This is a genomic window from Dulcicalothrix desertica PCC 7102 (genome assembly GCF_003991905.1).
Lineage (GTDB): Bacteria > Cyanobacteriota > Cyanobacteriia > Cyanobacteriales > Nostocaceae > Dulcicalothrix > Dulcicalothrix desertica.
Window position 1 is genome coordinate 104,309 of the sequence record NZ_RSCL01000021.1, and the last position, 57,671, is coordinate 161,979.

At 39.1% G+C, this 57,671-nt stretch carries 60 protein-coding genes (2 of these 60 running past the window's edge); 32 read left to right on the forward strand and 28 right to left on the reverse strand.

Annotated elements, in window-relative coordinates; all coding sequences use genetic code 11:
• Positions 1 to 322 carry the 3' end of a carboxylating nicotinate-nucleotide diphosphorylase gene (nadC, locus tag DSM106972_RS35880; RefSeq protein WP_019495499.1) on the forward strand. It extends 542 nt beyond the left edge of the window, so 322 of the gene's 864 nt are visible here — the last part of the coding sequence; its start codon lies beyond the left edge, outside the window; the stop codon is at positions 320 to 322.
• Positions 323 to 349: 27 nt separating this feature from the next.
• On the opposite strand, the gene DSM106972_RS35885 is transcribed toward nadC, so the two are convergent.
• Entirely contained in the window at positions 350 to 1,042 is a 693-nt protein-coding gene (locus DSM106972_RS35885) for an exonuclease/endonuclease/phosphatase family protein (protein ID WP_127085167.1), read from the reverse strand.
• 99 nt (positions 1,043 to 1,141) lie between these two features.
• Between DSM106972_RS35885 and DSM106972_RS35890 the strand changes: the two genes are divergently transcribed.
• Complete coding sequence (locus DSM106972_RS35890; protein ID WP_127085168.1) at positions 1,142 to 1,528, forward strand: nuclear transport factor 2 family protein; 387 nt, start codon at positions 1,142 to 1,144, stop codon at positions 1,526 to 1,528.
• 287 nt (positions 1,529 to 1,815) lie between these two features.
• Here DSM106972_RS35890 and DSM106972_RS35895 read toward each other — a convergent pair whose 3' ends face one another.
• Both DSM106972_RS35895 and DSM106972_RS35900 read right to left on the reverse strand, forming a co-directional pair.
• A complete protein-coding gene (locus DSM106972_RS35895) occupies positions 1,816 to 2,052 on the reverse strand; it encodes a hypothetical protein (RefSeq protein WP_127085169.1) in 237 nt (78 codons plus the stop codon).
• A gap of 328 nt (positions 2,053 to 2,380) precedes the next feature.
• Positions 2,381 to 3,172, reverse strand: coding sequence for a Uma2 family endonuclease (locus DSM106972_RS35900; RefSeq protein WP_127085170.1), 792 nt, complete (start codon positions 3,170 to 3,172; stop codon positions 2,381 to 2,383).
• A gap of 223 nt (positions 3,173 to 3,395) precedes the next feature.
• Here DSM106972_RS35900 and argS point away from each other — a divergent pair, with 223 nt between their 5' ends.
• The 5 genes from argS (at position 3,396) to DSM106972_RS35925 (ending at position 7,462) form a co-directional block, all read left to right on the forward strand.
• Positions 3,396 to 5,153: an arginine--tRNA ligase gene (argS, locus tag DSM106972_RS35905; RefSeq protein WP_127085171.1), complete on the forward strand. Its 1,758-nt coding sequence runs from the start codon at positions 3,396 to 3,398 to the stop codon at positions 5,151 to 5,153.
• Positions 5,154 to 5,384: 231 nt separating this feature from the next.
• Positions 5,385 to 5,999 carry a Uma2 family endonuclease gene (locus DSM106972_RS35910; protein ID WP_127085172.1) on the forward strand — a complete coding sequence of 205 codons (615 nt, stop codon included), beginning with the start codon at positions 5,385 to 5,387 and terminating at the stop codon, positions 5,997 to 5,999.
• A gap of 49 nt (positions 6,000 to 6,048) precedes the next feature.
• Positions 6,049 to 6,282: a BrnT family toxin gene (locus tag DSM106972_RS35915; protein ID WP_127085258.1), complete on the forward strand. Its 234-nt coding sequence runs from the start codon at positions 6,049 to 6,051 to the stop codon at positions 6,280 to 6,282.
• Entirely contained in the window at positions 6,260 to 6,442 is a 183-nt protein-coding gene (locus DSM106972_RS35920) for a hypothetical protein (protein WP_127085173.1), read from the forward strand. Before DSM106972_RS35915 ends, DSM106972_RS35920 begins: the two co-directional genes overlap by 23 nt.
• A gap of 237 nt (positions 6,443 to 6,679) precedes the next feature.
• On the forward strand, positions 6,680 to 7,462 hold the full coding sequence (locus DSM106972_RS35925; RefSeq protein ID WP_127085174.1) for an NHL repeat-containing protein: 783 nt from the start codon (positions 6,680 to 6,682) through the stop codon (positions 7,460 to 7,462).
• A gap of 116 nt (positions 7,463 to 7,578) precedes the next feature.
• Here DSM106972_RS35925 and DSM106972_RS35930 read toward each other — a convergent pair whose 3' ends face one another.
• Positions 7,579 to 8,055: an NUDIX domain-containing protein gene (locus tag DSM106972_RS35930; RefSeq protein ID WP_127085175.1), complete on the reverse strand. Its 477-nt coding sequence runs from the start codon at positions 8,053 to 8,055 to the stop codon at positions 7,579 to 7,581.
• 138 nt (positions 8,056 to 8,193) lie between these two features.
• Here DSM106972_RS35930 and DSM106972_RS35935 point away from each other — a divergent pair, with 138 nt between their 5' ends.
• The 3 genes from DSM106972_RS35935 to DSM106972_RS35945 all read left to right on the forward strand — a co-directional run bounded on the left by DSM106972_RS35935 (position 8,194) and on the right by DSM106972_RS35945 (position 11,004).
• Positions 8,194 to 9,519, forward strand: a complete 1,326-nt coding sequence (locus DSM106972_RS35935) for a hypothetical protein (protein ID WP_127085176.1) — start codon at positions 8,194 to 8,196, stop codon at positions 9,517 to 9,519.
• Between the two features lie 97 nt (positions 9,520 to 9,616).
• Positions 9,617 to 10,225 (forward strand): hypothetical protein, encoded by a 609-nt coding sequence (locus DSM106972_RS35940; protein WP_127085177.1) that lies wholly within the window; start codon positions 9,617 to 9,619, stop codon positions 10,223 to 10,225.
• A 170-nt stretch (positions 10,226 to 10,395) separates the two neighbouring features.
• On the forward strand, positions 10,396 to 11,004 hold the full coding sequence (locus DSM106972_RS35945) for a hypothetical protein (protein ID WP_127085178.1): 609 nt from the start codon (positions 10,396 to 10,398) through the stop codon (positions 11,002 to 11,004).
• Between the two features lie 372 nt (positions 11,005 to 11,376).
• Here the strand turns inward: DSM106972_RS35945 and DSM106972_RS35950 are convergent, their stop codons facing one another.
• Complete coding sequence (locus tag DSM106972_RS35950) at positions 11,377 to 12,780, reverse strand: DUF3370 domain-containing protein (protein ID WP_127085179.1); 1,404 nt, start codon at positions 12,778 to 12,780, stop codon at positions 11,377 to 11,379.
• Positions 12,781 to 12,812: 32 nt separating this feature from the next.
• Positions 12,813 to 13,376: a pyroglutamyl-peptidase I family protein gene (locus DSM106972_RS35955; protein ID WP_127085180.1), complete on the reverse strand. Its 564-nt coding sequence runs from the start codon at positions 13,374 to 13,376 to the stop codon at positions 12,813 to 12,815.
• A 64-nt stretch (positions 13,377 to 13,440) separates the two neighbouring features.
• Here DSM106972_RS35955 and hisH point away from each other — a divergent pair, with 64 nt between their 5' ends.
• Together hisH and rsmD are read left to right on the forward strand one after the other, a co-directional pair.
• On the forward strand, positions 13,441 to 14,076 hold the full coding sequence (gene hisH, locus DSM106972_RS35960; protein WP_127085181.1) for an imidazole glycerol phosphate synthase subunit HisH: 636 nt from the start codon (positions 13,441 to 13,443) through the stop codon (positions 14,074 to 14,076).
• Positions 14,077 to 14,186: 110 nt separating this feature from the next.
• Complete coding sequence (gene rsmD / locus DSM106972_RS35965) at positions 14,187 to 14,735, forward strand: 16S rRNA (guanine(966)-N(2))-methyltransferase RsmD (protein ID WP_127085182.1); 549 nt, start codon at positions 14,187 to 14,189, stop codon at positions 14,733 to 14,735.
• 140 nt (positions 14,736 to 14,875) lie between these two features.
• On the opposite strand, the gene petG is transcribed toward rsmD, so the two are convergent.
• Positions 14,876 to 14,992, reverse strand: coding sequence for a cytochrome b6-f complex subunit V (petG, locus tag DSM106972_RS35970; RefSeq protein ID WP_073623859.1), 117 nt, complete (start codon positions 14,990 to 14,992; stop codon positions 14,876 to 14,878).
• Between the two features lie 207 nt (positions 14,993 to 15,199).
• Between petG and DSM106972_RS35975 the strand changes: the two genes are divergently transcribed.
• A complete protein-coding gene (locus tag DSM106972_RS35975) occupies positions 15,200 to 15,574 on the forward strand; it encodes a c-type cytochrome (RefSeq protein WP_127085183.1) in 375 nt (124 codons plus the stop codon).
• A gap of 6 nt (positions 15,575 to 15,580) precedes the next feature.
• Here DSM106972_RS35975 and DSM106972_RS35980 read toward each other — a convergent pair whose 3' ends face one another.
• Both DSM106972_RS35980 and DSM106972_RS35985 read right to left on the reverse strand, forming a co-directional pair.
• Positions 15,581 to 15,889, reverse strand: a complete 309-nt coding sequence (locus DSM106972_RS35980) for a hypothetical protein (RefSeq protein ID WP_127085184.1) — start codon at positions 15,887 to 15,889, stop codon at positions 15,581 to 15,583.
• Between the two features lie 82 nt (positions 15,890 to 15,971).
• The gene (locus DSM106972_RS35985; RefSeq protein WP_127085185.1) at positions 15,972 to 16,514 is read right to left on the reverse strand and encodes a P-loop NTPase family protein; all 543 of its coding nucleotides are present in this window, start codon (positions 16,512 to 16,514) and stop codon (positions 15,972 to 15,974) included.
• A gap of 61 nt (positions 16,515 to 16,575) precedes the next feature.
• On the opposite strand from DSM106972_RS35985, the gene DSM106972_RS35990 reads away from it, so the two are divergent.
• Both DSM106972_RS35990 and DSM106972_RS35995 read left to right on the forward strand, forming a co-directional pair.
• On the forward strand, positions 16,576 to 16,833 hold the full coding sequence (locus DSM106972_RS35990) for a hypothetical protein (protein WP_127085186.1): 258 nt from the start codon (positions 16,576 to 16,578) through the stop codon (positions 16,831 to 16,833).
• An 8-nt stretch (positions 16,834 to 16,841) separates the two neighbouring features.
• Complete coding sequence (locus tag DSM106972_RS35995) at positions 16,842 to 17,288, forward strand: HNH endonuclease (RefSeq protein ID WP_127085187.1); 447 nt, start codon at positions 16,842 to 16,844, stop codon at positions 17,286 to 17,288.
• Here DSM106972_RS35995 and DSM106972_RS52765 read toward each other — a convergent pair.
• Both DSM106972_RS52765 and DSM106972_RS36000 read right to left on the reverse strand, forming a co-directional pair.
• Positions 17,285 to 17,437, reverse strand: a complete 153-nt coding sequence (locus tag DSM106972_RS52765) for a hypothetical protein (RefSeq protein WP_186538829.1) — start codon at positions 17,435 to 17,437, stop codon at positions 17,285 to 17,287. The genes DSM106972_RS35995 and DSM106972_RS52765 overlap by 4 nt on opposite strands.
• 16 nt (positions 17,438 to 17,453) lie before the next feature.
• Entirely contained in the window at positions 17,454 to 18,419 is a 966-nt protein-coding gene (locus tag DSM106972_RS36000; protein WP_127085259.1) for an NAD-dependent epimerase/dehydratase family protein, read from the reverse strand.
• Between the two features lie 279 nt (positions 18,420 to 18,698).
• Between DSM106972_RS36000 and purD the strand changes: the two genes are divergently transcribed.
• Complete coding sequence (purD, locus tag DSM106972_RS36005) at positions 18,699 to 19,985, forward strand: phosphoribosylamine--glycine ligase (RefSeq protein ID WP_127085188.1); 1,287 nt, start codon at positions 18,699 to 18,701, stop codon at positions 19,983 to 19,985.
• A 147-nt stretch (positions 19,986 to 20,132) separates the two neighbouring features.
• Positions 20,133 to 22,034, forward strand: a complete 1,902-nt coding sequence (gene nblS / locus DSM106972_RS36010; protein ID WP_127085189.1) for a two-component system sensor histidine kinase NblS — start codon at positions 20,133 to 20,135, stop codon at positions 22,032 to 22,034.
• Between the two features lie 229 nt (positions 22,035 to 22,263).
• Here nblS and DSM106972_RS36015 read toward each other — a convergent pair whose 3' ends face one another.
• Together DSM106972_RS36015 and DSM106972_RS36025 are read right to left on the reverse strand one after the other, a co-directional pair.
• Positions 22,264 to 22,632 carry a zinc ribbon domain-containing protein gene (locus tag DSM106972_RS36015; protein ID WP_127085190.1) on the reverse strand — a complete coding sequence of 123 codons (369 nt, stop codon included), beginning with the start codon at positions 22,630 to 22,632 and terminating at the stop codon, positions 22,264 to 22,266.
• 273 nt (positions 22,633 to 22,905) lie between these two features.
• A complete protein-coding gene (locus tag DSM106972_RS36025; RefSeq protein ID WP_127085191.1) occupies positions 22,906 to 24,399 on the reverse strand; it encodes an IS200/IS605 family element transposase accessory protein TnpB in 1,494 nt (497 codons plus the stop codon).
• Positions 24,400 to 24,787: 388 nt separating this feature from the next.
• Between DSM106972_RS36025 and DSM106972_RS36030 the strand changes: the two genes are divergently transcribed.
• Positions 24,788 to 25,054 (forward strand): pepsin/retropepsin-like aspartic protease family protein, encoded by a 267-nt coding sequence (locus DSM106972_RS36030; RefSeq protein ID WP_127085192.1) that lies wholly within the window; start codon positions 24,788 to 24,790, stop codon positions 25,052 to 25,054.
• Between the two features lie 20 nt (positions 25,055 to 25,074).
• On the opposite strand, the gene DSM106972_RS36035 is transcribed toward DSM106972_RS36030, so the two are convergent.
• From DSM106972_RS36035 to DSM106972_RS36045, 3 genes are all read right to left on the reverse strand, one after another.
• The gene (locus DSM106972_RS36035) at positions 25,075 to 26,673 is read right to left on the reverse strand and encodes an ATP-binding response regulator (RefSeq protein ID WP_127085193.1); all 1,599 of its coding nucleotides are present in this window, start codon (positions 26,671 to 26,673) and stop codon (positions 25,075 to 25,077) included.
• Positions 26,674 to 26,749: 76 nt separating this feature from the next.
• Positions 26,750 to 27,370, reverse strand: a complete 621-nt coding sequence (locus DSM106972_RS36040) for a chemotaxis protein CheC (RefSeq protein WP_127085194.1) — start codon at positions 27,368 to 27,370, stop codon at positions 26,750 to 26,752.
• A gap of 2 nt (positions 27,371 to 27,372) precedes the next feature.
• Positions 27,373 to 27,741, reverse strand: coding sequence for a response regulator transcription factor (locus DSM106972_RS36045; protein ID WP_127085195.1), 369 nt, complete (start codon positions 27,739 to 27,741; stop codon positions 27,373 to 27,375).
• A gap of 245 nt (positions 27,742 to 27,986) precedes the next feature.
• On the opposite strand from DSM106972_RS36045, the gene DSM106972_RS36050 reads away from it, so the two are divergent.
• From DSM106972_RS36050 to DSM106972_RS36080, 7 genes are all read left to right on the forward strand, one after another.
• Positions 27,987 to 30,098, forward strand: coding sequence for a chemotaxis protein CheA (locus tag DSM106972_RS36050; protein ID WP_127085196.1), 2,112 nt, complete (start codon positions 27,987 to 27,989; stop codon positions 30,096 to 30,098).
• A gap of 1 nt (position 30,099) precedes the next feature.
• Complete coding sequence (locus tag DSM106972_RS36055) at positions 30,100 to 30,531, forward strand: chemotaxis protein CheW (protein ID WP_127085197.1); 432 nt, start codon at positions 30,100 to 30,102, stop codon at positions 30,529 to 30,531.
• Between the two features lie 15 nt (positions 30,532 to 30,546).
• Complete coding sequence (locus DSM106972_RS36060; protein WP_127085198.1) at positions 30,547 to 31,761, forward strand: methyl-accepting chemotaxis protein; 1,215 nt, start codon at positions 30,547 to 30,549, stop codon at positions 31,759 to 31,761.
• Positions 31,761 to 32,840, forward strand: a complete 1,080-nt coding sequence (gene cheB, locus DSM106972_RS36065) for a protein-glutamate methylesterase/protein-glutamine glutaminase (RefSeq protein WP_127085199.1) — start codon at positions 31,761 to 31,763, stop codon at positions 32,838 to 32,840. Before DSM106972_RS36060 ends, cheB begins: the two co-directional genes overlap by 1 nt.
• A gap of 52 nt (positions 32,841 to 32,892) precedes the next feature.
• The gene (locus DSM106972_RS36070; protein WP_127085200.1) at positions 32,893 to 33,753 is read left to right on the forward strand and encodes a CheR family methyltransferase; all 861 of its coding nucleotides are present in this window, start codon (positions 32,893 to 32,895) and stop codon (positions 33,751 to 33,753) included.
• Between the two features lie 431 nt (positions 33,754 to 34,184).
• Entirely contained in the window at positions 34,185 to 34,592 is a 408-nt protein-coding gene (locus DSM106972_RS36075; RefSeq protein ID WP_127085201.1) for a hypothetical protein, read from the forward strand.
• 6 nt (positions 34,593 to 34,598) lie between these two features.
• Positions 34,599 to 35,864, forward strand: a complete 1,266-nt coding sequence (locus DSM106972_RS36080) for a glutamate-5-semialdehyde dehydrogenase (RefSeq protein WP_127085202.1) — start codon at positions 34,599 to 34,601, stop codon at positions 35,862 to 35,864.
• Between the two features lie 116 nt (positions 35,865 to 35,980).
• Here DSM106972_RS36080 and DSM106972_RS36085 read toward each other — a convergent pair whose 3' ends face one another.
• From DSM106972_RS36085 to DSM106972_RS36105, 5 genes are all read right to left on the reverse strand, one after another.
• Positions 35,981 to 37,063, reverse strand: a complete 1,083-nt coding sequence (locus DSM106972_RS36085) for a fatty acid desaturase (protein ID WP_127085203.1) — start codon at positions 37,061 to 37,063, stop codon at positions 35,981 to 35,983.
• Between the two features lie 310 nt (positions 37,064 to 37,373).
• A complete protein-coding gene (locus DSM106972_RS36090) occupies positions 37,374 to 38,483 on the reverse strand; it encodes a fatty acid desaturase family protein (protein WP_233787692.1) in 1,110 nt (369 codons plus the stop codon).
• 128 nt (positions 38,484 to 38,611) lie between these two features.
• Positions 38,612 to 39,742, reverse strand: coding sequence for a fatty acid desaturase family protein (locus DSM106972_RS36095; protein ID WP_127085204.1), 1,131 nt, complete (start codon positions 39,740 to 39,742; stop codon positions 38,612 to 38,614).
• 164 nt (positions 39,743 to 39,906) lie between these two features.
• The gene (locus DSM106972_RS36100; protein WP_127085205.1) at positions 39,907 to 40,983 is read right to left on the reverse strand and encodes a fatty acid desaturase; all 1,077 of its coding nucleotides are present in this window, start codon (positions 40,981 to 40,983) and stop codon (positions 39,907 to 39,909) included.
• A gap of 265 nt (positions 40,984 to 41,248) precedes the next feature.
• The gene (locus DSM106972_RS36105; protein WP_127085206.1) at positions 41,249 to 42,082 is read right to left on the reverse strand and encodes an acyl-CoA desaturase; all 834 of its coding nucleotides are present in this window, start codon (positions 42,080 to 42,082) and stop codon (positions 41,249 to 41,251) included.
• Between the two features lie 141 nt (positions 42,083 to 42,223).
• On the opposite strand from DSM106972_RS36105, the gene DSM106972_RS36110 reads away from it, so the two are divergent.
• The 6 genes from DSM106972_RS36110 to DSM106972_RS36135 all read left to right on the forward strand — a co-directional run bounded on the left by DSM106972_RS36110 (position 42,224) and on the right by DSM106972_RS36135 (position 48,646).
• Complete coding sequence (locus DSM106972_RS36110) at positions 42,224 to 43,459, forward strand: methionine gamma-lyase family protein (protein WP_127085207.1); 1,236 nt, start codon at positions 42,224 to 42,226, stop codon at positions 43,457 to 43,459.
• Between the two features lie 401 nt (positions 43,460 to 43,860).
• Positions 43,861 to 44,979: an iron-containing redox enzyme family protein gene (locus DSM106972_RS36115; RefSeq protein WP_127085208.1), complete on the forward strand. Its 1,119-nt coding sequence runs from the start codon at positions 43,861 to 43,863 to the stop codon at positions 44,977 to 44,979.
• Positions 44,980 to 45,038: 59 nt separating this feature from the next.
• Positions 45,039 to 45,734 (forward strand): N5-glutamine methyltransferase family protein, encoded by a 696-nt coding sequence (locus DSM106972_RS36120; RefSeq protein ID WP_127085209.1) that lies wholly within the window; start codon positions 45,039 to 45,041, stop codon positions 45,732 to 45,734.
• A 249-nt stretch (positions 45,735 to 45,983) separates the two neighbouring features.
• Positions 45,984 to 46,817 (forward strand): DNA-methyltransferase, encoded by an 834-nt coding sequence (locus DSM106972_RS36125; protein ID WP_233787786.1) that lies wholly within the window; start codon positions 45,984 to 45,986, stop codon positions 46,815 to 46,817.
• 203 nt (positions 46,818 to 47,020) lie between these two features.
• A complete protein-coding gene (locus tag DSM106972_RS36130; RefSeq protein ID WP_127085211.1) occupies positions 47,021 to 47,503 on the forward strand; it encodes a hypothetical protein in 483 nt (160 codons plus the stop codon).
• Positions 47,504 to 47,647: 144 nt separating this feature from the next.
• Entirely contained in the window at positions 47,648 to 48,646 is a 999-nt protein-coding gene (locus tag DSM106972_RS36135) for a GDSL-type esterase/lipase family protein (protein ID WP_127085212.1), read from the forward strand.
• 227 nt (positions 48,647 to 48,873) lie between these two features.
• Here DSM106972_RS36135 and DSM106972_RS52770 read toward each other — a convergent pair whose 3' ends face one another.
• From DSM106972_RS52770 to DSM106972_RS36160, 6 genes are all read right to left on the reverse strand, one after another.
• Entirely contained in the window at positions 48,874 to 49,107 is a 234-nt protein-coding gene (locus DSM106972_RS52770) for a hypothetical protein (protein WP_201800831.1), read from the reverse strand.
• Positions 49,108 to 49,152: 45 nt separating this feature from the next.
• Positions 49,153 to 49,281 carry a hypothetical protein gene (locus DSM106972_RS55110; RefSeq protein ID WP_267901203.1) on the reverse strand — a complete coding sequence of 43 codons (129 nt, stop codon included), beginning with the start codon at positions 49,279 to 49,281 and terminating at the stop codon, positions 49,153 to 49,155.
• Positions 49,274 to 49,831 carry a Panacea domain-containing protein gene (locus DSM106972_RS36145; protein WP_127085213.1) on the reverse strand — a complete coding sequence of 186 codons (558 nt, stop codon included), beginning with the start codon at positions 49,829 to 49,831 and terminating at the stop codon, positions 49,274 to 49,276. The genes DSM106972_RS55110 and DSM106972_RS36145 overlap by 8 nt, the downstream gene beginning before the upstream one ends.
• Before the next feature lie 257 nt (positions 49,832 to 50,088).
• Positions 50,089 to 52,161: a cytochrome-c peroxidase gene (locus tag DSM106972_RS36150; protein WP_233787691.1), complete on the reverse strand. Its 2,073-nt coding sequence runs from the start codon at positions 52,159 to 52,161 to the stop codon at positions 50,089 to 50,091.
• Between the two features lie 26 nt (positions 52,162 to 52,187).
• Positions 52,188 to 52,922: a tetratricopeptide repeat protein gene (locus DSM106972_RS36155; protein ID WP_127085214.1), complete on the reverse strand. Its 735-nt coding sequence runs from the start codon at positions 52,920 to 52,922 to the stop codon at positions 52,188 to 52,190.
• Between the two features lie 38 nt (positions 52,923 to 52,960).
• The gene (locus DSM106972_RS36160; protein WP_127085215.1) at positions 52,961 to 54,493 is read right to left on the reverse strand and encodes a multicopper oxidase family protein; all 1,533 of its coding nucleotides are present in this window, start codon (positions 54,491 to 54,493) and stop codon (positions 52,961 to 52,963) included.
• Positions 54,494 to 54,855: 362 nt separating this feature from the next.
• Here DSM106972_RS36160 and DSM106972_RS36165 point away from each other — a divergent pair, with 362 nt between their 5' ends.
• The gene (locus DSM106972_RS36165; protein ID WP_127085216.1) at positions 54,856 to 55,104 is read left to right on the forward strand and encodes a hypothetical protein; all 249 of its coding nucleotides are present in this window, start codon (positions 54,856 to 54,858) and stop codon (positions 55,102 to 55,104) included.
• Between the two features lie 55 nt (positions 55,105 to 55,159).
• On the opposite strand, the gene DSM106972_RS36170 is transcribed toward DSM106972_RS36165, so the two are convergent.
• A protein-coding gene (locus DSM106972_RS36170) for a M16 family metallopeptidase (RefSeq protein ID WP_127085217.1) crosses the window boundary here: on the reverse strand, positions 55,160 to 57,671 show its 3' portion. Its footprint extends 269 nt past the window's final position; only the last 2,512 of its 2,781 coding nucleotides appear in the window; its start codon lies beyond the right edge, outside the window; it ends in the stop codon at positions 55,160 to 55,162.

Consider the following 57,671-nt stretch of genomic DNA (forward strand, 5'->3'; position numbering starts at 1 on the left):
TGGTATCGGCGCCGCCATTAAAAAAGTGCGTTCTCAAATTCCCTATCCCCTCAACATCGAAATCGAAACCGAATCGTTAGACCAAGTAAAAGAAGCATTGCTACATGGCGCCGATATTATCATGCTCGATAACATGCCCATCGAAATGATGAAAAAAGCAGTACAAATGATACGCCAACAAGATAGTCGCGTCAAAATCGAAGCTTCCGGTAATATTACATTAGAAACAATTCGTAGCGTCGCAGAAACAGGAATAGATTATATATCCACTAGCGCCCCAATTACACAATCAAAATGGCTAGACCTAAGTATGAAAATGTAGGTGCTTGTATCTTGCCTGTTCTATTCATCATATTTCCAAACGTGCCACTACAGGTAAATGGTCAGAACCACCACCTTCAGCAACCCATGCTTTTAACGCTTTAAGTTCTTTCGTATACCAGATAAAATCAATTCTTCCAAGACCAAAAAACTGACCGCGTACCGTATGTCCAAACCCCCATCCGACTTTACGAAAGCTGTCTTTCATAACTTCTTGTGTACGTGCGTAGGCTTGCGATGTATCAACATAATTACAATCGCACAGCATAATTGTAGGTAGGCGCCGTTGTTGTATTAAACTGCGTAGATAAGTAACCTCGTTTGCACGGCGAGTATACCATTCGTGTGCGAACTTAATGAACTCATTACTAAACAGCATATTAAAACTGATCACAGTTATTTCTGCTTGAACAGTTTCATCTGCTCCCCTAGGCAACTGAGGTAAAAACAACGAACCGTAAAACGCAATAAAAACACCAAGCGGAAAGCCTAGTCCAAAAAGTAGCCTCCATTGGTGCCATAATAATGCAAACGGTAGTAACAATAACAATGGAACAAAAATATATAGTACAAAAATATAAATAATTGCTAACCACCACAAGCTGTCAAAGAACACTAATCGTAATAAAATCCATACAGCGAACAGAATTACATATCCCCAGCTAATTCGGGACACTAAAGTTGAAAATTTCAAGTTAGGTTTTTTTGGTGATGGAATCATGTCCTAAATTGATTAAACAAACTTTAGAAATGTTCCGTTTATTCCCTCTATACTGTATAGTTTTGATGAAAAAATCTGGTTTTATAAAGGAAGTATAAAATGTCTCCAGAGCAAATTAAAAGCATTATTGCCTCGTATTATACCAACCTAGCCGCAATGAACACAGAAGGAGTACTTACAAACTTCGCTCTTGATGCAATTAGTCACGACCCGGTAGGAGAACCACCAGCAAAAGTGTATGAAGGATTTGGAGAATTTATTGGTAGACTAAAAACAGTATTTGATAACTTAGCTACAACCACAGAATCAATATTTATAGCAGGAAACTCAGCAGCAGTTAAATGGAAAACAATTGGCGCCAGTAAAACAGGTAAAACGATCACATTTGAAGGAATCACAATTTTTGAAATCAACGACAACGGTAAAATCCAAACAACGCGCGCATATTGGAGTCCAGCCGAAATGATAGCCCAATTACGCGGATAAATACCGTAGGGGCGCCCCTAACCAACCATCCTCACTATAAAACCAAAATTTACCTAAACCTGCCCCAATGCCCCAACGCCCAACGCCCCAACGCATTGCCAATATTTATAATATAAACATACCGCAACCGCCGAAAATGAAGAGTTGGCATTAAAATGTGAACCACGGTTCACATTTATATAGGACAAAAGTTCTGTATAACTATTTATGAGCATGGCGCCATTCGCACTTGATTCTATTTTACACGTAATTGCAAGACGAAGTTAGGCACCTCTACATCGAAATTTTTACTTAACCATAGTAATTTTAAATGGACGGCAATGAAGCTCAGGTGTACTACCTTTCACGTCCTTGCACTCTAAAAGACTTGTTTGGTCGTTATATGACTCCTGCACTATCAAAACACGACCATCAGGTGTAGTTGCTATGTATTCAATTTGATTACTACATCCAGTCATTAACAGCATTGTAACTAGCGCAAACGAAGCAAACAATATTTTGATAAAGCCTTGGCGTAGAATCATGTTAATCCTTTTGCATAACTTAGCTGATACAAATAAAATCAACAAGCTCTGATACAAGTATTCCAGAAATACATTAATCAAAATTCTATAATTTTTTTGGTACGTGGCGCTTATCCAAACAAATAAAAAATTGGTAGCTAGTAAGTGTAAATCTGTAATGTGTGATATGTTACAAATCTGAACTAATACTTACTAGTTTACCAATAATTATCTAAACCACCAGAATGTTTCCATTTATTGCCGTATCACAACTAAAGCTTATCGAAGCCTAGCTCTAATCGGCATTACCCATTGAGGGTACTTTTATACAAACTGTGATAAACGGAAATTACGCGGGTAAATTATCAGGGTCAATACCTTGAGATTTTAAATAGTCAGCTAACCGTTCTTTTTGCAAACGTTCCTGTTCAGCACGCTGACTTTCTTGTTCGGCACGCTGACGTTCTTGTTCGGCACGCTGACGTTCTTGTTCCACAAGTTCTGTACCCCAAGGTAACAAATTACCTGCTTCATCCCACCATCGTAGCCAATACCCTGTTCTACCTTGTTTTGTTCCTTGCCATGTTCCCAAAAACAAACCCATCGAAGCAACCCAATTACGACCATTTTCATCAGGTTGTTTTAACTCGTAGCGTCCATTTTCTAGTTCATGGAACTCTACTAAACCGCCATCTGGGTCAAAAATGACGTAAACAGGAACCTTCAAAACTTGCTCGTAAAAAAACCATTTTCCTGGTGGGTGAGATCTTTTGAAAGAATATTCTCCACCGTCTTTATCTGATAAAAATTCCATTACAACCGCAGGAACATCCCCTTCTAAGTTAGGTGTATAACTTTTACGGTCTGGTAAAATTTGCGAAACAGAAGGTACATAAAGCCAATCAGGTGCTTTAATTACGAATTGCCCGTTAAAGGTTGCACAAAGACCAAAATTGAAGGCAATCAACATGTAGGGTTGGATAAAACCCATAAATTCTAAAATTTCACTTAAAGCTCCAGCCAAAAGCGGCTGATTTATATTATCCACTGGCTCATCCTCTAACTGGAAATCATCGGGCAACGCTTCCCAAGTGATTACCAGTTCTCTTGACGCTGTAGCTTCACTGACCTGGGGCACCATAGACACTGCCTTGTTTTAACGTGTTTTCATTTTACTACTTATGTACTATTTTAAGAATTTCTACCAATATTCTGCTATAATAGTAATTATTTGTTGTAACGCATGTATTTTATGAAGTGGCGACGAAGACGATAAAAAAATAGAAACAGGCACCGCAAGCATTTTTCATCAACTTGCTGCCAGAGGTACAATACGTCTGAATTAGAAATTTTCATACTTACACATGAACGTTACACAAGAACAACTAAAATTAAAAGTAGAACAGGCAACTGTTGCGGCTTTCGGCGCCGAGTTAGCAGGAACTGACGTAATGTTAGTATCCACAAATAATCCGAAATTTGGTGATTATCAAGCAAACTTAGCTTTACCATTAGCCAAAAAGTTAAAACAGCAACCGCGCGCTGTAGCTCAGGCAATTGTAGATAAACTTGATGTATCAGATATTTGTGAGGCGCCAGAAATAGCCGGGCCAGGGTTTATTAACTTACGCTTAAAAACAGAATATCTCGAAGCGCAACTCAGTGCAATACAAGCAGACGAACGGTTAGGTGTACCAATATCACAACATCCCAAGCGAGAAATAGTAGACTTTTCGAGTCCCAATATTGCCAAAGAAATGCACGTTGGACACTTGCGGTCTACAATTATTGGGGACAGTATTGCTCGGATTTTAGAATTTAAAGGACATGATGTACTGCGGTTAAACCATGTTGGTGACTGGGGTACGCAGTTTGGCATGTTAATTACTTACCTACGGGAAGTTTACCCCGAAGCATTAACCACTGCAAACGCATTAGATATTGGTGACTTAGTAGACTTTTATAAAAAAGCCAAAGCACGGTTTGACGCAGACGAAAAATTCCAAGAAATCGCGCGCTCTGAAGTTGTACGATTACAAGCAGGCGCCGAAGATACCACTCATGCTTGGAAGCTATTATGCGAACAGTCACGCAAAGAATTCCAAATAATATATGACTTGCTTGATATTAACTTGACCGAACGTGGCGAATCTTTTTATAACCCTTACTTAAAGGCAGTTGTAGAAGATTTAGAAAAAGCAGGTTTATTAGAAGAATCTGATGGCGCCAAAGTAGTATTCTTAGAAGGATTTACTAATAAAGAAGGTAAACCATTACCGTTAATTGTCCAAAAAACTGACGGTGGATATAACTACGCTACTACAGATTTAGCAGCACTACGGCAACGGATACAAAAAGAAGGCGCCAAACGATTAATATATGTTACCGATGCTGGACAAGCAAACCACTTTGCAGGAGTGTTTCAAGTAGCACGTCGGGCAGAGTGGATACCCGATGACGTAGAAATCGTACATGTCCCATTTGGCTTAGTATTAGGAGAAGACGGCAAGAAATTTAAAACCCGTTCAGGTGATACAGTACGGTTGCGGGATTTACTAGACGAAGCAGTAACTCGGTCGCGCAATGATTTAGAAACACGGTTAAAAGAATCTGGAAACAACGAAACAGAAGAATTTATCGCTAACACTTCCAAAGTAGTTGGTATCAGTGCCGTTAAATATGCAGACTTAAGCCAAAACCGAACCACGGACTATAAATTTAGCTTTGATAGAATGCTCTCGCTCAAAGGTAATACGGCGCCGTATATGTTGTATGCTTACGCACGGGTAAAGAGTATTGGGCGTGAAGGTAATATTGATTTTAGTAAATTCGGTGCAGATGCAAAAATTCTGTTACGCGAAGAAAGTGAATTTACTCTAGCCAAACACATACTACAGCTAGGCGAGGTAATTAATACTGTTGAGCAAGAATTATTACCTAACCGTTTGTGTGAATACTTGTATGATTTGAGCGATAAATATAACAAGTTCTACGAAAACTGTCCCGTTCTCAAATCAGAAGAACCAGTGCGGACATCACGGTTAGCGCTGTGTGACTTAACCGCGCGTACTCTAAAACTTGGTTTATCCCTACTAGGTATTCAAGTTCTAGAACGTATGTAAAAACAAACATGTTAACTCATCTGTGGAATGGGCATCCTTGCCCGTTCTTAATTTGGGGTGTAAGCGCAAATGCATATGTGTAAATAGTTCAACATAGAAACTTGAATTGGGTTATTGATAATACAAGCGAAATTATTACAGGCGCCTATTTATTAAAAATAGTTCTAAATTGCAATTGGCGCGTCGCATTTGCTATAATTTGTAAAATAAGTTTCTTCGTAGTACACGTTTATGACCGTGACAAACCCAGTCCTCGAAAAACCCACCACACCTAGTAGCACTTACGTTTTGCTATATGATGTTAGTTGGGAACAGTTAGAGCAACTTGATGTCACTCTTGCAGGAACAGGTGCCCGATTAACTTATTTGGATGGTGTTTTAGAAATTATGTCCCCACTTTCTGATGATCATGAAGATGCGAAAAGCACTCTTAGTTTATTGTTAGAAGCATACTTTCGAGAAAAAAGAATACGTTTTTACAAGCGGGGAAGTGCGACGCTTGGTAGAGAAGAAAAGAAGGGCCGTCGAGAGCCAGATGAATCATATAACATAGAAACAAAGAAACCCATTCCTGATCTAATTTTAGAAGTAACAGTTACAAGTGGTGGTATCAATAAGTTAGAAATATACAAGCGTTTAGGTGTACCAGAAGTTTGGTATTGGGAAGATGGACTAATTTCAGTTTATTCGCTACAAGCAGGGATGTATCAAAAAGTTACAAAAAGTGTTTTGCTACCAGATTTGGATTTAGAACTAATAGCTCGCCATTCACGTATGGCTGACCAATACGACGCTGTATCTGAGTACAGCCAGATTATTGCTATATTGACTAAAAGCCAGATTTAATATCTAATGTTTATAACAATTTATACCAATAATAAGCTTGCTATGAGTAATAGGGGTAAGTTTTGAAGATGCAAAAACTGTCTTTGATGACCCTGATGCTTATATTTTTAACGACGAATGGCACTCTGTTAATGAACAACGAGAAACTATTGTAGGACACGACCTATCAAATCGCCTTTTACTGGTTTGTTTTACAGAAAGACTGAGTGTTATTCGTATTATTAGCGCGCGTTTAACAACTAAAAAAGAGCGTAGGGACTATGAACAATACACAAACTCCTAATGAAGATAATGACGATTTGCTACCAGAATATAACTTTGAATACAAAAAAGCTCGTCCAAACCGTTTTGCAGAACAAACACATAAATCTGTTACCGTAACTCTTGATGCGGATGTTGCCAAGGTTTTTAAAACATCCGAAGATGTTAATAATGCTTTATGAGCATTGCTATCAGCAATTCCTCAAGCTAATGGTTAATATCACCCGTTATGTTAGAGACGCTCACATGTGAGCGTCTCTACACGGTTTTATTGCGGTTATGCTAATAAACGAATATAACTTTAACTAAGCTGTAATTATTTTTATCAGTTTTTCTATAGTATGCGCGAAAATTTTACTACTTACGGTAAAATAAACCCTGTTTCTTGGTTTTTCCTCAAATGGAATAAATAAAACTAAATGGTACAAGTATCTATCATTGCTCAAGGACTGCCAATTATTAACCTACAAGAGGTCGCTGTCTTGGACGGTGAGATAATTGTGCCGACTTTAGATGACCGTTTGCTGCGGGTAAGTTCTAACGGAGATGTAACAACGCTTGCGAATGTGTCTCTCTATGGTATACCGTTTGGGATAGTTGAGAAAAATGGGAATTTTTTAATTACTGTATCTGGAGAAGAATTAGGTGATAGATTATTACGAGTTACTAAAAGTGGGTTTTTCTTTACTGTTGCTGACTTAGAACCTGTATGTGGTAGTTTCGGTGGGCCATTTGGAGTTGCTGCGGGTAATGATTTTGTTGTTGTGGCAATTGCTACTGATATTTCTAATTCGCAAGGTTGTTTAATTCGTGTACAACATAGTCATGTTTCTATTTTTGCTGACACAGGTAGTTTTGGTGTTCCTTTCACGGTAATAGCAACTCACGATGGTTTTATTGCTGGTTGCGAAACTGGTCAGTTATTACGTGTTAGTTTGGATGGTAAAGTTACACCGTTTCTAAATTTAGCTAATGCAGGTTTTGGAATACCATTTAATTTAATTCAAGTTGGCGCCAAGTTAATTATTACTTCTAATACCGGAAATCTTTTAGAAGTTGACGAGTCTCGAAAAGTTTCTGTTATTGCTGACCTTGGCGCCCTTGGTTTTGGGATACCATCTGGAGTAGCTGTTTGGGATGATGGTTATGTTGTGACTACCAATGCAGGCAATTTGCTACGTGTTACAACTAAAATTTCTTAACTTGTGTACAATTTTAACTATGAATATTACACTTAAGCCAGAATTTGAGCGATGTCGCTCTACCCAACCTACAATCTACTATCCGTTACATCCGTTTATCATCCGTTGCCAACCTACTAATAAACGTCACCGATGTAAATTTGGTTGTTTTGGTTAATAAGTAAATCTTTTAATGTGCTAGGATATACACGATATTCATGTAGCTTGGCAATGGGCAACCACTCGACTTTTTCTTGCCCATCATCGGGTAGTGTTCCATTTGCTAAAATGTAATCATCGGGGATGCTACAGGCAAATATAAAATCGATGGAGTGAACAAGCTTGCACCATTCAACATCGATACAATCTTCTAAGTGATTTTTACCGATAAACTCGCGCACGAATACCAAGTTGTGAACTTTTACTACGGCGCCTATTTCCTCCAAACATTCACGCTGTAGCGCTTGTTCTAAACTCTCACCGTGCTTTTGCCCTCCACCGGGTAACAAATACCACATACCCTTGGTATCGCGTTTGGCGATTACCAGTAAATGATTATCACGGATGATGAGTGCTTTCGCAGCGTTTCTTATCGGTCGGGAATGGTCTGGCATTTTCTGTACCACTCGAAAGTAGATTAATTAAGATACACGTAATTCCATAATTTTCATAGTCAATCTAGCTATAGTTAGATGTATTTATCGATTATATAGAGTTTAATTGACTGCTGTTGTTTTTTGAGATATTGATTTGTGGATGCAATATTAGAGCGCACGCACCAACTCAAGCAAGATTTAATCGATTTTGTCATGGATGCTGAAGGTACACTAGCGCAAGCTTTGGAAAGCTATGCAGCAATTCAAGCGCGTCGCGGTTCTGGTGATACTGTTCAACGCGATATGATTATTGATGGCTTTATTACCGAGGGTAAAGTTGGCGATAAGGCGCCGCTCGATATATTTTTGCAAGATAATAAATTACCACAAGCCGATATTGACTTACTTCAAAACTGGCGCCGTAGTTTCATTGGTTTATTTACAGTATCTGAAGTACTACCCGATGGTTTTGAGTTGACGAACTGGCTAACAGAGAAGCGCTATATTGTAAAGCCAGATAATCAACGGATGTTACAAGATTTATCAAGATGTACAGTTGGAGAAATTTTACTTAGTCGCATATCCCCTGTTACAGACACATACTGGAGTTTTTCTGGTCCTTGTTCGGTAATGGGTAAATTAGGTAGACCCAAGTTAGCTGTAGCTATTGGTAAGTTTAAAGACAACCATCGTAATCATTTATATAGTGATGCACCCGACTTATTAGAAGAAGCTTGGCTATCTGTAGAAAAGTATCACCAACAGTTTGTTGACTTTTTTGGTAGTGATGAAGTCACAATGCCGGGATACCAACTTAGTAAAAAAATGACAGAGTTTCAAGAAATTCTCACACAGAACCAATTAGAACAAGCAGGTGTTGATACTTCCAAGTCACTTACAGAGATGGCAGAATCTGCGGGTGTAGATGAAGACGAAATTAAAGCTGCTGCAACAGAATTAGGCGCCGACTCCAGTGTAGTATCACAATTATTCGATGCTAAAAATACTACAGGTAAAATGGTGGCGCCAAAAGTGGAATTACCACCAGACCTGAAAAAAGCAGAACAACTAACAGCAATATCACATCCGCGTTGGGGACAAATGCTTCTACCAACTTACGCCAAAATGAAGTCTATATTAACAGCAGACGATTGGCAAAGCATCGAAGGCGCCGAGAAACTAGTACGCTTTTATCTTGAAGACAAAACTATCAACGCTTTTATTTGGCGCCGTTTAGCAAAAGAATACCCAACACAACTAAAAAAAATCCTACAAACAATATTAGGGCGCCCAGACTTCAACTTGCAAAGCGACCTCGACACACTCCTAGAAAGTAACCACAAACTCCTAGAACCCGAACTCCCAGAAATAGCCAGCGTACCCTTACATCTACATAACCTCTTCCAGGAAGCAGTCACAGAAGTCAGTAAATCCAAAACCAAAAGCAAAAAACCCGCAGCCAAAAAAGGCTTCTCAGCATAATTAGATTTGTGGAACAGGCATCCTGCCTGTAACCACCTATATTCATATTTACCTAAAATTAAAATAAATTTAACTTAAATAATTTGCGGAGGACGCAATGTCCTATAGTGATTTTAAAGACTTAGATAGCCTAAGAACCTTGGAAATTACAACGATTGAATCAGTCCAAAATTTAATAGCTTTTGAACCAATTGAACCTAGCTCATTTCTAATTGAAGCATTGAAAAGATTTGTACCTTTAACAACTGCTATCAATACACAAAAAGCGCGCTCAGAGTATATGATTGCTCCAATCCTGAGTGAAATTGCGTTTATTAATTCTCAAGTAAGTTTATTTTCGGGACGTAATTTTAATGTAGACGCAAGTCGAGGATTAACCGGATTTTGTGATTTTATTCTCACTCACAATCCAGATAAACTTGTGATTAAAGCACCAGTAGTAGTTATTGTAGAGGCAAAAAATGAAAATATTAACGATGGACTAGCACAGTGTATCGCCTCCATGTATGCAGCACAAATAGTCAACCAAAAAAATCTGGAAGTTCAGATAAAAACTGTTTATGGTACTTTTACAACTGGACAAGTATGGAGATTTCTTTCAATGGACACAACTCAGCAAATAAAAGTTGACCTTAATGAACGTTATTTAACTCCTATAAATGAACTTTTAGGAATTCTTTCCGCAATTACATCAATTTCTAACTAAGTATGTATAATACTCATAATGATGGGCGCCACCCCTGAATCGCTAAGTATAAAATCTATCTACCGCTAGATGCAATCTTATAAACAACTCAGATATAAATTATCCGAAACCGTCTGTGTATAAGTTGAAGCTTAATTTATTAAATAAATTCCAATTTACCAGGTGTATATATGGCTTTAAACCGAATAGTTTTTACTATAGACACTGTTATCAAGCAAGAACCAATCCAGTCAAACCAATTACCGAGTAACAGACTCCAAAATATTCCTGCTGGTACTACATTCGTAATACAATCTTACAGTTTGCCCCCTGGCAACAACGACCACTACAAAATAACCTTAGAAAACATTCAATTCAAAGGTTTTAGCAACTGGTTTGCATTCGCAGGGCATGTACAAATTATTCAAGAACCAATTGTAGTTGCCACCACTATAGAAGCTGTAGTTAACAGACAAACCGAGAAAAATGTCGCTAGAATTGCAGTAGACCGCAACACACTCGAAACTCAACAAGGTTTCCTCAAGCTAGTTTTCAACGTTGATACATTTATTAAACGTCAACCAATAGACTCAAACGTTTTAAACGACCAATCTAAACAGTTAATACCTGCTGGTACAGAGTTAGTACTATCCACTAGTTTACCCGATAGCACTAATACAGTTAGACTACCAATTCAAGACAGTCACGTTAGATTTAATCTTGATGATATAGAAATCAAAGGATTCTCACGAGATTGGTACGCATTTATTAAACACGTAGGTATTCAACGTGTAGGATAAAAACCAGAACATTGCCATTATGTAATATGTAGAGACGTTACATGTAACGTCTCTACAAGGTAAATCATTCAAAAATTGACAATACCCAATTTCTAAAGTTTTTAATATACAGCATTAAATTATACACATCTTATACAGGATGCTTTGCAGTAAAAACAGTGATTGTTCTTAACTTTGGCAGAGTTGTTAAGGATTAATCGAAGTAGAATCTATGAATATAAATATGATTTAAATCTAAAAAATGGTAATTATACTCATACTTTATTAACAAATGTATCAATACCTCTTGTGGAACGGGCATCCCTGCCCGTCATAATATTGGGATATCAGGGCGGGCAAGGATGCCCGTTCCACAAGATTAGTTTTACAAGATTATTGGTTTATGGGGTCTGGTTGGATGCTGGGAATTGGTGGTTTTGTACCATCAAGGGTTTGAATGGTTAGGACTTGCGGTGGTGTTGCATCGGGTGGGTAAAGAAAGTTTACTTCAATAAGGCGCCTTTGTCCTGGTCTTATTGGTAGTGCTACCAAAGACTCACCTGGTTGTCCGCGTTTTTGTACTAAATGTATATAGCTACTTTGGGCTTTTCCTAGGTCGTCACGGTATGTTACTCTCACTGTTCCTCTAAAAAATGTGGGACGTGCAGGTGTGGCAAAGAAGCGTAGTCCTTTTTTACTAAGTTGGTCTTCTTTTAGTGGTGTTTGAATTGAGAGACTGACCGTTTGGACGTTTTTAGTATTGTTATATAACGGTAATCTTAAGTTATATTGCACGCCGTAGTTACCATGAGCAACATATGCTGTATCTGGATAGCGAACTAGCATGGGTGCGCTTTGAATTTGATTTGTTCCTAGGGTGCCACCATGAAGTGTGCTTATGCCGTAGGAGATTGCTTGTCCTGGTTGAGGAATTGTTAAGAATCTTGTTTTAGGAGTATCTGTAAGTAGCGCACGCCAATATGAACCTCTTGCTACTCCTGCAACTCGTCCATATTTTCTAGGGCCTGGTTGTGAAAGAGGGGTAGGTGGTATATCTCTGGGTGTGGAGAGTTCGCCGTTATCTAATATATTACGCCATTCTTCAATTGTCGGCGCCCGTTCAGTTCCATCAGTATTTGTACGTGCGGGAGTTGCTAAAGAAGCTATATATAATGTGCCATTACTCCGCAACCTTGCATAAGTAGAACGTCCATTTAAAGGAGGTGTTAGTCCTTGCACTGGGATTGGTGCATTTTGCAACATTTGATACTCGCCTGGAGCAATGACAATTTGTTTAGGAAAATTATTTTGTCTTAGTCCTCGTAAAACATCGCTCATTACTCGACTACCTGGCCCCGCATAAACATTATTTTTTGTGTTTAAAGCGAAGGATGGTAACTCAATAAAAGGTGCATCCGGTTGACTTAGATAACTTGCGCCTTGAAGAACACTGACTGTTACAGGTTTTTTGCCGGGATTATATAAGATGATGCCAACATAAAGTGAGCGTAAGTTGTCAGGTGTTGGCGCCCCAAAAACGTGGTGGGCAAAAACATCAAACCTACCGTTGAAAGGAAAGTTTAAATGCGCTTCGGGATTTTTTTTGCCTGCACTTGGAAAAGTTGAGAGCAGAATTCCTTCATTGACTACTTTCTCTGGACTATTACTGTTAAATACAGGCACACTATCCAACCTACCAGGAAGCGGTCTTATTTCCTGGGGAATGACAATTTCTTCGGGGGGAGGTGGGGTAGGAGTTGTCTGAGCAATAGGAGAGATTAGTAAGATTGGCAACATATACTTACATATTTTTCTTTTTCAAGACGCTGTTATCTTTCCGAAAGTGCCAGTCTGTCTATAACTAATAAGAAGTCGTCCACAACAACCCGTATATTACTCTCTGTCAAAACTGGTACGTGTATAAATATGCAAGAGCTTTTGAAAGAACTTGAGTGCAGGTAATCTAAAACCGAATAATAAAGTCCTTCGCATACAAACTTACCGCAGTCGTGGCTAATCTCTGTCGCTTGGCATGGTGCCACCAATTCTTCTAAATTAACTGAGGTATGTAATGTACTTTCTTGATAATCGGACGGTAACATGCTCATACTACAATTAGTGAAAGCGGGTGTACTACGAGCATTTGATTCCACGCTTAAGCGGCTACGACTTTCTGCCATTCCACAGCAAATTATATAGTCAGGTTGGGTTTCGCGGATTTTGGCTATTACTTGGTCAACTGCTCCTTTAACATCTACAGGTAGTTTTTGTACTAGTGTTAAAGCATGGGATAGGGCGCCAAGTCTAGTTACTTCCTCTAATAAATCATCACTAGAATTCGATTTGTGATGTGGCAGCCAAATGTCAAAAGAAGTTAATAATAATCTTTTCATCGTAAAGAATATTAATTACAATATAAAAAGACTCCATAATAATAGTTTTATCGGGAGCAAGTCAATGGCAGTGATTGCAGTCGTAGATTACGACATGGGAAATTTACACTCGGTCTGCAAAGGACTGGAAAAAGCTGGTGCAACTCCTAAAATTACAGCGACTCCCAAAGTTATCGAACAAGCGGATGCAGTTGTTTTACCTGGTGTTGGCGCCTTCGACCCCGCCGTTCAACACATAAGAGCGCGCGGTTTAGAAGCACCCATAAGAGCAGCGATAGCTTCAGGTAAACCTTTCCTTGGCATCTGCCTAGGACTGCAAATTCTTTTTGAATCTTCAGAGGAAGGAACTCAACCAGGACTCGGAATTATTAAAGGAAAAGTTAGGAGGTTCCGACCGGAAGCTGACATTACAATTCCTCATATGGGTTGGAACCAACTCCAAATTGCTCAACCAAAAAGTGTAATGTGGGAACATTTACCCCCACAACCTTGGGTTTATTTTGTTCACTCATATTATGTAGACCCAACTGACCCAAGTATACGCGCGGCAACTATTACACATGGTTCACAAACTATTACCGCTGCTATTGCGCGCGACAACTTAATGGCAGTACAGTTCCATCCAGAAAAATCCTCTAATATTGGACTGCAAATCCTTTCTAACTTCGTATCACAAGTTTGGACACGAGTTGCCGCGTAAATTCGATTTTGGGTACTGGATTCTATATATTTAGATGAGTTGTTTATGTTTTTCCTTTTGTATTACACTAAACCCAATCTAATATCAAAAATCAAAAATCCAAAATAATAATGAGCCTGAGAATACACGGGAATCGACTGTTAAAAACTTTACCAGGGCTAGATACCCGTCCAACGAGTGCGCGGGTAAGAGAAGCATTATTTAATATTTGGCAGGGTGAAATATCAGAAAAAAGCTGGCTTGACATATGTACAGGTAGCGGTTCGATGGGAGCAGAAGCACTATGTCGAGGCGCCAGTTTTGTCGTAGGTATAGAACAATCAAGTCGTGCGTGTGCAGTAATTAGTCAAAATTGGCAGCAAGTAGCATCACAAGAGCAAACGTTTCAAATTTTGCGAGGTGACGTACTGCAAAAACTACCAAAATTAGCTCCACAGCAATTTGACCGCATCTACTTCGACCCACCTTATGCAGCTAACTTATATAGAGCAGTACTAGAAATAATTGCCAAACATCACCTTTTACATCCAGAAGGTGAAATAGCTATCGAACACAGTCCTACTGGATGGGAAGCGCTACAAATACCAACCTTAGAAATCTGTCGCGAAAAAGTCTACGGAAATAGCGCACTTACATTCTACAAAATGAGTGAAGAGTGAAGAGTGCTGAGTGCTGAGTGCTGAGTGCTAAGTGCTGAGTGCTGAGTTTTAATTCCTAATTCCTAATTCCTCACTCCTCACTCCTCACTCCTAACTCCTAATTCTACTCAGCACTCAGCACTTTCAACTCAGCACTTGATTTAGTTAATTCCTAACTGGTCACCACGCTTGTATTGAACATACGCCTTGTAGAACAGACCAGCGAGAGTAACGGGAATCAAGCCAAGGACAATACCACACAATAAAGGTTCAATCACTTTTAATCTCCTTGTAGAAATTATTAAACTTTTGTATCTGTCTTGTGATTCTACCAAATTTCGTAGCTTTCGGCTCTACATCTACCTTACGGCTAAAATTTGCCAAGAAAAATATCCGCTTGTGCTTGCAGACACTGCTAAGAACTTTTAAGCTATGTGTATGAAATGAAAAAAACTTTGTAAACCTCTCATTTAACAGTAAACCTTTTGGATAACCACATTACCACACCCTCGATTCTCGTACAGCGCGCGATGTTAATCATGCTGTCGGTTGTACTTGCTTTTATTTTGGGCATGTTTGCCGTGCGTGTGGTGCAAGCTTCCGACCCATACGTTAAAACAGTGCTATCTCTCAACGGCGACTCTGTTCAAGGACATGCTATCTTTCAAATTAACTGCGCTGGATGTCATGGTTTAGAAGCTGCCGGTAGAGTTGGGCCAAGCTTGCAAGGTGTTTCCAAACATAAATCTCGCTACGGACTAATTCACCAAGTTATCAGCGGTGACACTCCCCCCATGCCCAAATTTCAACCCAGCACCCAAGAAATGGCTGACCTATTAAGTTACTTAGAAACCTTATAAAAACCATCAGTAAACCAACTCAAAAGGTTTACCTGGTTTTTGAGGTTGCCAACCAGCAGAAATTGCCCTCTCTATCGCGCACTTCACATCAGCAGGATAAACAGGAACAATAACCTGTGTCCAAAAACTGCTCGGATGTCCTTGTGGCATTAGCACCACTAAATTGGCGCCAGGGTTTAGAGCATGTTCAACAGCCACCGTCAAATGTACCCCAGGATAATCACCTTGAGCATGAGTCGGTTTCTTACGAACACGCCAACGGTAACTCTCACCATCCACAACTATTAATCTAGAACCTTTCTTTGGAATCGCCATATCACTTTTGTAATATATTACTACAATTGTAACATAGGTAGAGACCGTATTAATTCGGTCTCTACAGTGTGCGGATGTTACATTAGACGGCGCCTATTAATATAGATAAATAGCTCTGAACAATTTTCACAGCTTCAGATAGCGTCACTTTAGAAGTATCAATAATAGGAATATTCGTCGCTCGTGCTTGTGTACGCAAAAACCTTGCCCAGGTTCGCATACTGAAATTAGCTAGTTCTGGTTGTTTTCGTTCATTACAAAGACGTAAGTGCATCTCTTTCCAAGCGCAGTCAATCAAAATAATAGAATATTGCTTTACACCAAAACTATTACAAGCATCTTCAATAAAGTTAAAACGAGCTTGCCCTTCAAAAATTACTGTAGATGTATTTGGGTAATTATCAGTAATATATTTAACATGTTTATGAGTTAACAATTCTTGATATCGTTTTAACGAACCAGCTTGTTCCAACATCTCATCAATAGATGCAACTCCGTGAGCATCTGAAAAGAAAAATGCATAGTCAGTATTCGTATTATTCGCTTGTATTGTTTTTACTATCGTCGTTTTTCCGACACCAGAGGCGCCTGTCAAAAAGAGTATAGCTGGACTTGGTTGCGACATATAATATAAGATAAGCTGGCAAGACCAGAGAGGGCAACATTACAACTAAAAATCTAAACCTATGACTGTATCAATAGACAAGACACCTAAAGTTTATGACGATATTATAGAGTTCATAGCTTCTGGCACTACTCCTGAAAGAGTTCTGAATTTTAAACTATCTGAAGCCGCGCAGGAGCGCTTGGAAGATTTGGCTTACGCACATGAAATGGGTAAGCTTACAGAAGAAGAGAGAGAAGAGTTAGATGATTTTCTCGTATTAGAGCATATAATGACGTTAGCGAAAGCACGCGCTCATAAGTACATTTCTAATAAGTAGTTATCATTGTGACTCGTCCATACATTAATCAAGAACTTAGGCGTTTAGTCATTGGTCGCGCTAATTGTCTATGCGAATACTGTTTAATACCAGATTCTTATAAATCCTTAAGTCACCAAGTTGACCATATAGTCAGTGTAAAACATGGTGGTTCTTCTCTTTCAGATAATCTCTGTTATTCGTGTATTTTTTGTAACCTCCAAAAAGGTTCTGATTTAGGCTCAATTAATTGGCAAACCGGAGAACTAGTTAGATTTTTTAACCCACGTCGAGATAATTGGAGCGATCATTTTCGTTTAGATGGAGCAATTATTCAACCATTAACGAATATCGGGGAAGTAACTGCTCGTATATTTAAGTTTAATAATAATAAGCGAATTTCTGAAAGGCAGACATTGATAGAAATTGGGGTATATCTACCTTCAGCCCAGGAAAATACAAATAAAGAAGATTAAGAATTTGTTGCTTTAACTTTAATAGTAAGATTCCCGATTTCTTTGAGAAGTCGGGAATTTTTGTAACAGCATCTATCTTTTTTAACTCCTGTACGGGCAGGTTCAATTAAATTTTCCTCTTGCACGCAGGATACAGATAAACCTGCCACTCCCAACTCCTAACTCCTAACTACTAACTCCTAACTGATATAATTCCTTCACCCATTGCCATTCTTGGGTTAAGCCTTCGCGTAATGATATTTGTGGTTGCCATCCTAGAAGTTGCTTGGCTTTGGTAATATCGGCGCCTGTATGTCGTGCATCACCCATTGCTCTTTCTATATGTTGCCTTTTAATAGGTTGCTCTACTATTTCTTCCATCATATTAAGTACATCAGATAGCACTGCACGACTACCACCACCAATATTAATGATATGTCCTATAGCTCCCGGCGCCTCTGCTGCTGCTAGGTTAGCTGCTACTGCATCACTAATATACGTAAAGTCGCGCGTTTGTTCACCGTCCCCATACACAGGTATTGCTTCGTTTTCAATAACAGCTTTAAAGAATTTATGAAATGCCATGTCTGGACGCTGACGTGGCCCGTAAACTGTAAAGTAACGCAGAGCTACAAATGGTACGCCAAAGTTTTTATAATACAGTCCGCATAATCTCTCTGCTGCTAGTTTAGTAATGCCATATGGTGATACTGGCGCCGGACAAATACCTTCGTGTGTGGGCAATGTTTCCGCATCTCCGTAAATGCTCGATGTTGATGCAAATACCAAGCGTTTGAGGTGCTTTGCGTCTTTGGCTGCTTCTAATAAGATTTGTGTAGCACTAATATTACGTTCTGTATACGAACGAAACCCTTTACCCCACGATGCGCGTACACCTGCTTGTGCTGCTTGGTGATAAACCACATCAACATCTGATAAAAGCCTTTGCCAGTCTACAAACTGAACATCTTCTTCGATTAACTCAAAATTTGGGTTGTTGTGTAAATGGACGATATTTTTACGTTTGAGCGCTGGGTCATAGTAACTGTTGAACTCGTCTATACCAATTACTTGTTGCCCTTGTTTTAATAAAGCTTCGACCAAGTGCGAGCCTATAAAACCTGCGGCGCCTGTTACTATACTTTTATTCATGTTCATTGTTTTAATATCATTAACTACAATATTTAAAGACCAATATTTAAAGCGTAATCTTTATACCAATATAACCGCTACTAAGAAAGCGATGTTTTTTGTCTTCTCCTAGGTTGTTTGATTTTGTTTCAAAAGTCCTCAGTATAAACTTTGAATTTTAGGATTATTTAAGAATTTTTGCGATTAGGTGACAGCCTAGAGAAACTACATATCAATTGGTGTAATATTAAAAATTGTCACAAAGTCTGGTTAATGGTGGCGCCATATTGAGGGAAAAGGGTGAAAGTTTTAGTTGTTGGTAATGGTGGGCGCGAACATGCCCTGGCTTGGAAACTTCTACAATCGAAGCAAATTGAGCGTGTTTTCTGTGCCCCAGGAAATGGTGGAACTGCCAGTATGGAACGCTGTGAAAACGTTCCTGTAAAGGTTGATGATTTTGAAGGGATTAACCAAATAGCCCACTCTGAAGGTGTTTCATTAGTAGTCGTTGGTCCCGAAGTCCCTTTAGCTAAGGGTATTACAGACTTTTTACAAGCCAAAGGTTTAAAAGTATTTGGCCCAAGTCGTGCTGGCGCCCAAATTGAGGCAAGTAAAGCATGGGCAAAAGCATTGATGCAAGAAGCACATGTACCTACTGCGGCTTCTGCGGTATTTACTGATGTGAAAGCAGCGAAATCCTATGTCAAATCTAAAGGGGCGCCTATCGTTGTTAAAGCTGATGGGTTAGCAGCAGGCAAGGGTGTGATAGTCGCTCAAACTGTTGAATCCGCCTTTGCGGGACTTGATGCAATTTTTGGCGGGCAGTTTGGAAGCGCAGGTAATTTTGCTGTTATTGAAGAATTTTTAACTGGACAAGAAGTTTCTGTTTTAGCACTAACTGATGGTGAGACTATTTGCCCTTTATTACCTGCACAAGACCATAAACGTATTGGTGAAGGTGATACTGGCGAAAATACGGGTGGTATGGGCGCCTATGCTCCCGCTCCTATTGCCACCGATGCGTTAATGGCTAGAGTCCAAACTGAAGTACTAGAACGTACAATTGCAGCTTTAAAAGCCAAGGGTATTGACTATCGAGGTGTTTTATATGCTGGCTTAATGGTTTCAGAAGATGGAACTTTTAAGGTCTTAGAATTTAATTGTCGTTTTGGCGACCCCGAAACACAAGTCATTTTACCTTTACTTGAAACACCCTTAGAAGAACTTCTTTTAGCCTGCGTAGAAAGGCGCCTAGCACAAATGCTTCCCATCGCATGGAACACTGGTGCATGTGCCACTGTTGTCGCTGCTAGTGGCGGTTATCCTGGTGATTACACCAAAGGTAAAATTATCACAGGATTTAATGATGCTGTTTCGACTGGCGCCACTGTATTTCACGCCGGAACAACGTTACAATCATCAACACAAGCTTCAGAAGTATGTACTGATGGTGGTAGAGTGTTAAATGTCACAGGTGTGGGAGAAGACTTTAAACAAGCACTCAACCAAGCGTATGCAGGAATTGCCAAAATTAACTTTGACGGCATGTACTATCGAAGAGACATTGGGCATAAAGTTTTAAGTTAGGAGTTAGGAATGAGGAATGAAGAATTAACTCCTAACTCCTAACTCCTAACTCCTAACTCCGCTTCGTTCGCAATTTATGTAAATAACTGTTAATTTTTTAGTTGTTGCAGTTTGTTTATAAAAAACTACTAACAACTTAAATTTAAAATGCTCGCTGTTTTTACTTATATCCGAGAAGCGATTGCCTCCTGGTGGTCGCAGTTTACACTCCAAACTAAGCTCTTGGCTGCCGCCACCCTGGTGGTATCTTTAGTTATGAGCGGTTTGACGTTTTGGGCAGTCAATACTATTCAACAAGACGCGCGCTTGAATGATACTCGTTTTGGTCGCGACTTAGGATTATTGCTTGCTGCTAACGTGGTGCCTTTAATTGCCGATAATAATTTAACTGAGGTTGCCCAACTATCTCAAAGGTTTTATAGCAGTACATCTAGCATTCGATACATACTTTATGCAGATGATACTGGAAAAATCTTTTTTGGCATTCCCTTTTGGGAACCAGAAGTTGAGAACTCACTCACAATTCAACGACGAATACAACTACCTGACGACTACGCAACCGATGCTGAGAAACCAATGGTACGTCAGCATCAATCACCTGATGGGGAAGTTACTGATGTCTTTGTACCATTAACAATCAATGGTAAGTACCTTGGTGTCATGGCAGTTGGTATAAACCCCAACCAAACAGCAGTTATTTCCACTAACTTTACTCGTGATGTCACTATTGCTGTATTTATTACGATTTGGGTAATGGTAATTTTAGCTGGTGTTGTTAATGCTTTAACTATTACCAAACCCATTAAAGAACTTTTAGCAGGTGTCAAGCAAATTGCTGCTGGTAATTTCCAACAGCGAATAGATTTGCCTCTCGGTGGAGAACTTGGAGAATTAATCTTCAGTTTTAACGATATGGCAGAACGCTTGGAACGTTACGAAGAACAAAACATCGAAGAACTCACTGCTGAAAAAGCCAAACTTGAAACGCTCGTCTCTACTATTGCTGACGGCGCCGTGTTGATTGACAATAATATGCAGGTAATTCTTGCCAACCCAAATGCACGTCGTATTTTTGGTTGGGACGATATTGAGCTTGAAGGTAGTAACGTATTGCATCAGCTACCAACTGGAGTACAAATGGAAATTACACGTCCTTTGTACGAAATGGCAGCAGGAGAACGCGAAAGTGCTGAGTTTCGTATTCCGCTCGGTCAACCCACAAAACGTACCATCCGTATTTTATTGACAACAGTTCTTAATCTTCAACGCGAAAGTATCAAAGGTATTGCCATAACCGTTCAAGATATTACACGCGAAGTTGAGCTAAACGAAGCCAAAAGTCAATTTATTAGTAACGTCTCCCACGAATTACGAACACCATTATTTAATATCAAAACATACATTGAAACACTGCATGACTACGGTGAAGATTTAGAAGTAGAACAGCGAAAAGAGTTCTTATCAACAGTAAATCACGAAACAGACCGTCTAACTCGATTAGTTAATGATGTATTAGATTTATCAAAATTAGAATCGGGACGCATTTACAATTTAGATGGAGTCGATTTAAGTCAAGCAATCGAACAAACGCTGCGTACTTATCAACTAAACGCTAAAGACAAAGGAATCGAAATATTTCAAGAAGTTGAACCGAACATACCTTTAGTCGTCGGTAACTACGATTTATTACTGCAAGTCTTTGGTAACTTAATTGGTAACGCACTCAAATTTTCCACTCCCGGTGGTCAAATTGCCTTCCGTGCGTACCAACTCGATGCAAAAAAAGTACGAATAGAAATATCCGACACCGGAATTGGAATTGCACCAGAAGACCAAGAAGCGATATTCGACCGTTTCTTTCGCGTCGAAAACCGAGTACACACCCTTGAAGGTACAGGTTTAGGACTATCAATAGTCCGTAACATCATCGACAAACACCACAGTCGAGTCAACCTAGTCAGCGAAGTTGGTACAGGTACCACCTTTTGGTTCGACTTATCAATTGTAGAACAGGCGCCGCATGTTGAGCAGTTAGGAGTTAGGAGTTAGGAGTTAGGAGTTAGGAGTTAGGAGTTAGGAATGTATTAAATGTCATGCTGAGGAACGAAGCATCTCAAAAATTTTGATGCTTGTTTAATGTCATGAGTCATGAACGTTAACGCAGTTTTCCCGCAGGGTAGCATCTCAAAAATTTTGATGCTTGTTTAAAAGTAAAGTTACAACCCGTTTTTAATGTAGAGACGTGACACGTCACGTCTATATGTCTTATCGTCTATTATCAAGTAAAAGCAGCTATCATCAAACAAACAACAAACAAAGCCACAAACAGCAACAGCGTTTGATTTCGTCGTACCCAACTCTGTAAACTCTCATTAGAACTGGGTTTACGATACTGCTGTTGCTTCTGCGCTTGATACTCCTCAAAATTTTGATACAAAGTACACTCTTTCGCTGTAGGACGCTGCGGATAATTACAGCTATCATCCACATGGTAAGTACAAGAGTCACACAAATACTCACCCTTTCCCGCACGGTGCAACGGAATACCAGGATGTCCAAATGCTTTTAACTCAGTTCGACAAAAAGGGCAAGTCACAGCTTGTGAGTCAACTTGCTGTTCACAACGGGGACAAAATATACTAGCCACCTGAATAAATATAATTAATATAAGGTTTACTCGATTGTACTCACTCTCAGGTGGAAATAAGATGTTAGATTTTAATAGAATACAGCACAAGGTAAATAAGGACGCAGCAGAAATAAGAGTTAAGGTTAAGCTTACTAACTCTATTGATGAAGGTTTAATTAGTGGTAAGAGAAATTCGGTATAAACCGGACATCTCGCTTAATTGTCCTTCCTGATACACCCGACACCAGAGATGACCGAACTCGCGGCTACTCTATAAAGGTGGGTATTTCGCTACTTCGTAATAGCAGTACAGGCAAACCAACTGGGAATCACCACTGTCCCCTTATCCACAGGCGTCATCTGCCACGCCACACAACCCGTAGATAAACCTGGATGTTTTAATGTCACAGGCTTTTGAAACTTGCGAACTAAATATTTTAGTCCAATATTTCTTGCTGCATTTTCACCAGAATCATAAATTTTATTTTCTGGTGTCAATACTAATTTTCCAAGTCCGTTTTTTGTCCATAAATAAAGATTCAGTGCCCCAACTTGTGACCCTCTTAAACATTTTCCACCGTTATACGCGTCCGTGATACTCGTATAAGCAGGGTTAACTTTCACTGTATAAATTGAAAAGCGGTTTAAAGCTTTTTTAGTGGTTCGTTTTTGAATCTTTTTCGCTACCCAATTTGAACGTTTTATATTACTTCTCTTGGAATATTTACCTTTCTGGGGTTTGAGAGTTTTCAGATTTTCAAAAACAATTACACTAACATTATACTGTTGAGCAAATTCTACAATTGAATTAGATATAGTTTCAATTATTTCTTTTTCTAATTGTTTTATTCGCTTCCACAAGTTGGCACACATGTTTTTTGGAGGTAAAAAACCTAACTCCGTATGAGTGTTCGTTAAAGCTTTGGCTTTGGCAATTTTACCTAGGTAGCGCTTCCTAAGATGAGATAAGCGATTGTTTCCCTTTAAACGTAGATTGGCTAACTCTACAACAACGCCCGTATCTTCGTACCCTTCCAGCACTTTGCCTACAACAATTGGGTCGTCTAGGTTTAGGTCAATGCTAAGAATTCGGATTTTACCCAAAGCCTTAATTTGGTCGTCTAACTTTCCTTTTGATGGTGTGTTTTTTTGAATTGTCCAAATCAATACTGCTTGCTGGTCGCACATCATTACTGACATGCTTCCTTTAGTATATCCCTGCGGTAATTCTCTACAAAAATAATCTACTTTTAACCATACCCAAGCATTACCTGTCCATAGTTTGATTACAACTGTTTCTAGAGTGTCATCCTTAAACATCCCAGAGTATAACTGAGCCGGAAAATTTGTTGAAGTTGGAAGTATTGGTGGTTTACCTGCTTTTTTCTTTAAACGGCTCTGTGTTTTTAAACTCTTCGAGTTTAATGCTTTTTTTATTTTTAAGTCCCAACGAATTTTATTAGTATTCCAAGATTTTACTATTCCGGCTGCTTTTTTAATTGCAGCACGTCTGAAATCGCATGGAACATCTTTAAATAATAAAGGGAATTTAACTTCTGTTCTATATGCGGTTTTAATTGTTAGTGACTCATATACTACATATAAATCTTTGCTACTTGTAGATATTAAAAGAGATACCTCATTTGCCATTACAGTCACATAAAACATGACTACATCATTAAATAATGCTTGTGTAGTATTAATATATTCAGGATGTTTGATATTAAGAGCAGCAAGTATTGATTCGTTGACTTGGAAATGTCCTTTCTCTTTCTTTAGAGCCACGTAGATATCACCCCCTTCAGTACGGATGTATATTTTAAATCAAATACTTTCAGGAGACGCATTGCAAGTCTAAATATGACAGTTTAACGTTTTTAGCCGATTGTCACATGAGTCTTACTAATACATTAGTTCGTCAAAGCCGAATTTATTCAATGCACGCCAATAAATTTATATTGAGACACTACTTGAAGTTGATTTTCGCTCTTTACGTATGAGTATTCGATCGCGCGTTGAAGCACTTGACTGTCCAGCTTTTGCCGTATTTGTCTAATAAATTCCAATAAAACTTGATTAGATATCACGTCGAGGATACCTTAATCCAACTGACTTACATGTATACGAAACGACAGCACTAGTCGATACTAGCTCGGTACGCTCTGTAATTCCAATGCACGTAGCACAAAAATTGGGTTTAGAAATTCGTAGTGAGCGATTACCAAAGCACGCAGATGGTAAACAACTAACTCTTGAAATAGCTGAACCAGTACTTATTGAAATTCAAGGAAGAGAAACTTCGGGAGAACCATTAGTTGGAGGAGACGAAATATTAATTGGTCGAATTGCCTTAAAAACTTTAGGTTTTGTTGTTGATGTTGAAAATCATCGTTTGATTCCAAATCCTAAATATCCTGATGGTCCTGTTTTTCGCATATGATGGCAGACAGGCGCCCACCCCTATACTACAACGCGCACTAATTCAACAACTGCACGCACTAATTCATCAAAAGCAACAGGCTTTACAATGTGATATTTATAACCAATATTCCGAATTTTCTCATTATCTATGTCCGTACCATAAGCTGTAAGCGCAATCGCTGGAATTGATATATTTTGATACTGTGGCAATGCGCGAATTTGACGCATTAGTTCATAACCATCCATTGTTGGCATTCCAATATCGCTTATTATTACATCTGGCTGATTCAATCTAATTGCTTCAAGTGCATCAGTACCAGAGTTAAAAGCTGTTACCCTGGCGCCATATTGTTCTAATACAAATGTTATCAGTTCTAAATTATCAACTTCATCATCAACTACTAACACGTTTACTTCAGCTAACGACGTAAAATCTTCTTCTAACTCTTGTTTTACTTGTGGCGCCATAACTGCTACAACAGGAAAACAACAAGTGAAAGTTGCCCCAAGTCCTTCACCTAAACTTTCTGCCATAATTGTGCCACCGTGCAACTCAACTAAATGACGCGAAATTGCTAAACCTAACCCCAACCCACCAAATTTTCTAGTAGTACTGCTATCAGCTTGACGAAAAGACTCAAATATGTATGGTAAAAACTCCCGTGTAATACCTTTTCCAGTATCACTAATCTTTAATTGAACCTGCGTATCAATTTGTTCAAGGCTGATTGTAACTTCTCCACCTGTAGGTGTAAACTTAACGGCGTTAGTAAGTAAATTAATCACGATTTGCTGTAAACGGTTGGCATCACCCAATATTTTACCGATGTCATAATTAATTTCGATATTTAGCTGAATCGATTTTGCTTCTGCTGCTAACCTAACTGTTTCTAATGCTGCTTGAATAATATAAGCCAAGTCTACAGTTTCTAATTCTAATTCCAGCTTACCTCGTAGTATTCGTGATACATCAAGTAAATCATCAATTAGTTGCACCTGTAATTTGGCATTGCGTTCAATTGTTTCAATTGCTAAACTTTTACTCTTTTCATCTAAAGTCCGAGTTTTTAGCAATTTTGACCATCCCAATATTGGATTTAGCGGTGTACGCAACTCGTGCGATAAAATAGCTAAAAACTCATCTTTGACTCGATTTGCCGCTTCTGCTGATTCTTGCGCTAATTTTCGTTCTACTGCTTCCGCTAACGCACGGTCACGCATTGTTCTATATTTTTGCACACGATATGTTAAATCTGTTACGTCTTGTATTGACATCAACGCATAATAACTATCTTCTTCTATACCAGGTAGCGACGTTACAGTTGTATGTTGAATGCGGTTTTTTCCTTGGCTACTCGGCGCCGGAATTATATAATTATGTAGTTGTGAAGAAAAAATTGCTGGTGGTCCACCTTTAAATATATCTTCAAACCGACTTGCATACTGTAGTTGACTTAAATGCGGAAATCTCTGAGTTAGCGAAGTACCTAAAATCGACTTACGCGGAATTTTTGTCCATTCTTCTAAACAGTTATTCCAATAAATTACTGTGTAGTCAGATTTTAAAATACACAAACCCAACGGAATAAGGTCAAAATGACTAAATTTCTCCTGCCATTGAGCGATTATTTCTAGCATTATTCAGATATACGCCCTAATTTATATAATAACTTTACTATATTTATATTTAATCTTATTCTAGACATATTTTTAACTAAGAAGGTTGAAATTCTAACTGTTGGTCAATCACCCTAATTAGCGTACCAAATGAATCCATTTCAAAAATTAGAACGATATCTCCTATAATTTCTAACGTTTTAATTGCAAAGCGCGCTTGTGCCAGCAAAAAAATTGTTTCTTCACTTGCATATTCCAAAGACAATACATGCTTTATGCAATCTTCCATGTAAATGGGTATCGCATAGTTGAGGTGTTGATTTAATACGTTACTAATCGACCCCATAATTCCATTAATTACAATATTGCCTACTTCGCTAAGTGTACCAATTTTTACGGAGTCTAAATCGGGACTACCTACTTCTTCTCCTGTAAGTAAGCTGACTAATGTTGCTGCACTGTCTGTTGGAAAAACTAAGTTTGCTTTTCCCGAAAACGAGCCTGTAAAATTTAATTTTACCGCCGCTAACGAATCTCCATCAAATCTTTTTTCTAGTTCTGTTTGTATCTGACTCAAAGTTAATATGCTAACAACCGGAATTTCTAAAACAATCCGAGATTCTAACATTTGGTTGAGCATACCAGCAGCTCGACCGACACCAATATTTATTAACTCTTGTAAGGCATCTAAGTGAGCATCTGTTAGCTGATATACCATAATTAAAGTCCTTGATGCTTACAAGCTTCACGTACAGCCATCAGCACTTCATTTTGTTTTACTGGCTTATTTATAAACCCTGTGGCGCCTAATTCCATACCACGGTCACGCGAAGCATCTTGAATGTCAGCAGAAATAATAATAGTCGGAACCTCAAACTTTTCTGCCCGCAACATCTCAAGAAATCCAAATCCATCAACGTCTGGCATCAGTATATCAGTCAACACACAATCTGGAGTATGCGCGCGTACCATCTCTAAACCTTCCCGACCGTTACTAGCTTCGAGTATTTCATAGCCATCGGCTTGCAGGATTTTACGAAGCATCCTACGAGCAAAGGCTGCATCGTCAACAATCAGGATTGATGTCATCGTTCAAATAAATATTTTACACGTGCTTAACAATAAATTCTATTTTATCATTTATTCAATAGTTTGCTAATTGTCAAGTAGTTTTGATACATTTTTTCATAAAAATCTCTAATTAATAATTTACAAAAATAAACTTCTACCTAAAGACATAATTTATATCTGCTTGAAGATAGAATTTGAAAGCATACTAGTTTTACCATTTTCATCGTAGAATATTTCATTACCTAGACTAGATATCAAATTGCATGGAGTATATCGACAGCGATGACATTAAAGCCTTTTTGGCAGAAAGCTATGAAAATATTAATCAAATAGAAAATGATATTGTAGATTTAGAAAAAGCGTTGGTATCAGTGGATGCATTGTCTCGGATTTACCGATGTTTACATACATTGAAGGGTAATTGCGGTTTTCTGGCATTTGCTAAGTTAGAAAGACTTGCTCATGCTGGTGAAAGTTTACTCAACCAACTGCGTACAGGTAATTTAACCATAAATACCGAAATTGCCACTGTTCTACTTCAAACAATTGACAGTATTCGTAAAATCCTCACTTCCATCGAAGCTAATAATAACGAAGGTAGCGAAGATTATTCAAACTTGATTCAAGAAATAAATCTACTACAGTCTACTACTTCTATCGAAGCTACTCCCGTTCTCGAAACTCACCCAACTTCTCAAGTTGCTCCCACTCCTAGCACCTCGGAAACTATTCGAGTTGATGTAGATGTACTCGATAAAATCATGAATTTAGTGGGTGAGTTAATACTATCACGTAACCAAGTGTTGCAATTCGCAAATCATATAGATGATATTGCTTTTACCAAAATCAGCCAAAACTTAAATGTAATTTCATCAGAGTTGCAATTTGTAGTTATGAAAACTCGGTTGCAACCAATAAATATAATATTGCAAAAACTACCGCGTGCTGTTCGCGATATTGAAGTTGCTTCACACAAAAGGGTACATCTCAATATTATTGGCGCCGAAACCGAACTCGACCGCAGTATAATCGAGTTCATCAAAGACCCAATCATGCATATAGTTCGTAACTGTATTGACCACGGAATTGAAACACCATCCGTACGCACATCGCTTGGCAAACCAATCGAAGGAAAGTTGTATGTGCTAGCGTTTCACGAAGGTGGTACAGTCAATATTGAAGTTGGCGATGATGGTAAAGGTATTGAACCAGAGCTTGTATTGGCAAAAGCATTAGAGCTAGGTTTAATTAATTCTTCACAAGCGCAAACTAAGAGCGAAGCTGAAATTATAAATTTAATTTTTCTACCCGGTTTATCTACATCACCTCAAGTTACCAACCTTTCTGGTAGAGGAGTTGGAATGGATGTAGTCAAGACGAATATAGAGCGAGTAAACGGTTCAATACAAGTTTATAGTCAGCCAGGACAAGGTACAGTATTTAAAATCAGGATTCCTTTAACTCTAGCAATTATTGGTGCATTAATAATTACTGCCAATCAACAATATTTTACTATTCCCCAAACTAATGTTCAAGAACTCGTCAGGCTAGAGGGTGATGCAATAAGCGAACGTCTTGATATACTATATGATATTCCTGTATTGCGTTTGCGTGAAAATATCTTACCTTTGGTCTACCTGAACAAAGTTCTCGGATTTAATAAAAATGTACCATTGTCTGTACTAGAAAATATCGAAATAGAAACTATATATATAGTAGTTATCAATATTGATGAATATCACTTTGGTTTAGTTGTAGACTCAATCGAAGACACTGAGGATATTGTAGTTAAACCTTTAGGAAAACAACTCAAAGATGTTTCTATATTCACAGGCGCCACTATTCTTGGCGATGGTAAAATTGCTTTAATCATAGATACAATTGCACTGGCGATACAAGCGGGTGTCACACCTCAAGCTCAAAAACGTTTCAATACCACACTTATAGATGATAATGAAGAGCGCGTTTCGGTACTCTTGTTTGAAGGGGTTGAAAACGCGCGTATGGGTATTTTTCTCACGCTTGCCAACCGTCTGGAAGAATTCGACGGCAAAGACATTAAAATTGTTGGCAACCAAAAGGTCATACAATATAACAATGAAATTATATCTTTAATTGATTTAAACGAAGTCTTTTTAGGCGCCTCAAAAATATTACCAGATTCTATAATTCAAGTTGTGGTTATCACTTTCAATTATCATAACTACGGCTTAATAGTCAATTCTATCATTGATATTGTCGAAGAACCGTTAAAAATTCAAGGCGCCTCTACCCGTCCTGGTGTGAAAATGCTTGCTACTATTCAAAATGAAATTACCGAAATTCTCGATATCGAAAAAGTTATTGCTCTTGCTAACCCTTATTTAATCAAATAATATGAATCAACAATTTTGTACTTTTTTTCTCGATAAAATATATTTTGGTATCGACGTTTTACAAGTGCAAGAAGTAATTAGATTTACACAAATAACCCCTGTACCACTGGCGCCACCCGATATTTTAGGTTTAATCAACTTACGTGGTAAAATAGTCACTATCATCGATATAAAATCTCGATTACAAATGAATCAAAACATAAAAAATCCTGAAAATAATTACAAGATTATTTTGAATAATAAATCCGAACTCATCAGCTTGATAGTAGATGACATAGGAGACGTAGTTGAAGTCGCAGAAAATCAATTTGAACCACCTCCTGCAACTTTAAAAGTTAAAATTCGCTCTTTACTGCAAGGCGCCTACAAATTACAAGACAAATTTTTATTAATTCTAAACGTCGATAAACTTTTAGCCCAAAATATTGAATGAAAATTAAAGAAAACTATGAGTCAATTACAGCCAATTTTAACAGCATTAACCGCATTGAAACAAGGAAATTTTGCTTATCGTTTACCAGTTGAAGAAAACGAACTAAGCGAAGTACATCAAGCTTTCAACGAATTAGCCGCTTTTAACGAAAATTTTGCATCCGAAACCATCAAAATGATGCACGAAGTCGGTACAGAAGGAAAGTTAGACTCGCAAATCATAATCAGTAATACCACTGGATGTTGGAAAGAAATAATCGACAGTATAAATTACATGTCTTCCAAATTGACCGCCCAATTCCGTAGTATTGCTCAAGTAATGCTTATAGTATCGCAAGGCGATTTATCTCAAACAATTGACATTGAAAATGTGGGTGAATTTCAAGCACTGACAAGCAACATTAATGCGATGATAACCAACCTGCGTACTTCAATTCAAGAAATTACTGAAGTTGCAACTACTGTAGCTTCATCTTCTGAAGAATTTAGTGTTGTTAGTCAAGAAATGACGAAAAACGCAACTCAAACTGCCGAGCAAGCAACGAGTGCTTCAGCTTCTGCCGACCAAGTTAGTCAAAATGCAATTATAGTAGCTACCGCAGTCGAAGAAATGAACGCTTCAATTAGAGAAATTGCCAAAAATGCTGCTGAAGGCGCCCAAGTAGCCACAATCGCCGTAAAAACTGCTGATGATACTAATACCACAATTACCAAACTTGGTAATAGTAGTGTAGAAATAGGCAAAGTCATTAAAGTAATTACCTCAATAGCCCAGCAAACAAATTTATTAGCTCTGAATGCCACCATCGAAGCTGCACGCGCGGGAGATGCTGGTCGAGGGTTTGCCGTTGTTGCGGGTGAAGTTAAAGAATTAGCACGCGCAACTGCCAAAGCAACTGACGATATTAGCCAGCGTATCGAAATGATTCAAACCGATACAAAAAGTGCTGTTGACGCAATCGCTGAAATTAGTACCGTTATCAATCAAATTAATGATATTCAAAATACTATAGCCAGTGCTGTCGAAGAGCAAACAGCCACTACTAACGAAATTGCCCGTAACGTCACAGAATCTGCTAAAGGCGCCACCGACATTGCCAAAAATATTTCTGTCGTAGCCATAAACGCTCAAAACACCACTACAGGCGCCGCGAATACATCCCAAGCTGCCAACGAACTATCGCGCATGGCAGTAGATTTACAGAAAATAATTAGTAAATTTAAATACTAATGAAACTCCATGTGCTTGTCGTAGATGATGCCGTCATCGTTCGGAATCGGGTTTCCAAAATATTATCCACTGTACCAGAAATCGAAGCTGTCTCTGTAGCCGCAAGTGGTAAAATTGCCCTTTTAAAAATCCCTCAAGTCAATCCAGATATCATTATCTTGGATGTGGAAATGCCCGAAATGGATGGTTTAGAAACACTCGTTGAAATTCGACGACAGTATCCAAAACTACCTGTAATTATGTTTAGCGCCTTAACTGTATTAGGCGCCGCAACCACATTAGACGCTTTAATGTTAGGAGCAAACGACTATGCTACCAAACCAAGTAACCTCACAAGCATAGAAGCAGCAAACCAACACATACTTACAGAACTAGTACCCAAAATAAAAGCATTAAGTGCTGTAGAGACGCGATTCATCGCGTCTCCAGCATCTACAGTGTCATATAAAAATGTGACTAACCAAGACGCGATAAACCAAGACGCGATAAATCGCGTCTCTACATCTATTGATATCGTCGCAATTGGTGTTTCTACAGGGGGACCCAATGCTTTAGCAGAAATTTTACCCAAACTGCCTGCTGATTTTCCTGCCGCAATTTTGATAGTTCAACACATGCCACCAATGTTTACTAAGCTGATGGCAGAACGTTTGGCGTCAAAATGTCAAATTCCTGTAGCTGAAGCTATTTGTGGCACAACTGTAAAACCAGGACATGTTTGGATTGCACCCGGTGATTATCATTTGCTTGTTGAGCGCGATAACAATACTGTAAAACTCGTAACCAACCAAGCACCACCAGAAAATTCTTGTCGTCCTGCTGTTGACGTTCTATTCCGTTCGGTTGCAAAAGTTTACGGAAACAAATCTTTAGGTGTTGTATTGACGGGTATGGGAAAAGACGGATTACAAGGTGCTGAACATATTCACGCTTGTGGAGGTCATATTTTCGTCCAAGACCAAGCTTCTAGTGTCGTTTGGGGGATGCCAGGATTTGTCGCAAATGCCGGATTAGCAGAATCTATTTTGCCTATCAACCAAATGGCTGGTGCTATTTTACGTTTAGTAGCTGATAATTAACAAAAGATTATTATAAACTTTTGTAAACTTGTATCAAATTTATCGTGAATATATGTTTAAAGTCTATGGTCATCAGACAATGAGCTTGAGCAACCTAGATTTTGACTACCTACGTCATTTAGTTCGCGAACACTCTGCTGTTGCTCTTGATGCGGGTAAAGAATATTTAGTTGAGTTACATTTGTCAAACTACGTTCGGCAGATTGGCTTTGATACAATAGCAAATTTTATTGAACACCTTAAGGTTTCAAAATTTGGAGACCTTCATATAGCAGCAATCGAACACCTAGTCAATTACGAAACAACTTTTTTTCGAGATATTTATCCCTTTGAAGCTCTTAAAGATTATATTTTGCCGGAGATAATTCAAAGGCGCCAGTCTTGTCAATCAGATAAAATCAAGATTTGGAGTGCAGCATGTTCGACGGGGCAAGAGGTCTACAGTATTGCCATGCTGATTCGCGAGCATTTTCCCATGTTAAATGAAGCAAACCTACAAATTGTTGCTAGCGATTTTTCTAATAAAGCACTAACACGGGCACGTAATGGTATCTACAGTCCGTTGGAAGTTAGACGAGGATTACCTGCTAACTTACGAAAAAAGTACTTTCACTCTTGCGGTAACGAATGGCAGATTGACCGCGAACTTTCTAACATGATTAATTTTCATCAAATAAATTTAATTAAACCTTGGTCTACCTTACCCTTCCAGCAAGTGGATATTTTATTCATTCGTAACGTTTTAATTTATTTCGACATCAATACCAAAAAAGATATGTTGTATAAAATAAAACAAGTACTTCATCCAGAAGGATATTTGTTCCTTGGTGGAGGTGAAACCACTTTGAACCTAGACAACGATTTTGAAAGGGTTCAACTCGGACAAGCAATTACCTACAAGTTGAAATCTTGAGAAACCTGGTTTCTGAATCAAAATCTGGAATCAAAAGCAATTATTACGTAGAAACCAGGTTTCTGGGTTTTTTTAAGGTTTTAGAAACCTGGTTTCTGAATCAAAATCTGGAATCAAAAGCAATTATTACGTAGAAACCAGGTTTCTGGGTTTTTTTAAGGTTTGAGAAACCTAGAAACCAGGTTTCTGGGTTTTTTTAAGGTTTGAGAAACCTGGTTTCTGAATCAAAATCTCGAATCAAAAGCAATTATTACGTAGAAACCAGGTTTCTGGGTTTTTTTAATGAATTAGTTAATCTCAGTAAGATGCATTACACTTAATAAGGGCTAATATCATAAGAAAAAGTTTCGCAGTGTGATATTTTAGGCTAACTGGAATATTTTACTGTGGTAGCTATATATATAAACACGCTCAAGTTATCAAATTCGCTTGTGCAATCCAAAAAACCAGAGAAAATAGATTTTAATAACGAGTACCCGTGTCCTTGTCGTCGTCGGGGAGAGTTAACTGCGATTACGCTGACAGAAGCTTTTGGCTGCAACCGTTGTCAGCGGATTTTCGTCGTCGAAGATAGCGGTTATGTTTTAGAAGAACTTTCAACCACGTATCCTTATAAAAAGGCTTGGCGTTGGTCGGGTAACGCTTGGAGCGTTGTTCATCCTAAAATGGGAGAAAGTTACTTACCTGTAGCGCTAGGCATTATTTTTGTGCTAGTGGTTATATGGCTACCATTGGCATTACGTTTGGCAAACACATCAAGTTGGGTTGCCTGGGCAATGCTAGCGGTACTATTAGCGCTTTTACCTGCACTAATGTTGTGGTTGACCCATAGACCGTAAACCCAGATGAGTGTTGATGCTTTTGATGACGTACCTGAAGTAATGCGTATTGCGATGCGCGCTTATAGTGCTTCTTTACGTTTAGGTATAACAAAGGGAATAGACCGCAGTCGCGCTGTGCTGGCAATGGCACGGGCGCTGAATAATGCGTTTGATGATATTTTGGAGGCTAACACCCTTGACTTAGAGGCCAGTCGAGAAATGGCAGTACCTGAGTTAATTTTAGATTGGCTAAAATTAACTCCAGAACGTTTGGAAGCAGCAGTTGATATTTTGCAGCGTTTAGGAGAGTTACCTGACCCTTTGCGACGTGTCAGAACTGCTGACTATCAGCTTGATGATTCTCAGACTTATTCGCATTTAATGCCATTGGGTGTAATCGCTTTTATTTATGAGGCATTTCCAGAATTAGGCGCCATTGCCGCTGCGATGTGTATTAAAACAGGTAATAGTATTATTCTTAAAGGCAGTACCGAATCGAGTCATTCCAATGCTGCAATAGTCGATGTCTTGCAAAATGCCATCTTAGATAAAGGTTTACCAGTTGGAAGCATTGAGCTAATAACCAGTGAACACGGCGCCTCGTTACGTGATTTAATAACCCAAGACAAATATTTAAATTTGGTAATACCTTATGGACGTCCAAGTTTCGTGCAGCAAGTCGTGCGTAATTCAACGGTGCCTGTACTAAAATCAGCAATGGGTAACTGCTATGCATACTGGTCACTCAACAGTAGCTTAGAAATGCTGAGGGGAATAATTGTAGATAGTCACTCTAGCGAACCAGACCCAGTTAACGCCATAGAAAAAGTACTAGTACACCGTCAAACTTTACCATCATCACTAACAACTCTATTCAACAGCTTGAAAGAAAAAGGTTTTGATATAAAGGGTGATGAAGAACTAACGGCAGCTTTTGGACAACTACAACTTGCTAGTGACAACGAATGGGGTAATCCATATTTAAACAGAACTGTTGCATTTAAACTCGTTGATAGCTTAGAAATAGCCATCAACTGGATAAATCAATACAGTAGCGGACATGCCGACTGCATTGTGACAGAATCTTATCAAGAAAGTCGCCAATTTGCACTTGGTGTTAATAGTGCTTCCACATACGTCAACGCATCCCCACGTTTTTCGCGCAACACATCCCGTAGTGACGCTGTATTCTTAGGAATGTCAAACCAAAAAGGACACCGACGCGGAATCATTAACCTCGAAAGTCTAACAACAGTTAAACACATCGTTCAAGGCAATGGAAGATTTTAGTTAAAATTTATTATATCTTTTGTAAATATCTTGTGGAACAGGCATCGCTGCCTGTGTCTTTATATTTTAAAATTTCAGGGCGGGCAAGGATGCCCACCCCACAAAAGCAATCAAATTTACTTCTGTGTAGAAGCTTTTAGCTTGTGAGAAGTATAATAAACTTTGTTACCTTCATCAGGTACAAAATGACACTCAACCGCAGAACGCCAAAGTGACTTCCAAATTGGTTCGTTTGACTCGAAGAAATAATCACCCATTATTGGTTTAATAGCCGCAGTTGCCTTCTTCAAATTGTAATGCGGCATATTTAAGAAGATATGGTGTGCAACATGAGTCCCAATATCGTGATGAATGTTGTTGATAAAACCATAATCACGGTCAATTGAAGAAATGGCGCCTTTCAAAAAAGTCCACTCATCACCACGATACCAAGGAATATTTGGTTCAGTGTGGTGTAAAAATGTTACCAAATCTAACCAAACTACAAATACTAAATAAGGTCCCAAATAATACTTAACAAACCACATGAAGCCAAATTGGTAAGTTAAGAATCCTAATAAACCTACCATAGCACTCCAACAAACAGTGCTAGTAATAACATCCCACTTTTCACTTGGCTTGAATAAGGAACTACTGGGAAGGAAATGCGAACCTGTTTTACCAGGAGAGCGCATAAACAAGTAAATTGGGTACGCTAGCAAAAATACATAGTGTCGTCCGAGTTTGGTAATAAAGCCAGACTCGTTATATTCTGACTCACTCGAAGGATACCAGCTTTCATCATTTTCAAGACTACCCGTATTTTTGTGGTGAGTGCGATGGCTAATTCGCCAACCATGATACGGTACCAAAATTGGTGTATGGCAAATATGACCCATTAAGTCATTCAACCACTTATACTTAGAAAAAGATTGGTGTCCGCAGTCATGTCCGACAACAAATAGTGCCCAGAACATTGTCCCTTGCATTACCCAAAAGATTGGGAAAAATAGCCAAGAGTCAAAATGGTAGGCGACTGCATAAAGTAGTCCTATAACTGCAATGTCACGAAAGAAATAATACATCGATTTCACAACACTAGGTTGAAAGCATTCTGCTGGAATTGCTGCTTTCAAATCTCCAAGAGTGAAAGGGAGAGTTGTTTCTAATGGCGACTTTAAGCCTTGTTGATTGCTGGAAGAAATTATTGTATCTGTCACTTGATTTTGCTGTTCGTAAAATTCAAACGTGAAAAATTTGCAAATTGCAATCGTTCACACTTTTGATAAATATAATTAGCCTTTAGTATTATTAGCATTATATTGGTCAAATGACAAATACCATTTTCTATAAGTTATCTGAATTATTTACATCAAAATATGCTTATTATAAATTTCTGGTAAACCTGTATATAAACATAACCGTATCACACACTTCTTAGGCGCCTAATGAACTATAATAATTTAGTCGTCCAAACATTTCTTTTTGCATATATAGTTAATCAGTAGGTTGGCTTCGCTTACACCCAACCTACGAAGTAAGCGAATCAACATTAATGTCGGCGCCGGAACCTAGAGTTTTTAGTAAACTATAATTTGCCGCTAATGCTTCCGTCAAAGTTGGATAAACATTATATTGTACATCAAACTCAGCGCAAACCTCAGCTAAGATAGGAGCTATTTTTGGGTAATGAATATGGCAAATATGAGGAAGTAAATGATGGATGACTTGATAATTAAGACCCCCAACGTACCAATTTATAAAAGCATTCTTAGGTGCAAAATCTACAGTTGTTTTCACTTGCGCTATTGCCCATTCATCATCGACTTGGTTTGACTGAGGTGATGGTTCAATAAATTGGGCTGGTTCTAAAACATGAGCTAGCGAAAACACGTTACCTATCATTAAACCATACGTCATGTAAGTAATACAAAACCCAACAATTGTCTCAATAAGACTATATCCTAACCAAATAGGGAGTCCAATAAAGAGCCACAACCAAACTACTTTTCCTGTCAAAAGTATAAGTACTTGCTTAGTGTTTACAGGAACGACATGATTATGAAAGCTACGCTTAAATAAAATTATCTGAACATCGCTAAAAGACAAATAGAAAGGAAGAAACATGTATATAAAATTAATATATATGTGCTGGAATTTGTGGTACCATTTCCTTTCCAAGTGAGGAGTCATCCGCACTAATCCATCTCCATATATATCTACATCATGGTTTAAAATATTAGTATAAGTATGATGAAGAAAATTGTGCCGAAATTTCCATAAATAGCTTGAAAGACCAATTACATCATAAATCAAACCAATCAAGTAATTAACAGATTTATGATTTGAGTACCCACCGTGATTTGCATCGTGACCAACACTAAAACCAACACCTGCAATTCCTAACCCAAGTACAATACATGCAATTAATTTAATCCACAGTATTGATGGGCCAAAAAGAATAAAAGTCCAAGTACCAATTACCCATCCTAAAATAACTACCGTCTTCCAATACATTGCAAGGTTATCACGTTTCGCTATTTGCTTCGATTCAAAATAATCATCAACTTTTTGGTTAAGTCTTTTTCTAAAACCAATATTTTTAGCATAAGTTACTCTTGTTTGCGTTGCTATCATCATCTACTAGCCACTAATTGGTCAATCAAGCTATTTGCCACATATCTTGACATTATCTACGTAGAAATGCAAGGTTGGGTTTCCCGTCAGGACACTACGTGAACGTTATACGCTCCACCCAACCTACAAAGTTATGGAGTAACTAAATCAAGAGTACTATTGGCGCCTGAACCCAAAGCTTTCAATAAACCGTAATTTGCTGCTAATGCTTCGGTAAAAGTTGGGTAAACATAATATTGCACGTCAAACTCAGCGCAAACTTCCGCTAAAATCGGAGCGATTTTAGGATAATGTATGTGACAAACTTGGGGAAATAAATGATGAACAACTTGGTAGTTCAAACCACCTAAATACCAATTTAATAAAGCATTGTTTGGTGCAAAATCAACAGTTGTCTTAACTTGTGAAATAGCCCACTCATCATCAACAGAATTAGACTGTGGGTCAGGTTCAACAAACTCTGCTGGTTCCAACACGTGAGCAAGCATAAATACATTGCATATCAACAAACCATAAGTCATGTAAGCAATGCTAAATCCAATGAATGCCTGAATCGGAGTATATCCTACAGCCATTGGTGTTATAAAGAAAAGTCCTAACCAAACAACTTTACCTACTAGTAAAGTAAATATTTCTTTAAAATTTACAGGTACTATATGGTCATGATACTTACGCTTAAACAAAATTATGTGTACATCAGCTAAAGACCAGTAGAACGGAATAATTGCATAAATCAATGATACAAATAAATGCTGAAACCTTTGGTAAGATTTATGCTCCATAACAGGAGTCATTCGTACCAATCCGTCTCCATGTATTTCTACGTCGTGACCTAAAATATTAGTAAAAGTATGATGAAGATAATTATGGCGAAATCTCCATAAATAACTGGAAAGACCAATTACATCATAAATCAAACCAACAAAGCGATTAACAGATTTTTTACTTGAGTAACCACCGTGGTTGGCATCATGTCCAACACTAAAACCTATACCAGCAATTCCTGCTCCTAATACAATACACCCAATTATTTTTGCCCAAATTACTGCCGGTCCAAACAACGTAAAAGTCCAAGCACCAATTACCCATCCTAAAATCACTGCTGTCTTAAAATACATTGCAGCATTATCGCGCTTTGAAATATTATTCGATTCAAAATACTCATCAACTCGCTGATTAAGTCTTTTTCTAAAACCTATATTTTTAGTATAAGTTACTTTTGTTTGCGTTTTTTCTTGTGTTTGTACTTGTGTTTGTGTCATGTATTTTTTTGTTAGTTTATATTTTTCTTGTGGGGTGGGCATCCTTGCCCGCCCTGGATATAGAACGGGCAGGGATGCCCATTCCACAATATTCCACAATATTCAACAATATTCCACAATATTCCACAAGAATGACTAGGGTATATTTGCTCAGAAGATATTGTCTATTTACCAGCTTCGTACTGCTTAAAAGTTAGATAACCATTATCTTCTTTGTATAGCTGACACTCATCAGTCAACCGCTTCATTAAAGACCATGAGAAACGACATTCATCATGGAGATACGTATTCCAATTTTCTTTAATGCTGCGGTAGGCCTTCCGCAAATTATACGAAGGAATTGCTGTTGAAATATGGTGTGGTACGTGAACGTTAATGTCGTGACACAAAAACTCTACCCAACCTGGATAATCACAATGTATAGTACCCGCTAACTGAGCAATTGCTTCGTTCCACTTCGAGCGATTTTCAAACGGTACATCCGGCGCCGTATGGTGAACGTAAGTAAAAGTACTCATCCAGAAATGATAAACTAACCAAGGCACTAGCCAAAATTTCACAAAACCCCAAATTCCAGTTGTAAAAATCAACGCTGGAAAAGCTATTGCTGCAAATATTGTTACAACTGCAATTGATAATTTAACTTTAGGACGGTCTTTCTCTAGAAAATTCTCGGCGTTAAAATGTATTAACGCCCAATGACCTATAGAACCAACCCACCATAATTTGTTTGTTAAAAACGTTTTTAGAATTAGGCGCCATGTTGGACTACTGCCCTCAAACATCTCTGGTCTAACTGGATGCCAAGCATTATCAAAATCCAGCTTATTAGTATGTTTGTGGTGATAATTATGACCAACACGCCAAGCATGAAATGGGTAAATTAACGGTAAAAAGGCTATATGCCCTACTAAATCATTAACCCAACGACGGTTTGAAAATGACCGATGTCCACAATCATGCCCAATTACAAAAAAGCCAGTAAGTGCAGTGCCTGTGAAAATCCATGCAAATGGTAAAAGATACCAAGGAGAAACTACCAAACTTGCATACCCCAAAGCCACCATTAGCACATTTATAATCACCCCCGTCCATGCTTTGCGACTATCCTTTTGGAAACACTCGCGCGGGATGGATTTGATAATATGCTTTAGCTTTAGGCTATCTTGACCGAAACTATCAGGGATGATAGTCTGAGTGCTTTTGCGAGACTCTTCGCTCTTAACTATTGATACTGTCATGAATACTAAATTATGAAAAACTCCCCACAATCAAGAGTTATGAGTTATGAGTGCTGAGTGCTGAGTGCTGAGTGCTGAGTGCTGAGTGCTGAGAAATGACTTTTAACTCCTAACTCCTAACTCCTAACTCCTAACTCCTAACTTTTAACGTCTTGAGTAAAGTTTTGTTAAGGTCGCGATTTGGATTATATCAATAAAATCGCAATTTTCGCGACATTTTAAACCCCCGTTGATAAAGCGGGGGATAGATTGCAAGCAGATTATTTTATACTGCGGAACCTGACTGCTTTTTCGGCGCCAGTTTAATGTTTGTTGCTAAACCAAGCATTTGTAAAACTTGAATGACTATCCAAGTAAAATCAATTTCCCACCATTCCAAACCGTGACGAGCAGAGTACTGGTAAGCATGATGGTTATTGTGCCAACCTTCACCATAAGTTAGTAAAGCAACCCACCAACAGTTGGTGGAATGGTCGCCAGAATCATATGTTTTGTAGCCAAACTTATGAGTAGCGCTATTAACAAACCAAGTGAAGTGCCATACAAGTACAAGGCGAACAAAAATACCCCATACAACAAATGACCACCCACCAATAGCTAGTAACGTTACGCCCAGAGCTACCTGAAGCAAAATCATATTTTTTTGCAAAAACTGGTAAACTGGGTCTTCGCCTATATCTTTTGTGAAGCGAGGTACATCAGCAAAGGCAGGAGACCTATAAAACATCCAGCCGATATGACTCCACCAAAAACCCTTGTTAGAGTCATGGGGGTCTTGTTCTTGGTCAGAGTGTAAATGGTGGATGCGGTGTAAACCAGCCCAATCAATGGGTCCGCCTTGACACGAAAGGGTGCCACAAAAAGCGAGAAAATATTCAAGCCACTTGGGCGTTTGAAAACTGCGGTGGGTAATTAAACGGTGAAATCCAAGGGTAATGCCAAGGCAACCCGTTAGCCAATAAAGGAACACACATACGCCGACTGCTTGCCAGCTAAAGTTACTCGGAAGTAGAGCGAACAAGGCACCAACGTGCAAGCTAGAGAAAAATAAAATGTGGACCCAATTAAGTCCGGATTTGGTTGATGTAGCAATTGTCATGCAGTATCCTAAATGGGATTTAAAAGCGCGAAAACAAAGTAATTTGTTCTTCAGGTTCAGCGTACCTATATTGAGCATAGCTTTTATCTGCCATGCGCTAGAAATCCACAAAATAGTAAATTTATTGTGAATGAGGGACTAATGAACAGCTTGGAGCAGCTGCGGGACGCAGAACAGGCACTGTTACAGATTTTTTCTGGAATTGACGCAACAGTCAAGCAAAATCTGACTAGAGTGCTAAATTCTTTTCGCCATCATAGTGTTGGGGCGCACCATTTCGCAGGTGTCACAGGATACGGACACGATGATATTGGGCGCGAAACTTTAGATAAAGTCTTTGCTACAGTCATGGGTGCTGAAAAAGCTGCTGTACGAGTGCAGTTTGTTTCGGGAACCCATGCCATTGCTTGCGCCTTATTTGGTGTGCTTCGTCCTGGTGATGAAATGCTAGCCGTAGCTGGCGCCCCCTATGACACTTTAGAAGAAGTCATAGGTTTACGGGGTAGCTCTCAAGGCTCCCTTATAGAGTTTGGCATAACTTACCGTCAATTGGATCTTACTTCTAAAGGGACGATTGATTGGTCTGCGTTGAGCCAAAGTATAAAACAAAACACTCGCCTTGTTCTTATCCAGCGTTCCTGCGGTTATTCTTGGCGCCCAAGTTTATCGGTTGAAGAAATTGGGAAAATAATTACTATCGTCAAACAACAAAACCCCAACACAGTTTGTTTTGTTGATAACTGCTATGGCGAATTTATCGAAACACAAGAACCAACGCACGTTGGCGCCGATTTAATGGCAGGCTCTTTAATTAAAAACCCAGGTGGTACCATAGTCACCGCTGGGGGTTACGTCGCAGGACGTGCTGACTTAGTAGAAATGGCAGCATGTCGTCTTACAGCACCAGGTATTGGCAGTGAAGGAGGCGCCACCTTTGACCAGCTAAGATTGCTGTTTCAAGGATTATTCTTGGCGCCGCAAATGGTGGGAGAAGCAATGAAAGGCACTCACCTTACTGGTTACGTATTTGACAAACTAGGCTATCCTGTCAACCCAGCCCCAATGGCGCCGCGTCGCGACGTAATTCAAGCAATTAAACTAGGTTCAGCCAAAAAACTAATCGCCTTTTGTAAAGCCATCCAGCAAAACTCACCCATAGGTTCCTACCTCGACCCCATCCCCGACCAAATGCCCGGTTACGAGAGTCAAGTAGTCATGGCAGGAGGAACATTCATCGAAGGTAGCACCCTAGAATTCTCCGCCGACGGACCACTACGCGAACCCTACGTAGTATATTGCCAAGGCGGCACACACTGGACACACATCTCCATCGCCCTAGAAGCAGCCATCGAAGCCGTCGGTTTATCTCAACTGTAGAGACGCGATGTTCCTCGCGTCTCTACCGTGTCTCTGTGGTGAAAACCTCAGTAAAGCTAAAGTAGTAAAACAATTGCTCTATTACTTTAGCCTGACCATAATTAACGAAGTATAAAATATTATTTAATCTTTTAAGTAAACGATAAATTTGTATTAATTATAGATATTTAGAAAACAAAATGCTGTAAAAAATATTACATAAACACAGTACAGACGCGATTAATCGTGTCTGTACAACAAAGAGAAACTGTTACAATGATTACAATTAGTTTGTTTCTTATCATACTTTAGTCTTAGTGGTATTTATGGCGAAGGTGAGAGGTAATTAGCGCTACAAAATGAAAATGTAATTAGTGTTAAGGGAATAAATTTTACAGCTTCTATAAAGCACCACTAATTTCATGCAAAGTATTTCAATTGAGCTACCTCGCATTGACTCCGAGGGAAAAAACCAATATTTACAAGAGAATACCGCGCCCAGTGACAACTACGACATTGCCGAAAAGCAGTTTGTGCAGTTACTGGCTGTTGAAAATTTAGACAAGCAGTTAAATATAAACCCTGACATTGCGACATATTTCGAGTTCGCTTTAGCTACAGCGTTAACTGCCGCATACGATGGCGCCGAAGACTATCAAGCACATCGCTTCCTTCAGCGAATTCTTTACAGAATAAATCGTTTGTATCTTTTTTGGTACGATGATTTACAAAATTACGAAAACGAACGCTCTTTGTACTTGCAGCGAGTTCGTAATAGCATAGAGACAGCTTGGCAAAAATGGGAGTTAGCACAAATAGATGTTGAGTCATTACAAAAACTTGATGTCAAGCAAGCGTTAATTGACCGCGTAGCTTATGATTTAAATCCAGAAATTTCCGAAGGAAGTCGTTACATTCGTGAGGAAATGAGCGTTGAAGGATATAAACATTTGCTCGCTATAGGCTCATTTGATGGATTAGTCGAAGGTAGTCGTTTATCACGCATTCTTGGCGGTACAGCAAACCCTATCCAATGTACATTAGTGAAAGTATTGCTTGAAGAATACGGTAATGGTCGCTTTAACCGTAAGCATTCAACATATTTCGCAGCTATGCTTAGTGAATTTGATATGAATACCGAGCCAGAAGGTTACTTTGACTTGGTTCCTTGGGAAGTTTTAGCATGTGCAAATCATAATTTTTTAACTACAGAACGTAAACGTTATTACCTTCGTTATTCAGGCGCCTTAACGTACTTCGAGGTAGCAGGTCCAAGTGCATATCGTAATTATTTAACCGCAGCACAAAGACTTAATTTGTCAGATGCAGCAATGGGTTACTGGGAACTCCATATTCGTGAAGACGAACGTCACGGTCAATGGATGCTCGACGATGTGGCATTACCCCTAGCAGAACTTTATCCCAACAACGCATGGGAACTCCTACTTGGATACGACCAAGAAAAATTAATGGGAGACCGCGCCGCCGAAGCAGTCGTCAAATCAATCCGCCAAGCCGAAACCCCTGTACGGGCGGGTTAACCAATAACCTAGCCATAATCAAAAATTTCGTAAACCCGCCCCTCTTAACTCCTAACATCATGAAAGACATTTTTTACTGCCCAGAAGAATCTAACTTCTACTCCAACTGTTTAGAGAACTTTGTTTTAAGAAACCGTCAAAACTTTAAATATATAGTTGAATTTGGTTCAGGTGATGGTAGTCCTGTAATTTGCTCTTTACTGCGGAATAAATTTGCAGGTTTGATACATGGATTTGAGTTAAATACCGATGCATGGAAAGTCGCGAATTTAACTATTGACGAATATAGCCTAACCGACAAATATATAATAGACAACTCTAGCTTGTTTGAATCAAATCAAAGTCAATCTGAATGTCTCGTCTCTAACCCTCCTTATCTACCCGCACCAGATGAAGACATCTATATGCCATTACTTTTTGGTGGAACCGACGGCGCCGCCATTACAAACAAGCTGCTAACATTAGGATACGAAAACGTTTTAGTACTAGTATCTAGCTATTCTAATCCCATCAGTACCATAGAACAAGCTAAAGCCAACGGTTACTCAGTTAACAAATTCACTGTATTACCTATCGAATTTGGTTACTACAGCTCAGAACCAAAAGTCAAAAATCACATTGAAGAAATGCGTAGTAATAAAATGGCATTTTATTCAGGTGACTACTACTTCTTAGCTGGAGTCTTATTTACCAAACAAGAAGAATCAAACGTAGACCTTTCAAAAGAGCTATCCCAAGTCCTAACAGGTATATAATTGTCATGCACACAATTGTCATTCTGAGCGTAGCGAAGAATCTTATTAATCTTCAAAGTTATAAGATGTTTCACTACGTTCAACATGACAGATCACAAGATACATTACGAACATATTGTGTTTTAGTTTACTTATGCGTTATATTCCGAGAAAGCAGACGCAATAAGTAAAATCAGATTGGACACATACTCTACAGCATCGCATCTTGCGCTTCAACTAAATTCATATTACACCCGAACATACGGCGCCATGTACCTGGGTGACAGCTTGAATTTAATTCAATCAATACAAGATGACAGTATAAATTTAATTTTAACTTCACCTCCTTTTCCATTAACACGTAAGAAAGAATATGGAAACGAAAGTGCGGAAAAATACATAGAATGGTTTTTACCCTTTGCCCACGAATTTAAGCGCGTTTTAGCTGAAAACGGCTCTTTTGTATTAGATTTAGGCGGCGCCTATCTTCCAGGAAACCCAATACGCAGTATTTATCAATACGAACTTCTAGTACGCTTATGTAAAGAAGTCGGGTTCTATTTAGCACAAGAATTCTTTCATTACAACCCTGCACGCTTGCCAACACCAGCCGAGTGGGTCAATATTCGACGCATTCGCGTTAAAGACTCAGTAAACGTCGTTTGGTGGCTCTCAAAAACCCCCAACCCACGAGCAGATAACCGTAAAGTTCTTAAACCATACAGCGAGAGTATGAAAAACTTACTCAAAAATGGTTACAAAGCGAAACTACGACCTAGTGGTCATGATATTTCAACCAAATTTCAAAAAGATAACGAAGGCGCCATTCCACCGAATTTACTCGAATTTGCCAACACCGAATCGAACACTCCATATTTAAAACGCTGTAAACAAGCCGATATTAAACCACACCCGGCACGCTACCCGTCAGGATTCGCAGAATTTTTCATCAAATTCCTCACCTCGGAAGGCGACATCGTGCTAGACCCCTTCGCAGGCTCCAACACTACAGGCTTTGTCGCCGAAACACTACGGCGCCAATGGCTTAGTTTTGAACTGAATGAAGACTATATAATAGGCAGCCAGTATCGTTTCGATGATTAATCTAAAATTTTAATAGAATATTTATACTAATTTTTATGATTTTTTCGGAATTTATAAGATAAGATAGATGTACTATCAATTTATAGATAAATAGCCTTTTTTCCAAGCTAGTCAGGTTGCCGACAACATTTATATGCGTCGGTAATCTCACTCTTAGCTACAAATATTCAAGCACATCCCTTGTCAAAGGGACTCATATACCTATGGTAACAACAATCAGGGTCGCAGCACCCTCAATTCGTGTATCCAAAATTGCCTACAAGTCTCCTTTTATACATCCGTTAGCACGATTTGTGACAGAGGAAGCTATCGCGATGATGTTCAACATTCAAATTGAGGAAATAAAGCGAATTGACTGTTATTGCTACGTAGCTTACGTTCATGGTGCTAATATCAGTAGATTTATCAGTTACGCCGATTTTCCTCCCCCACCGATTGTCGGGGCAAACTTTTCTCAAGTTTTTTGGCGTTGGCGCCGTCGTTGGAAAAAGCGTTGCAACAGTAAATATGCCCCTGATTGGTGGCAAAATTATTACATCGACCAAATACAGCAAAGTAATAGCTCTGAGTATTTGCTTGAGTGGTGGAAGATGTTAATCTTGATAAAGTCCGCATTCTCCGCTGAAGCTTGGCTAAAAATCACACAAACAATTCAAGCTAACAAGGCTTTTTTAAAGAGTTTGTGAAAAGTATCACATGCAGCTGGCTTTACATTTGGAGGCGGTGTAAATAAAAATAATAAATTAGTATTCAAAGAAATTTCCTGAAATCGGTCGCTATAGGCCGAGATTAGGGAATATATTATAAATTTTACGAGGGGAGATAAAGCGATGAAGGATGTATATCTGTTAGCAGCGGGAGTGTTGACAGGACTGGCAGTGCCCACATCAGCTTTACCTCAGTTGTCAATTGCCCAACAAGATGCACCATTACCTATAGACATCAACGTTGGTTCGCAGTCGCAGCAGTCCCACGCCACCCAAAACCAATTACCACCACTTGCAACTCCCGAAAATTCCGCACCTGAATTTAGTAACCCAGTTAGTAATCCAGTGGCGCCTAGTAGAATTACGCAGCCAAGCGCCACCAGACCACTATCTGGAAGTCAACTATACTACCAACGATTAGCAGCCCTAAGACTCGGCAGAATTTATACTCGACTAGCATCAGTAAGGTCAACTCAAGAGCCAGACGGTAGAAAAAGCCAGCTATCTTACGAAGACTGGAAAGGACTACTAGCCTTAGAAGCGCGAGCAATGTCAGACGGTCAAGGAGACAACCGTCTTAGCGTATTAGTCGGAGACTCCCTAAGCATGTGGTTCCCTAAAGACAAATTACCTTCAGGGAAACTGTGGTTAAATCAAGGAATTTCTGGAGACACCTCAGCAGGCGTATTAAAAAGAATATCAGCCTTCTCCAAAACAAGACCCGATGTAATTTACCTCATGGCAGGAATAAACGACCTGCGTCGAGGCACCACAGACGAAACAATATTACGTAATCATCGCCGCATCATTCGCCGTCTACGTGAAGAACACCCGATGACACAAATCATCGTTCAATCAATCTTACCAACACGCTTACCAACAATACCCAACACCCGCATCCGTAATATCAACCAAAAACTCTCAACTATCGCCAAACAAGAAGGCGCCAACTACCTAAACATTCACCACTGGTTCACCGACTTTCAAGGCAACCTGCGTCAAGAACTAACAACCGACGGCTTACACCTCAGCCTCAACGGTTATGAAGTATGGCAAGCAGCCATCCAACAAGTAGAAACCAAAAACGCCCTAACAAAAGCAAAACGCCTTAAAAAAGTCTAATCCCCTCTTGTGGAACAGGCATCCCTGCCTGTTCCTTCAAGTCATTCTTTTTACCACAGAGTCACAGAGACCACAGAGAGAAGAGTATAAAAGATTTAAGATTGGCACCAATAGTAAGGTGGCTTCTAAGCTATAAGATTTGCTTATTAATATCCTTTTGTCTCTGTGTTCTCAGCGCCTCTGTGGTAAAAAGAATTATACCTGCTGAATAGGTAAGGCACCACGAGCTACAACTTGTCTTCTAAGTTATTTTCAAGAAAGCTTTGTAGTGCAATTTTATACTTATTCTTCAGCCGTTTGGAAACTAAACCACCCTGCTGAATTTGTGAAAGAATAGTAGTTGAACATGATCCCTTTGGGATAGGGCTACCAGGCATAATCAAGGTAGCTAGTTCCCTAGCATCCATCTCACGGGCAAATTGATATGCAATTACAGACTCACGAACAATAAAATCCGGCACATCTGTACCAGGTAAAATAACACAGGTAGTTTCAGAGCTACTTCTTCAAGTTGTTGCATTCACAAACAAATACTTACTTTCAGAAGTTTGTGCAATTGCGATATAGAGATGTTCGCCATTGGGAGGTGTATTTATCAAAAAAGCATCTCCCAAATTAATCGCAATACTAGCCATGTAAAGCCTCATCTAGATAAGCTTCTCTAATGGCTTCTTGCTGAATTTGTTCTATTTCCTCATCAGACTTACCCACATATCGCAAAACATCTTCTACCGAAATTGGAATAGCAGAACCATGAGAATTTTTCCACTCAGGAAAATCATCAGTCCATTTGGCAACATCAAATATATTGAAATGTCCGAAAGTTTGGTAAACTTCCTTAAGAATATCTTCTTCTTCTTCACAAAGTTCCCTATTTCCTGGGTCGTTTAGCAGGGAAACATAATCTGAATTACAAGGAGAAATAAACTTCGACCAAACAGGTAAAGCATCATCAACGGGTTTTCCTTTAATTAAGTCATAAACATAGCCAAGAACAAGACCATACTCCATCGACACGTAATTACCTGCAGTGATGGGTTGCTCCATACGTTGCAATGCAATACGGTCAGCAATGTAGAGCATTTTTAGCAAACCTAAATAGTTCATTGGCTTACCGTGCAGCTTTAAAAGTGTTGCTGCGGCTTCAACAGCTTTTTCTGGATTAAACCGAAAATGAATTGCCATAAGCGCTCCATGTAAACTATTTTGCTAGCAATATATATTACAAAACTTCACAATATACTTCAGTCATGCGTATTTTAGTATCCTATTATAATAAGTAAAAACACATAAACGTTTAATGCTTGCTCCCGGAAGGTGCTATAAAAAGTCGAGAGGCATTACTCCCGACTTCTTCATACTTAAAGTTTCAAGGCGCCAATGCTAGGGAAGCAGCACCAGAAATTTATAATTCACCGAATACTGCATACGAATTTAATTTTTTAATTTCCTAGAAAATTTGGTAAAGGTTCACCACCATTACGCCCAACAGCTGGGATTTCGACTAGTTCGTCCCTTGCTTTACCAGTACCATCATTAATGACAGAGTTTTGATTTCCTTGGTGTCCATTAGGGATAAACAACTGTGGATGGTCAAAGGGTGCGCGTCCAAGGCGAACGCGCTCATCAGTTAGAGTTCTCATGAAAGCCACGAGTGCATCTTTTTCTTGCTCTGTCAAATTGAGATTTTCAATATCCGCATCTAGATTATCAATGTTTTCCTCATGAAAATCTCCACCGCGATTGTAAAAATCTACTACTTGTCGCAAGGTCAATGCTCCACCATTATGAAAGTAGGGAGCAGTCAAATCTATATTACGCAGTCCGGGTGTTTTAAAGGCTCCATCTACAGCAGCTCTCTCATATGGGCTTAGGGGTGCATCTGAAATATTTTCACCCGGACTAGCTTTAATAATAGGCGGAAGAATCTTGCCGAGAGCAACTGTTTCTTGAGTCAACTTTGTCAGCGAAAGTGGTTTACCAAATGGGTCTACATCGCCTACGCCAATATCTTCTTGAGTTGGTCGAACGCCAATATTATAAAAGCCGTTGTCGTAGACTGCCACTTTATCATTCCCCATTGTCATGCGTTCAATTTTTTCTTTGTTAACGTTCCTCACGCTCGCATTAGTAAATTCTGCTCCTCCATGACAGTTGATACATTTACCTTTGTTTTGGAAAATTTCTAATCCTAATTTTTGCTGTGCAGTTAGGGCATTACTGTTACCTTCTAGGAATTTGTCAATGGGTGCTTCATCAGAGACTAGCGTAGATTCATACATTTGAATTGCTAGACCCATAAACAAGGAAAAGTTATAGTCCATCATCGAGAACTCATCGGTAGCCCTTGGTCCTTGAGGCTGTCTAATGTATCTTCGTTTACCATCATCACCAATTTTAACTATGTACTGAGAGTCCCACCACTCAGGCTTAAAGGCATCCTGTACCATTGCCTCGTAGGATTTGTCTTTTATACCTTGATTGGGCCATCTACTTAATTTACCTAAGACGCTATCTTCAGGGTGTATGAGTTGTTGACCGAGGGGTCTAAGGCTTTTTAGTTTTTTACCTATTTCTCTACTCAGCTTATTACTTTTTAATTTGGGGTTAAATTTCTGCCCTACATCCGGTAAAATTCTATTAGTACCAGATTCTTCAACGCTACTTAATGGGGGGCCAACTGCTTGGGAAGCTAAGGAAGAATTATTGAGGCTGATTTTTACCTCTTGTGGAGGCTGCTGTTTTCTTGTTGACTTTAACACGAAAGCATTGGGGTCCCGCGAACCAAAGGGATTAACTCCATTGAATATGCTCTGCGCTCTTCCATCCCAAAAGTTGCGGTCATTGAATACAGCATTGATAACACTAGGGGCGTTACGGCCTGTTACTTGGCGCACGTTGACATTTTGAACGTTAAATACTGGGTCTGGTTGCACGGTAACATTATCTTGAGGGCTACCGGGAATTATGTCATTGAATTTCGTTAAATGTACTCCTTGGGAGCCTGTAACATCATTACTATCAGCCATTACAGTACTTGCTCTGTTATTAGGGTCGGCAAGTTTATGAAAAGGATAATCGCCGATTGCTAACTGATAATTCGGTCTACCGCCTGTATTAAAATTATTATCTGCACCGGGGTGAATTTGGTTTTCTGACCTATTATCTGCTCCTGCATGGAAGTGACAACTAGCACAAGATTGTACCCCGTCACTTCCAACCTGTACATCCCAAAACAGAGTCTTACCCAAGGCGATTGCCTCTGCCTTGTTGCGAATAAAGTCATTAATATTATCAGGTTCGGGGATTCTGACAGTTTTCAGCGAAGTCAGAGGTGTAGAAACAGCTGGTCCGGTGAGTTGGGCTGATACAGTTTGTCCAGCAACAACCATTATTGTACAGAAAAAAATTAATGCGGTAATTTGCCTGAGCCTTTTTCTTCTAAATAAATTAGAGAATAAATTAGAGAAAAGCAGCGTAAATTCTTCTGTTAACATGACTATAAATTGCAACATTTTATGATTTTTTCATCCATAAATGCTTAACTACTTGAATATTTTTGCAGCAGCTTTATCATGTTTTCAGATTCTGCCATTTTGCCTTGCTCTGAATACAATTGACTTGCTACTTGATAATCTAAAACAGCACCTTGATAATTTCCTATCTTCTGGCGAAAATCAGCGCGCCTAAAGTAGGCATCAGCACGACCACTATTGAATCTAATAGCTTGATTAAAGTCCGAAATAGCAGATGCTATCTGTCCAAGTTTGTAATATACTGCACCGCGATTGCTATAACCAATACCATCCTCCGGATAAAGTTGAATTGCCTTGCTATAATCGGCAATTGCATCTTGGTAATCTCCTAAAGCATCGCGAACTTTTCCGCGTTGGACGTAAATATAAGAAAAGTTAGGATTACTTTGAATTGCAAGGGTATAATCAGCAATTGCTTGGGGATATTGTTTAAGTTTGTGGTGTAATTCACCACGATTTAGGTAAACATATTCATGATAAGGGTTCAGCGAGATTGTTTTGTTAAGGTATTCAAGAGCAGCATCCAAGTTTCCGATATCAAGTTGTTCTAGTGCTTGGTTAAAAAAACTCTCAGCAGCATGAAATTGTTCAGTACTAATTGATTTTTGACTATCAGTTGGAGAGATTGATGAATCATGAGAATGTTGCGCCATCGCAGGCGCCGCAGTCACAAATAAAATCAACACTGTTAGCACCAAACTACATCCTAAAAATATAATTCTTTTGAAGAAATTTTCCATAGATTTGGATGATTGGTAGATGTTGGTGAATATTGAATTTAAAGTGGTGGTGCTGGAAGTGGCTTAGGAGGGTCTGAAAAAGGACTTGGACCTCCTATACCAACTTCAAACTGATTCATCATGTCATGGTCTTCGTGAACAGTATTATGGCAGTGGGACATATACTTCCCTCCCGTGGTGGAACTAAACTTGCCCACAATTTGCACACTCTCATTTTCACCAACATAAAAAACGTCTTTCCAGCCGCGTTCGTAGGCGAAAGGCTGTTGACTGTTACGGTCGATTATCTGAGCATCTACTAAATGGACGTGAATTGGATGATGCCAGCCACCAGCATTATTATATATACGCCATATTTCAACATCGCCTGGTGCGGGATTTGCATCAACTCGGTTTTTATCCCACGTTTTGCCGTTAATTACCCACAAACCGTTGCTGCGTTCGTATCTAAAGTCTCTAGTTCTCACCGCTTGAGACATCATTTCAGAAACAGGTGGAATATTATTCCGTAGCACGTTGGGAATCGAACTGTTATCGGTCTCGGAACGCGTTACCTCAAAGAGCATCACTTTATCTGTATTGTCGAATTCATCATTATTGGGCAACTTACCGTTTTGCAATATTACTTGAGTACCAATTGGGTATCTAGAAAAATCAAGGATAAACTCATAGCGCTCTGCTGGCCCGATGCGAAATTCTTTGACTCTTGCTGGTTGGGACATTAGTCCGGCATCAGTACCAATGAAAATAAAGTCATCTGCAGTGCTGAGTTTAAGGAGATATGAGCGAGAGATAGAAGCATTTAACAAGCGAAAGCGGTACTTGCGATTAGCTACTTCCATCCGAGGCCAAGGTACGCCATTGATTGTAATTACATCACCCATTACATGCTTTTCACCTTGGTCATCAAAAACCTGTCTCCCATCCCTAGCGAATATCTTATCTGCTAGCATAAGTGGCACGTCATACTGACCCTTTGGTAAAGGTAAGTTCAGTTCTTCATCATCTTCAACGATGTACATTCCAGCCAGACCCATGTACACGTTGCGCGCGGTATTGTGCAGTGCATGGTCGTGATACCACAAGGTAGCAGCGCGGTTGTTCGGATATATATAGTCTTTGTAAAAGCCAGGAGCAGACATATCTTCTGCGTAGCCATCGTACTGCGGTAAAGAAGCCATTCCATGTAAGTGAACGGTTGTTGGCACACCTACACTATTTATAAAGCGAACCACAGAGCGACGGAATTGCTGAGTTTCTGGATACCAGACTTTTCGCTGTCTTATGGTGGGTCCTGGTGACATACCGTTATAACTCCAAATTTCAGTCTTTCTTCCAGGTAGAATGTCTACTGAAGCTCTTCGCATCGTGATTTCATAATAATCTGTCGTGCTATCACTGCGTACAGGTCTCAGTACTGGCGGAATCTTGAATGGAAGTGAAAAAGGTATCACTTTTGGGCTACCAGCATCTTTAGCATAAGTCCGATACTGGTATGAGAGTGGTAATAGTAAAGAACCACCCACCGCAAGTCCAAACTGAAAGAGTTTTCTTCGAGTAAGTCTTTTCATCCGGATGTAGCTTTTGTTGCAATTGTTACTTTGTAACAAAAATTAACATTTAAGCTTTGTAAATAAAAGTAGTTTCTTATACAAATTACTTAAACTTAAATATCTTTTTATTTTCATAAAATTATCAATAGATAAAATTTACGTAAATATCGATAAAATAGATAAGTTTATGTAAATATTCAATAAATATTTCATTCTCAATTTAGGTATTTTATGTTATGTAATCAACGCAAACTTTGTTTCATGCATCTACTTTCATGGTGAGTCTCTAAACTTTTTAAATTGCTAATAGCTTTTCTATCTGTAGAGTTTGACCATAAAACTGATATGCTAAGTATAAATTCTGAGGCTTTTCAGAATGGATGGCTCTTGATAAGCAGGATATAGACGGGTTTAATTGGCAATATTTAGGCGAGAGGGATATGCGACTTGCTAAGGGTCAATCTAAATTTGATATTTATCTTGGTAAGGTTCGAGTCGATAGACAAGTCTTTGATATTCCTGTACATGTAGGTCAAGGAGTATCTGAAATTTTACTTGGGCGCCAGTGGTTAAAAAGTAAACGATTATTGGTAGATATGGCATTAGGTATTCTGACGCTGGGTAATTAGATAAAAAATTAAAAAACAGTAGGTCAGGCGCCTAGCCCAACCTACAATTTACGGATTAATTTTTCTGTGCTGTTTCACCCGAACCTGCGGTAACGATTACCAATTTATCTGGTTGAATTAGCTCTTGAATGACTTGCTGTACTTGTGGCATTGTTACAGCTTCGATGCGTTTTGGAAACTCCCTTAATTCAGCAGGTGATAGTCCATAAACTGCGTTGCTCAATATAATACTTGATACTTCGCTTGGACTTGCTAAATCTACAGGATAGCTACTAGCAAGTGACCGTTTTGCATTATTCAGTTCTGCGTCAGTAATACCCTGTTCGCGTAGCTGTTTTAGTAATGCTACTGCACTGGTTATCGCTTTTTGAGCATCACCAGGCGCCGTTTGCATTTGAATTAAAAATGGTCCCGGATTAATACCCGTCGCAAACGCACTGTAAATACCATATGTTAAGCCTTGACGGTCACGTACTTCTGTGCCTAAACGACTTGATAAAGTATCACCACCTAATACTTGGTTAAGTACTGTAGCAGCATAGAAACGTGGGTCTTTGCGTGAAATACCGTTGTAACCAATATAAGTTACAGCTTCAGCTTTACCAGGAATTACGGAGTTTAAACGTGTTGTAGTTTGCGGTAAAGATACGGATGTAATATTCGCCGTTGGCACCTTACCTTGAGCTTGCCAATTTCCAAAAGCTTGATTTAACAAGGTTTTTACTTGATTTGGCTCAAAATCACCTACCATCGCAATTGTTGTAGTATCTGGTCGGTAGTATTGTTTGTAGAAGCCAACCAAATCATCGCGTGTAATTCCTTTCAAACTAGTTTCTGTTGGGAAAATATGGAACGGGTGATTTTCTGGATATACTGCTTGTTGAAATACTCTTCTCCCCAAAGAACGGGGGTCATCTAATTGTGCTTTCAAGCTTAGTAACGCGCGTTTACGACTTAATTCCAACTGTTCGGCTGGAAATGTTGCATTTTGCACTACGTCAGCTAGTGTTTTCACTAACACAGGAATATTTGTAGATAATCCTTGCCCACCTATTGCAACGCCTTCACGGCTAGCACTAAAGCCCAAACTGGCGCCTTTATCTTCGAGCGTTTGTGCCAAAGCTAACGCATTTTGTGTTTTGGTACCGTTCATTAAATTACTAGCAACCAAGTTAGCAACACCTGCTTTCGCATCACTATCAAATATTGTTCCTGCGTTAATTTGTCCACTAATATTAATTGTCGGTACACTACGGTCAGGTAACAACAACACCCGCATTCCATTCTTCAAAGTGAATTGTTCGGGCAATACTTGTTTACTCGAAGCAGTTGCACTCGTTACAGGTGGTAAATATTTAGCAAGTTCTGCTGGGTCTACAGGTTTACCAGGGCTAAAGTTTTCGGCAGTTTTTCCAGAACCACCACCGCTAGCTCCGGGTTTACCATCTAGTTGTGTTGGTTCAAATAACCCAACCGTTTGTTTGGCAGGATTTAAATAAGTTTTTGCCGCACGTTGAATATCCGCAGCAGTAACCTTCGCGACTCCCGATAAATATTTTTCGGCAAACTTATAATCTCCACCTGTAATTTGGTTATAACCAAGTTGTGTAGCTTGACTTGTAATATCTTGGTTTCCCAAAATAAACGAAGATTGTAATTGAGTCTTCGCCCGATTTAACTCTTGGTTACTAACTGGCTTTTGCTGTATATCGTCTAACGATTTTTGTAACGCTGTTCTAATATTACTTAACTCTTGTCCAGGCGCCGCCGTCACGTTGATTTCATACCAACCAGGTTCTATCAGTTCTGCGGGACTTGCACTAACCGAACTAGCCAACCCAGTCTCTACCAAAGCTTGATATAACCGCGAACTTCTTCCTCCCGTTAACACAGCATCCATTACATCAATAGCTGGTACATCAGGATGCGTTAAATTTGGCAACGGATACACAACTTGTAATAAAGATGCACTGCCAGGTTCCTTCAATATAATAGGCGCCTTAGTTGAAGCAGTAACCAATGCACTTTGCTTTTCAGCAATTACATTACTTTCTTGCTTATCATCAACAGCTTTAGTTGCCGCGCGTTTAGCAATCTTTCCAAAAGTCTCTTGAATTGCTTTTAGCGTCGGCTCTGTAGCAAAATCCCCCGTCACAATCAAAGTCGCATTATCAGGACTATAGTAAGTTTGATAATAATTTTTGACCTGCTCAACCGTAAATTGCTGAACATCAGATTTAGTACCACCTACAGGTAAACCATACTGCCTTGATGGAAAAGCCGCACGCATTACCGCTCGGTTAAGCCTATATTCCGGTGAATTTTCATACCCTTGTAACTCAGAAATTACAACTCGCTTTTCACTTGTCAAATGGTCAGAATTAATAACCGAATTCACCATCCGGTCAGCTTCCAAAGTTAACAACGCTTGTAACTTATCCCCCTGTACCGTACCAAAATAAGCCGTTTCGTCATAACTCGTAAACGCATTGAACTGACTACCCAAAGCGCTAAACAGGCGCCCAAATTGTACCGGACGTGCAGTAGTACCCTTAAACAGTAAATGT

Excerpts from the sequence above, each read along its gene's own strand:
- rsmD (WP_127085182.1), top strand. The coding sequence starts at position 14,187 with ATGAGCCTGAGAATACACGGGAATCGACTGTTAAAAACTTTACCAGGG.
- DSM106972_RS35885 (WP_127085167.1), bottom strand. The coding sequence starts at position 1,042 with ATGATTCCATCACCAAAAAAACCTAACTTGAAATTTTCAACTTTAGTG.
- DSM106972_RS36160 (WP_127085215.1), bottom strand. The coding sequence starts at position 54,493 with ATGAAAAGACTTACTCGAAGAAAACTCTTTCAGTTTGGACTTGCGGTG.
- DSM106972_RS36060 (WP_127085198.1), top strand. The coding sequence starts at position 30,547 with ATGAGTCAATTACAGCCAATTTTAACAGCATTAACCGCATTGAAACAA.
- DSM106972_RS55110 (WP_267901203.1), bottom strand. The coding sequence starts at position 49,281 with ATGGCTAGTATTGCGATTAATTTGGGAGATGCTTTTTTGATAAATACA.
- DSM106972_RS36080 (WP_127085202.1), top strand. The coding sequence starts at position 34,599 with ATGAGTGTTGATGCTTTTGATGACGTACCTGAAGTAATGCGTATTGCG.
- DSM106972_RS35955 (WP_127085180.1), bottom strand. The coding sequence starts at position 13,376 with ATGAAAAGATTATTATTAACTTCTTTTGACATTTGGCTGCCACATCAC.
- DSM106972_RS36100 (WP_127085205.1), bottom strand. The coding sequence starts at position 40,983 with ATGACAGTATCAATAGTTAAGAGCGAAGAGTCTCGCAAAAGCACTCAG.
- DSM106972_RS36000 (WP_127085259.1), bottom strand. The coding sequence starts at position 18,419 with ATGAATAAAAGTATAGTAACAGGCGCCGCAGGTTTTATAGGCTCGCAC.
- DSM106972_RS36035 (WP_127085193.1), bottom strand. The coding sequence starts at position 26,673 with ATGCTAGAAATAATCGCTCAATGGCAGGAGAAATTTAGTCATTTTGAC.
- DSM106972_RS36105 (WP_127085206.1), bottom strand. The coding sequence starts at position 42,082 with ATGACAATTGCTACATCAACCAAATCCGGACTTAATTGGGTCCACATT.
- DSM106972_RS35990 (WP_127085186.1), top strand. The coding sequence starts at position 16,576 with ATGACTGTATCAATAGACAAGACACCTAAAGTTTATGACGATATTATA.
- DSM106972_RS36150 (WP_233787691.1), bottom strand. The coding sequence starts at position 52,161 with ATGTTGCAATTTATAGTCATGTTAACAGAAGAATTTACGCTGCTTTTC.
- DSM106972_RS35920 (WP_127085173.1), top strand. The coding sequence starts at position 6,260 with ATGAACAATACACAAACTCCTAATGAAGATAATGACGATTTGCTACCA.
- DSM106972_RS36095 (WP_127085204.1), bottom strand. The coding sequence starts at position 39,742 with ATGACACAAACACAAGTACAAACACAAGAAAAAACGCAAACAAAAGTA.
- DSM106972_RS36050 (WP_127085196.1), top strand. The coding sequence starts at position 27,987 with ATGGAGTATATCGACAGCGATGACATTAAAGCCTTTTTGGCAGAAAGC.
- DSM106972_RS36165 (WP_127085216.1), top strand. The coding sequence starts at position 54,856 with ATGGCTCTTGATAAGCAGGATATAGACGGGTTTAATTGGCAATATTTA.
- DSM106972_RS36155 (WP_127085214.1), bottom strand. The coding sequence starts at position 52,922 with ATGGAAAATTTCTTCAAAAGAATTATATTTTTAGGATGTAGTTTGGTG.
- DSM106972_RS35910 (WP_127085172.1), top strand. The coding sequence starts at position 5,385 with ATGACCGTGACAAACCCAGTCCTCGAAAAACCCACCACACCTAGTAGC.
- DSM106972_RS36040 (WP_127085194.1), bottom strand. The coding sequence starts at position 27,370 with ATGGTATATCAGCTAACAGATGCTCACTTAGATGCCTTACAAGAGTTA.
- hisH (WP_127085181.1), top strand. The coding sequence starts at position 13,441 with ATGGCAGTGATTGCAGTCGTAGATTACGACATGGGAAATTTACACTCG.
- DSM106972_RS35985 (WP_127085185.1), bottom strand. The coding sequence starts at position 16,514 with ATGTCGCAACCAAGTCCAGCTATACTCTTTTTGACAGGCGCCTCTGGT.
- DSM106972_RS36125 (WP_233787786.1), top strand. The coding sequence starts at position 45,984 with ATGTACCTGGGTGACAGCTTGAATTTAATTCAATCAATACAAGATGAC.
- DSM106972_RS36045 (WP_127085195.1), bottom strand. The coding sequence starts at position 27,741 with ATGACATCAATCCTGATTGTTGACGATGCAGCCTTTGCTCGTAGGATG.
- DSM106972_RS36030 (WP_127085192.1), top strand. The coding sequence starts at position 24,788 with ATGCACGTAGCACAAAAATTGGGTTTAGAAATTCGTAGTGAGCGATTA.
- DSM106972_RS36145 (WP_127085213.1), bottom strand. The coding sequence starts at position 49,831 with ATGGCAATTCATTTTCGGTTTAATCCAGAAAAAGCTGTTGAAGCCGCA.
- DSM106972_RS36135 (WP_127085212.1), top strand. The coding sequence starts at position 47,648 with ATGAAGGATGTATATCTGTTAGCAGCGGGAGTGTTGACAGGACTGGCA.
- DSM106972_RS35945 (WP_127085178.1), top strand. The coding sequence starts at position 10,396 with ATGGCTTTAAACCGAATAGTTTTTACTATAGACACTGTTATCAAGCAA.
- DSM106972_RS35890 (WP_127085168.1), top strand. The coding sequence starts at position 1,142 with ATGTCTCCAGAGCAAATTAAAAGCATTATTGCCTCGTATTATACCAAC.
- DSM106972_RS35980 (WP_127085184.1), bottom strand. The coding sequence starts at position 15,889 with ATGGCGATTCCAAAGAAAGGTTCTAGATTAATAGTTGTGGATGGTGAG.
- DSM106972_RS36115 (WP_127085208.1), top strand. The coding sequence starts at position 43,861 with ATGCAAAGTATTTCAATTGAGCTACCTCGCATTGACTCCGAGGGAAAA.
- DSM106972_RS36090 (WP_233787692.1), bottom strand. The coding sequence starts at position 38,483 with ATGATGATAGCAACGCAAACAAGAGTAACTTATGCTAAAAATATTGGT.
- nblS (WP_127085189.1), top strand. The coding sequence starts at position 20,133 with ATGCTCGCTGTTTTTACTTATATCCGAGAAGCGATTGCCTCCTGGTGG.
- DSM106972_RS36070 (WP_127085200.1), top strand. The coding sequence starts at position 32,893 with ATGTTTAAAGTCTATGGTCATCAGACAATGAGCTTGAGCAACCTAGAT.
- DSM106972_RS36120 (WP_127085209.1), top strand. The coding sequence starts at position 45,039 with ATGAAAGACATTTTTTACTGCCCAGAAGAATCTAACTTCTACTCCAAC.
- argS (WP_127085171.1), top strand. The coding sequence starts at position 3,396 with ATGAACGTTACACAAGAACAACTAAAATTAAAAGTAGAACAGGCAACT.
- DSM106972_RS36110 (WP_127085207.1), top strand. The coding sequence starts at position 42,224 with ATGAACAGCTTGGAGCAGCTGCGGGACGCAGAACAGGCACTGTTACAG.
- DSM106972_RS35925 (WP_127085174.1), top strand. The coding sequence starts at position 6,680 with ATGGTACAAGTATCTATCATTGCTCAAGGACTGCCAATTATTAACCTA.
- DSM106972_RS35950 (WP_127085179.1), bottom strand. The coding sequence starts at position 12,780 with ATGTTGCCAATCTTACTAATCTCTCCTATTGCTCAGACAACTCCTACC.
- DSM106972_RS35900 (WP_127085170.1), bottom strand. The coding sequence starts at position 3,172 with ATGGTGCCCCAGGTCAGTGAAGCTACAGCGTCAAGAGAACTGGTAATC.
- cheB (WP_127085199.1), top strand. The coding sequence starts at position 31,761 with ATGAAACTCCATGTGCTTGTCGTAGATGATGCCGTCATCGTTCGGAAT.
- DSM106972_RS36055 (WP_127085197.1), top strand. The coding sequence starts at position 30,100 with ATGAATCAACAATTTTGTACTTTTTTTCTCGATAAAATATATTTTGGT.
- DSM106972_RS35895 (WP_127085169.1), bottom strand. The coding sequence starts at position 2,052 with ATGATTCTACGCCAAGGCTTTATCAAAATATTGTTTGCTTCGTTTGCG.
- DSM106972_RS35940 (WP_127085177.1), top strand. The coding sequence starts at position 9,617 with ATGTCCTATAGTGATTTTAAAGACTTAGATAGCCTAAGAACCTTGGAA.
- DSM106972_RS36130 (WP_127085211.1), top strand. The coding sequence starts at position 47,021 with ATGGTAACAACAATCAGGGTCGCAGCACCCTCAATTCGTGTATCCAAA.
- DSM106972_RS35930 (WP_127085175.1), bottom strand. The coding sequence starts at position 8,055 with ATGCCAGACCATTCCCGACCGATAAGAAACGCTGCGAAAGCACTCATC.